This is a genomic window from Saccharopolyspora antiqui, assembly GCF_052246905.1.
GTDB lineage: Bacteria > Actinomycetota > Actinomycetes > Mycobacteriales > Pseudonocardiaceae > Saccharopolyspora.
In genome coordinates, this window is sequence record NZ_JBQQBO010000037.1 from 1 (window position 1) to 56,574 (window position 56,574).

The 56,574-nt window shown below is 69.3% G+C and carries 54 protein-coding genes, 1 tRNA gene and 1 riboswitch (1 of these 56 only partly in view); of the genes, 18 read left to right on the plus strand and 37 right to left on the minus strand.

What is annotated here, in order from left to right; all coding sequences use genetic code 11:
• Positions 1–224: 224 nt before the first annotated feature.
• Both glmU and ACTWQN_RS35275 read left to right on the plus strand, forming a co-directional pair.
• Positions 225–1,739 carry a bifunctional UDP-N-acetylglucosamine diphosphorylase/glucosamine-1-phosphate N-acetyltransferase GlmU gene (glmU, locus tag ACTWQN_RS35270; RefSeq protein WP_443208006.1) on the plus strand — a complete coding sequence of 505 codons (1,515 nt, stop codon included), beginning with the start codon at positions 225–227 and terminating at the stop codon, positions 1,737–1,739.
• 28 nt (positions 1,740–1,767) lie between these two features.
• Positions 1,768–2,748: a ribose-phosphate diphosphokinase gene (locus ACTWQN_RS35275; protein WP_504230374.1), complete on the plus strand. Its 981-nt coding sequence runs from the start codon at positions 1,768–1,770 to the stop codon at positions 2,746–2,748.
• 73 nt (positions 2,749–2,821) lie between these two features.
• On the opposite strand, the gene ACTWQN_RS35280 is transcribed toward ACTWQN_RS35275, so the two are convergent.
• Entirely contained in the window at positions 2,822–3,433 is a 612-nt protein-coding gene (locus ACTWQN_RS35280) for a malonic semialdehyde reductase (protein ID WP_443208007.1), read from the minus strand.
• Between the two features lie 167 nt (positions 3,434–3,600).
• Positions 3,601–4,236: an NAD(P)-dependent oxidoreductase gene (locus ACTWQN_RS35285; protein ID WP_443208008.1), complete on the minus strand. Its 636-nt coding sequence runs from the start codon at positions 4,234–4,236 to the stop codon at positions 3,601–3,603.
• A gap of 422 nt (positions 4,237–4,658) precedes the next feature.
• Between ACTWQN_RS35285 and ACTWQN_RS35290 the strand changes: the two genes are divergently transcribed.
• A complete protein-coding gene (locus ACTWQN_RS35290; protein ID WP_443208009.1) occupies positions 4,659–5,267 on the plus strand; it encodes a 50S ribosomal protein L25/general stress protein Ctc in 609 nt (202 codons plus the stop codon).
• Positions 5,268–5,359: 92 nt separating this feature from the next.
• Positions 5,360–5,935 (plus strand): aminoacyl-tRNA hydrolase, encoded by a 576-nt coding sequence (gene pth / locus ACTWQN_RS35295; protein ID WP_443208010.1) that lies wholly within the window; start codon positions 5,360–5,362, stop codon positions 5,933–5,935.
• Between the two features lie 45 nt (positions 5,936–5,980).
• On the opposite strand, the gene ACTWQN_RS35300 is transcribed toward pth, so the two are convergent.
• The 13 genes from ACTWQN_RS35300 to ACTWQN_RS35360 form a co-directional block, all read right to left on the minus strand.
• The gene (locus ACTWQN_RS35300) at positions 5,981–7,645 is read right to left on the minus strand and encodes a fatty acyl-AMP ligase (RefSeq protein WP_443208011.1); all 1,665 of its coding nucleotides are present in this window, start codon (positions 7,643–7,645) and stop codon (positions 5,981–5,983) included.
• Between the two features lie 99 nt (positions 7,646–7,744).
• Entirely contained in the window at positions 7,745–9,526 is a 1,782-nt protein-coding gene (locus tag ACTWQN_RS35305) for an ABC-F family ATP-binding cassette domain-containing protein (protein WP_443208012.1), read from the minus strand.
• A gap of 110 nt (positions 9,527–9,636) precedes the next feature.
• Entirely contained in the window at positions 9,637–10,593 is a 957-nt protein-coding gene (locus ACTWQN_RS35310; protein ID WP_443208013.1) for a 4-(cytidine 5'-diphospho)-2-C-methyl-D-erythritol kinase, read from the minus strand.
• A 138-nt stretch (positions 10,594–10,731) separates the two neighbouring features.
• Positions 10,732–11,541 (minus strand): MetQ/NlpA family ABC transporter substrate-binding protein, encoded by an 810-nt coding sequence (locus ACTWQN_RS35315; RefSeq protein ID WP_443208014.1) that lies wholly within the window; start codon positions 11,539–11,541, stop codon positions 10,732–10,734.
• 95 nt (positions 11,542–11,636) lie between these two features.
• Entirely contained in the window at positions 11,637–12,320 is a 684-nt protein-coding gene (locus tag ACTWQN_RS35320; protein WP_443208015.1) for an ABC transporter permease subunit, read from the minus strand.
• Complete coding sequence (locus ACTWQN_RS35325) at positions 12,317–13,336, minus strand: methionine ABC transporter ATP-binding protein (RefSeq protein WP_443208016.1); 1,020 nt, start codon at positions 13,334–13,336, stop codon at positions 12,317–12,319. Before ACTWQN_RS35325 ends, ACTWQN_RS35320 begins: the two co-directional genes overlap by 4 nt.
• Before the next feature lie 245 nt (positions 13,337–13,581).
• Positions 13,582–13,671: riboswitch (SAM riboswitch) on the minus strand.
• Between the two features lie 175 nt (positions 13,672–13,846).
• Positions 13,847–14,716 carry a 16S rRNA (adenine(1518)-N(6)/adenine(1519)-N(6))-dimethyltransferase RsmA gene (rsmA, locus tag ACTWQN_RS35330; protein WP_443208017.1) on the minus strand — a complete coding sequence of 290 codons (870 nt, stop codon included), beginning with the start codon at positions 14,714–14,716 and terminating at the stop codon, positions 13,847–13,849.
• Positions 14,717–14,823: 107 nt separating this feature from the next.
• Positions 14,824–16,323, minus strand: coding sequence for a resuscitation-promoting factor (locus tag ACTWQN_RS35335; RefSeq protein WP_443208018.1), 1,500 nt, complete (start codon positions 16,321–16,323; stop codon positions 14,824–14,826).
• Between the two features lie 588 nt (positions 16,324–16,911).
• On the minus strand, positions 16,912–17,274 hold the full coding sequence (locus ACTWQN_RS35340; protein ID WP_443208019.1) for a transglycosylase family protein: 363 nt from the start codon (positions 17,272–17,274) through the stop codon (positions 16,912–16,914).
• Between the two features lie 175 nt (positions 17,275–17,449).
• Positions 17,450–18,283, minus strand: a complete 834-nt coding sequence (locus ACTWQN_RS35345; RefSeq protein WP_443208020.1) for a TatD family hydrolase — start codon at positions 18,281–18,283, stop codon at positions 17,450–17,452.
• A gap of 72 nt (positions 18,284–18,355) precedes the next feature.
• Positions 18,356–20,149 carry a methionine--tRNA ligase gene (gene metG / locus ACTWQN_RS35350; RefSeq protein WP_443208021.1) on the minus strand — a complete coding sequence of 598 codons (1,794 nt, stop codon included), beginning with the start codon at positions 20,147–20,149 and terminating at the stop codon, positions 18,356–18,358.
• 101 nt (positions 20,150–20,250) lie between these two features.
• The gene (locus ACTWQN_RS35355; protein WP_443208022.1) at positions 20,251–20,502 is read right to left on the minus strand and encodes a hypothetical protein; all 252 of its coding nucleotides are present in this window, start codon (positions 20,500–20,502) and stop codon (positions 20,251–20,253) included.
• A gap of 216 nt (positions 20,503–20,718) precedes the next feature.
• Positions 20,719–21,744: a glycoside hydrolase family 183 protein gene (locus ACTWQN_RS35360; protein WP_443208023.1), complete on the minus strand. Its 1,026-nt coding sequence runs from the start codon at positions 21,742–21,744 to the stop codon at positions 20,719–20,721.
• A 139-nt stretch (positions 21,745–21,883) separates the two neighbouring features.
• Between ACTWQN_RS35360 and ACTWQN_RS35365 the strand changes: the two genes are divergently transcribed.
• The gene (locus tag ACTWQN_RS35365) at positions 21,884–23,152 is read left to right on the plus strand and encodes an aminodeoxychorismate synthase component I (protein WP_443208067.1); all 1,269 of its coding nucleotides are present in this window, start codon (positions 21,884–21,886) and stop codon (positions 23,150–23,152) included.
• A 198-nt stretch (positions 23,153–23,350) separates the two neighbouring features.
• Here ACTWQN_RS35365 and ACTWQN_RS35370 read toward each other — a convergent pair whose 3' ends face one another.
• Both ACTWQN_RS35370 and rsmI read right to left on the minus strand, forming a co-directional pair.
• Positions 23,351–23,935, minus strand: a complete 585-nt coding sequence (locus ACTWQN_RS35370; RefSeq protein WP_443208024.1) for a cysteine hydrolase family protein — start codon at positions 23,933–23,935, stop codon at positions 23,351–23,353.
• A gap of 41 nt (positions 23,936–23,976) precedes the next feature.
• A complete protein-coding gene (rsmI, locus tag ACTWQN_RS35375; RefSeq protein ID WP_443208025.1) occupies positions 23,977–24,810 on the minus strand; it encodes a 16S rRNA (cytidine(1402)-2'-O)-methyltransferase in 834 nt (277 codons plus the stop codon).
• A 130-nt stretch (positions 24,811–24,940) separates the two neighbouring features.
• Here rsmI and ACTWQN_RS35380 point away from each other — a divergent pair, with 130 nt between their 5' ends.
• A complete protein-coding gene (locus ACTWQN_RS35380) occupies positions 24,941–26,515 on the plus strand; it encodes a dolichyl-phosphate-mannose--protein mannosyltransferase (protein ID WP_443208026.1) in 1,575 nt (524 codons plus the stop codon).
• A gap of 109 nt (positions 26,516–26,624) precedes the next feature.
• On the opposite strand, the gene ACTWQN_RS35385 is transcribed toward ACTWQN_RS35380, so the two are convergent.
• Positions 26,625–27,350 (minus strand): ABC transporter permease, encoded by a 726-nt coding sequence (locus tag ACTWQN_RS35385; RefSeq protein ID WP_443208027.1) that lies wholly within the window; start codon positions 27,348–27,350, stop codon positions 26,625–26,627.
• Positions 27,347–28,246, minus strand: a complete 900-nt coding sequence (locus tag ACTWQN_RS35390; protein WP_443208028.1) for an ABC transporter ATP-binding protein — start codon at positions 28,244–28,246, stop codon at positions 27,347–27,349. The genes ACTWQN_RS35385 and ACTWQN_RS35390 overlap by 4 nt, the downstream gene beginning before the upstream one ends.
• Positions 28,247–28,385: 139 nt before the next feature.
• Here ACTWQN_RS35390 and ACTWQN_RS35395 point away from each other — a divergent pair, with 139 nt between their 5' ends.
• Together ACTWQN_RS35395 and ACTWQN_RS35400 are read left to right on the plus strand one after the other, a co-directional pair.
• On the plus strand, positions 28,386–29,573 hold the full coding sequence (locus ACTWQN_RS35395; RefSeq protein ID WP_443208029.1) for a sensor histidine kinase: 1,188 nt from the start codon (positions 28,386–28,388) through the stop codon (positions 29,571–29,573).
• Positions 29,570–30,166 (plus strand): response regulator transcription factor, encoded by a 597-nt coding sequence (locus ACTWQN_RS35400; RefSeq protein ID WP_443208030.1) that lies wholly within the window; start codon positions 29,570–29,572, stop codon positions 30,164–30,166. The genes ACTWQN_RS35395 and ACTWQN_RS35400 overlap by 4 nt, the downstream gene beginning before the upstream one ends.
• Before the next feature lie 115 nt (positions 30,167–30,281).
• On the opposite strand, the gene lat is transcribed toward ACTWQN_RS35400, so the two are convergent.
• Positions 30,282–31,646 carry an L-lysine 6-transaminase gene (gene lat / locus ACTWQN_RS35405; protein WP_443208031.1) on the minus strand — a complete coding sequence of 455 codons (1,365 nt, stop codon included), beginning with the start codon at positions 31,644–31,646 and terminating at the stop codon, positions 30,282–30,284.
• A 171-nt stretch (positions 31,647–31,817) separates the two neighbouring features.
• Positions 31,818–32,681, minus strand: coding sequence for a spermidine synthase (locus ACTWQN_RS35410; protein WP_443208032.1), 864 nt, complete (start codon positions 32,679–32,681; stop codon positions 31,818–31,820).
• Between the two features lie 326 nt (positions 32,682–33,007).
• On the opposite strand from ACTWQN_RS35410, the gene fdhA reads away from it, so the two are divergent.
• The 3 genes from fdhA (at position 33,008) to pqqD (ending at position 35,635) form a co-directional block, all read left to right on the plus strand.
• Positions 33,008–34,222, plus strand: coding sequence for a formaldehyde dehydrogenase, glutathione-independent (fdhA, locus tag ACTWQN_RS35415; protein ID WP_443208033.1), 1,215 nt, complete (start codon positions 33,008–33,010; stop codon positions 34,220–34,222).
• Positions 34,223–34,658: 436 nt separating this feature from the next.
• Positions 34,659–35,357 carry a pyrroloquinoline-quinone synthase PqqC gene (gene pqqC / locus ACTWQN_RS35420; RefSeq protein ID WP_443208034.1) on the plus strand — a complete coding sequence of 233 codons (699 nt, stop codon included), beginning with the start codon at positions 34,659–34,661 and terminating at the stop codon, positions 35,355–35,357.
• Positions 35,354–35,635, plus strand: coding sequence for a pyrroloquinoline quinone biosynthesis peptide chaperone PqqD (pqqD, locus tag ACTWQN_RS35425; protein ID WP_443208035.1), 282 nt, complete (start codon positions 35,354–35,356; stop codon positions 35,633–35,635). Before pqqC ends, pqqD begins: the two co-directional genes overlap by 4 nt.
• A 13-nt stretch (positions 35,636–35,648) precedes the next feature.
• On the opposite strand, the gene ACTWQN_RS35430 is transcribed toward pqqD, so the two are convergent.
• The 3 genes from ACTWQN_RS35430 to ACTWQN_RS35440 all read right to left on the minus strand — a co-directional run bounded on the left by ACTWQN_RS35430 (position 35,649) and on the right by ACTWQN_RS35440 (position 39,085).
• Positions 35,649–36,737 carry a sodium:calcium antiporter gene (locus tag ACTWQN_RS35430; RefSeq protein WP_443208036.1) on the minus strand — a complete coding sequence of 363 codons (1,089 nt, stop codon included), beginning with the start codon at positions 36,735–36,737 and terminating at the stop codon, positions 35,649–35,651.
• Positions 36,738–36,978: 241 nt separating this feature from the next.
• Positions 36,979–38,373 carry a DNA-binding protein gene (locus ACTWQN_RS35435; RefSeq protein ID WP_443208037.1) on the minus strand — a complete coding sequence of 465 codons (1,395 nt, stop codon included), beginning with the start codon at positions 38,371–38,373 and terminating at the stop codon, positions 36,979–36,981.
• 286 nt (positions 38,374–38,659) lie between these two features.
• On the minus strand, positions 38,660–39,085 hold the full coding sequence (locus ACTWQN_RS35440) for a MarR family winged helix-turn-helix transcriptional regulator (RefSeq protein WP_443208038.1): 426 nt from the start codon (positions 39,083–39,085) through the stop codon (positions 38,660–38,662).
• A 318-nt stretch (positions 39,086–39,403) separates the two neighbouring features.
• Between ACTWQN_RS35440 and ACTWQN_RS35445 the strand changes: the two genes are divergently transcribed.
• Positions 39,404–40,621: a cobalamin-independent methionine synthase II family protein gene (locus ACTWQN_RS35445; RefSeq protein WP_443208039.1), complete on the plus strand. Its 1,218-nt coding sequence runs from the start codon at positions 39,404–39,406 to the stop codon at positions 40,619–40,621.
• Between the two features lie 164 nt (positions 40,622–40,785).
• On the opposite strand, the gene ACTWQN_RS35450 is transcribed toward ACTWQN_RS35445, so the two are convergent.
• The 3 genes from ACTWQN_RS35450 to ACTWQN_RS35460 all read right to left on the minus strand — a co-directional run bounded on the left by ACTWQN_RS35450 (position 40,786) and on the right by ACTWQN_RS35460 (position 44,594).
• Positions 40,786–42,225 (minus strand): MFS transporter, encoded by a 1,440-nt coding sequence (locus ACTWQN_RS35450; RefSeq protein ID WP_443208040.1) that lies wholly within the window; start codon positions 42,223–42,225, stop codon positions 40,786–40,788.
• Positions 42,226–42,507: 282 nt separating this feature from the next.
• Positions 42,508–43,548: a CapA family protein gene (locus tag ACTWQN_RS35455; RefSeq protein ID WP_443208041.1), complete on the minus strand. Its 1,041-nt coding sequence runs from the start codon at positions 43,546–43,548 to the stop codon at positions 42,508–42,510.
• A 308-nt stretch (positions 43,549–43,856) separates the two neighbouring features.
• Positions 43,857–44,594, minus strand: coding sequence for an IclR family transcriptional regulator (locus ACTWQN_RS35460; protein WP_443208042.1), 738 nt, complete (start codon positions 44,592–44,594; stop codon positions 43,857–43,859).
• 134 nt (positions 44,595–44,728) lie between these two features.
• Between ACTWQN_RS35460 and ACTWQN_RS35465 the strand changes: the two genes are divergently transcribed.
• Positions 44,729–45,088, plus strand: coding sequence for an MmcQ/YjbR family DNA-binding protein (locus ACTWQN_RS35465; RefSeq protein WP_443208043.1), 360 nt, complete (start codon positions 44,729–44,731; stop codon positions 45,086–45,088).
• A gap of 439 nt (positions 45,089–45,527) precedes the next feature.
• On the opposite strand, the gene ACTWQN_RS35470 is transcribed toward ACTWQN_RS35465, so the two are convergent.
• The 5 genes from ACTWQN_RS35470 to ACTWQN_RS35490 form a co-directional block, all read right to left on the minus strand.
• Positions 45,528–45,600: transfer RNA gene (locus ACTWQN_RS35470), tRNA-Ala, on the minus strand.
• 74 nt (positions 45,601–45,674) lie between these two features.
• On the minus strand, positions 45,675–46,442 hold the full coding sequence (gene sepX, locus ACTWQN_RS35475; protein ID WP_443208044.1) for a divisome protein SepX/GlpR: 768 nt from the start codon (positions 46,440–46,442) through the stop codon (positions 45,675–45,677).
• A 303-nt stretch (positions 46,443–46,745) separates the two neighbouring features.
• Entirely contained in the window at positions 46,746–47,411 is a 666-nt protein-coding gene (locus tag ACTWQN_RS35480; protein ID WP_443208045.1) for a GNAT family N-acetyltransferase, read from the minus strand.
• Between the two features lie 7 nt (positions 47,412–47,418).
• A complete protein-coding gene (gene glp / locus ACTWQN_RS35485; protein ID WP_443208046.1) occupies positions 47,419–48,642 on the minus strand; it encodes a molybdotransferase-like divisome protein Glp in 1,224 nt (407 codons plus the stop codon).
• A 54-nt stretch (positions 48,643–48,696) separates the two neighbouring features.
• Positions 48,697–49,599 (minus strand): UTP--glucose-1-phosphate uridylyltransferase, encoded by a 903-nt coding sequence (locus tag ACTWQN_RS35490; protein ID WP_443208047.1) that lies wholly within the window; start codon positions 49,597–49,599, stop codon positions 48,697–48,699.
• A 37-nt stretch (positions 49,600–49,636) separates the two neighbouring features.
• Here ACTWQN_RS35490 and ACTWQN_RS35495 point away from each other — a divergent pair, with 37 nt between their 5' ends.
• The 4 genes from ACTWQN_RS35495 to mscL all read left to right on the plus strand — a co-directional run bounded on the left by ACTWQN_RS35495 (position 49,637) and on the right by mscL (position 52,064).
• Positions 49,637–50,233 carry a 5-formyltetrahydrofolate cyclo-ligase gene (locus ACTWQN_RS35495; protein WP_443208048.1) on the plus strand — a complete coding sequence of 199 codons (597 nt, stop codon included), beginning with the start codon at positions 49,637–49,639 and terminating at the stop codon, positions 50,231–50,233.
• Positions 50,234–50,331: 98 nt separating this feature from the next.
• Complete coding sequence (locus tag ACTWQN_RS35500) at positions 50,332–50,658, plus strand: FmdB family zinc ribbon protein (RefSeq protein WP_443208049.1); 327 nt, start codon at positions 50,332–50,334, stop codon at positions 50,656–50,658.
• A gap of 210 nt (positions 50,659–50,868) precedes the next feature.
• Positions 50,869–51,519 carry an SAF domain-containing protein gene (locus ACTWQN_RS35505; RefSeq protein WP_443208050.1) on the plus strand — a complete coding sequence of 217 codons (651 nt, stop codon included), beginning with the start codon at positions 50,869–50,871 and terminating at the stop codon, positions 51,517–51,519.
• An 89-nt stretch (positions 51,520–51,608) separates the two neighbouring features.
• Positions 51,609–52,064, plus strand: a complete 456-nt coding sequence (gene mscL, locus ACTWQN_RS35510) for a large conductance mechanosensitive channel protein MscL (protein ID WP_443208051.1) — start codon at positions 51,609–51,611, stop codon at positions 52,062–52,064.
• A gap of 72 nt (positions 52,065–52,136) precedes the next feature.
• Here the strand turns inward: mscL and ACTWQN_RS35515 are convergent, their stop codons facing one another.
• Positions 52,137–52,307 carry a hypothetical protein gene (locus tag ACTWQN_RS35515; RefSeq protein ID WP_443208052.1) on the minus strand — a complete coding sequence of 57 codons (171 nt, stop codon included), beginning with the start codon at positions 52,305–52,307 and terminating at the stop codon, positions 52,137–52,139.
• A gap of 183 nt (positions 52,308–52,490) precedes the next feature.
• Here ACTWQN_RS35515 and ACTWQN_RS35520 point away from each other — a divergent pair, with 183 nt between their 5' ends.
• Positions 52,491–52,787, plus strand: coding sequence for an antitoxin (locus ACTWQN_RS35520; RefSeq protein WP_443208053.1), 297 nt, complete (start codon positions 52,491–52,493; stop codon positions 52,785–52,787).
• Between the two features lie 144 nt (positions 52,788–52,931).
• On the opposite strand, the gene ACTWQN_RS35525 is transcribed toward ACTWQN_RS35520, so the two are convergent.
• The 4 genes from ACTWQN_RS35525 to ACTWQN_RS35540 all read right to left on the minus strand — a co-directional run.
• A complete protein-coding gene (locus ACTWQN_RS35525) occupies positions 52,932–53,432 on the minus strand; it encodes a MogA/MoaB family molybdenum cofactor biosynthesis protein (protein ID WP_443208054.1) in 501 nt (166 codons plus the stop codon).
• Positions 53,433–53,668: 236 nt separating this feature from the next.
• Complete coding sequence (locus tag ACTWQN_RS35530; protein WP_443208055.1) at positions 53,669–54,997, minus strand: S1C family serine protease; 1,329 nt, start codon at positions 54,995–54,997, stop codon at positions 53,669–53,671.
• Positions 54,998–55,104: 107 nt separating this feature from the next.
• Positions 55,105–56,193, minus strand: coding sequence for a galactose-1-phosphate uridylyltransferase (gene galT, locus ACTWQN_RS35535; RefSeq protein WP_443208056.1), 1,089 nt, complete (start codon positions 56,191–56,193; stop codon positions 55,105–55,107).
• 73 nt (positions 56,194–56,266) lie between these two features.
• Positions 56,267–56,574, minus strand: partial view of a DeoR/GlpR family DNA-binding transcription regulator gene (locus ACTWQN_RS35540; protein WP_443208057.1) — the end only. Its footprint extends 481 nt past the window's final position; 308 of the gene's 789 nt are visible here — the last part of the coding sequence; its start codon lies beyond the right edge, outside the window; its stop codon occupies positions 56,267–56,269.

The following is a 56,574-nucleotide window of genomic DNA, read 5'->3' on the forward strand; positions in this document are numbered from 1 at the left end:
GTGCCCACCCGGTTCGCGCACCCACGGGCGGCCAGCCCCGGAACAGGGCCAATCAGCGGTACCATCACACCCGCCGGACAGGCGGGCAGGGGCGCCGGATCCGCGGGGGCACCGGGCCGGTTACCCTTCACCCGCTTGGACGCAACGGGCACCGATGGCCTCCGGTTACGGTCCAGCCGGACCGACGACGCCGCGCCACTTCTAGAGATCAAGGGAGAGCGCTGATGCTCCAGGGCGACACCGCCCAGCCCTCCTCCCGCAGCGATGCGCCTTCGGAAACCGTCAGCACGATCGTGCTCGCCGCGGGTGAGGGCACCAGGATGCGATCGGCCACACCGAAGGTGCTGCACCGCCTCGCGGGCCGCCCGCTGGTCGAGCACGCCGTGCGCGCCGCGGCCGGGATCGACCCGGATGCGCTGGTGGTCGTGCTGGGCCACGGCCGGGACGCCGTCGCCGAGCACCTGACCGCCCTGGCCACCGCTGTCGACCGCCCGATCAGCGCTGCGGTGCAGGAGGAACAGCTCGGCACCGGGCACGCGGTCGCCTGCGGGCTCTCCGAGCTGCCCGCCGATCTCACCGGCACCGTGCTCGTCAGCTACGGCGACGTGCCGCTGCTGGACAGTGCCACGCTGCGCGGCCTGCTCGACGAGCACCGCGGTAGCGGCAACGCCGTCACGGTGCTGACCGCGGTGGTCGACGACCCGACCGGGTACGGCCGGATGCTGCGCGACGCCGACGGGCAGGTGCTCGGCATCGTCGAGCAGAAGGACGCCACCGCCGAGCAGGCCGAGATCACCGAGATCAACTCCGGGGTCTACGCCTTCGACGCGGAAGTCCTCGCCGACGCGCTCAAGCAGCTGTCCACCAACAACTCCCAGGGCGAGCTTTACCTGACCGATGTGCTGTCCATCGCGCGCGCCGACGGCCGCGCGGTCGGCGCGCTGGTCTGCGCCGATCCGTGGCTGGTCGAAGGCGTCAACGACCGGGTGCAGCTGGCACGCCTGGGCGCCGAGCTCAACCGCCGACTGCTGCTGCACTGGATGCGGGCCGGGGTCACGATCACCGACCCGAACTCGGTGTGGCTGGACTGCGACGTGGTGCTGGACCGCGACGTCCTGCTGGAGCCGGGCGTGCAGCTGCGCGGCGGCACCACCGTCGGCGAGGGCGCGACGGTCGGTCCGGACACCACGCTCACCGGTTGCGCGATCGAGGCCGGTGCTTCGGTGGTGCGCACCCACGCCGAGGGCGCCGAAGTGGGCCCGAACGCCAAGGTCGGGCCGTTCGCCTTCCTGCGCCCCGGCACCCGGCTGGCCGCCAGCGGCAAGATCGGCACCTTCGTCGAGACCAAGAACGCCTCGATCGGCGAGGGCACCAAGGTGCCGCACCTGACCTACGTGGGCGACGCGACGATCGGCGCGCAGAGCAACATCGGCGCCGCCACGATCTTCGTCAACTACGACGGGGTGGCCAAGCACCACACCGTGATCGGATCACACACCCGAACCGGTGCGGACAACATGTTCGTCGCCCCGGTCGAGGTCGGCGACGGGGCCTACACCGCCGCCGGCTCGGTGATCACCCAGGATGTCCCGCCGGGGGCGATGGCGGTCGCCCGCGGCAGGCAGCGCAACATCGAGGGCTGGGTGGCCAGGCGCCGTCCCGGCACCGCCGCAGACCAGGCCGCACAACAGGCTTTGGCGAATGAACAAACCACCAATCCGACGAAGGACGCCCAGTGACGGACGTCGACGGGGAGGGACGATGACCGTGAGTGCCATGTCTGCGACCCCGAAGAAGAGCCTGAAGCTCTTCTCCGGTAGCAGCCACCCGGAACTTGCCGAGGAGGTGGCCAAGCAGCTCGACGTAACGGTCACGCCCCAGGCTGCCTACAAGTTCGCCAACGGCGAGATCTTCGTGCGCTACGACGAGTCGGTGCGCGGTTGCGACGCCTTCGTCATCCAGTCGCACTGCACCCCGCTCAACGACGCCATCATGGAGCAGCTGATCATGGTGGACGCGCTCAAGCGCGCCAGCGCGAAGCGCATCACCGTGGTCATGCCGTTCTACGGCTACGCCCGCCAGGACAAGAAGCACAAGGGTCGGGAGCCGATCTCGGCGCGGCTGATGGCCGACCTGTTCAAGACCGCCGGGGCGGACCGGATCATGGCGGTGGACTTGCACACCGACCAGATCCAGGGCTTCTTCGACGGCCCGGTGGACCACCTGATGGCCCAGAAGCTGCTGGCCAGCTACATCCGCGACACCTACACCGGTGAGCAGATCACCGTGGTCTCCCCCGACTCCGGCCGGGTGCGGGTGGCGGAGAAGTGGGCCGACGAACTCGGCGGCACCCCGCTGGCGTTCATCCACAAGACCCGCGACCCCAGCAAGCCCAACCAGGTGGTGGCCAACCGGGTCGTCGGTGACGTCGAAGGTCGGCTGTGCGTGCTGGTCGACGACATGATCGACACCGGTGGAACCATCACCAAGGCCACCGAGCAGCTGTTGGCGGCCGGGGCGAAGGACGTCATCATCGCCGCCACCCACGCCGTGCTGTCCGGCCCGGCGGTGGAGCGGCTGTCGTCGTGCGGTGCCAAGGAGGTCGTGCTGACCAACACGCTGCCGATCGCCGACGAGCGGCGCTTCCCGAACCTCACGGTGCTCTCGATCGCCCCGCTGGTCGCGGAGGCCATCCACCAGGTCTTCGAGGACGGCTCGGTCACCAGCCTCTTCGACGGCCGCGCCTAACCCGATAGCAGCAAGAGTGAAGGGGCCCCTTTACCGGGTAAGGCGGTCAAAGGTGCCCTTCACTCGTTGACGATCACACGGTGGTGACGACCTCGTCGTAGTCGAGGCGGGGCAGGCGGTCGAACCAGGGGTTCTCGCCCGGCTTGCCGATGTTGACGACCACCAGCACCTGCTGCTTGCCGTCGGGGAAGAACTCCTTGTTGATCCCCGCCGGGTCGAGGCCCGCCATCGGGCCCGCAGCCAGACCGGCGGCGCGAATGCCGAGGATGAAGTACGCGACCTGCAGGCTCCCGTTGAGGTTCGCGTTCTGCTCGCGGAAGTCGTCGTCGGCGAAGATGTCCTTGGCGTTCGGCGCGTGCGGGAAGAGCCTCGGGAGGTTCTCGTGGAAGTCGGTGTCGGTGGCCAGGATCGCCACCAGCGGTGCCTTCTCGGTCTTGGCCCGGTTGCCCTCCACCAGGTGCGGCAGCAGGCGCTGCCGCCCCTGTTCGGAACGCACCAGCACGATCCGCAGCGGCTGCTGGTTCATCGAGGTCGGGCCCCACTTGACCAGGTTGTAGATGGCTTCGACCTGCTCGTCTGTGACCGGCTCGTCGCTGAAGGTGTTGGCGGTGCGGGCCTCGCGGAACAGCAGGTTCTGGGCGTCCGCGCCGAGCACCAGCTGCTCGGTCTGGTCGATCGCGGTCATGAATTCACTCCTGAAGTGGTCGGGTTCGGGGCGCAAGCCGGAGGTTGCCCCCGCGCCACGCGGGGCGGGGCGGCCTCGCCAATGCCAACATCTTTGATCCTTCAAGCATTCCGACGCGGATCGCCTGTAACCGGCATCACTCGAAGGTTCGTCGCCAGGAGACCTGTTCAGTAGCCGACGGTGAAGCGCTTGCGGCGGTGCGCGGGCTTTTCGAGTTCGTCGACGAACGCGATCGCGTAGTCGTCGCCGCTGATCGCCGAGTTGCCGTCGGCATCGGTGAGCAGCACCTCGTCACCGAGGCGGAACGAGCCGGTCCGCTCACCCGGCGCGTAGGCGCCGAAGTTCGCCGAGGGGCTGACGTAGAACCAGTCCACCTCGGGCGGCGCCGCCCGGAACGCGCCCAGCACCTCGGCGTGCGAGCTGGCTTCGGTCTTGAACGCCGCCGGGAACTCCGGGGTGTCGAGCAGCCGCGGACCGTCCTCGGCGACCCGCAGGCTGGCCGCGCCGCCCACGACACCGATCCGCAGGCCGTGCCGCCGCGCCGCGGCGAACAGCGTGGGCAACGCGTCGAGCAACTTCCGGCCGTCCTCCATCGGGCGCCCCGGCACCGAGACGATCAGCGCGTCGGCCCCCTCGGTCACGTCGAGCACGAACGACTCGTCGTGCAGCGAGCCCGCCGCCTTGGGCTCGGGCAACGACTCGACGTTGCGAGCCACGCCGACCACCTCGTGGCCGCGCTGCTGCGCCTCGCGCATGATCTTGCCGCCCGCGAAGCCGGTCGCGCCGAACAGAACAAGTCGCATCGCATCCTCCTGACGAACTGCCAACCGACGATAATCCTCAGCTACCAGTGACTTCAAAGCTCGCTGTGCTGCCTTCGAGCAACCATCGACCTGCGCCGACGCTCACGGCATCGAAATGGTGCCCGCAGCGCCCTGGGGGCGCGACTGCGACGAGGTCGGCGCGGCGCTCGGGTCACCCGTGCGAAAACGACTATGCAAGCACCGTTTAGACTATTCGGGTTGCCTCGGCGAGGTCGGGACGTTCGCCCGGCGTGATCGGCGCGGTGGCACGGTGGCCGCCGACCAGTTGGTCGGCGCACTGATGTCGCTCACGCCCCGGGTGCCCGTTCGGCACCGCGTCGAATTCACGCCAGTTGCGCGCCCCACTGCCGCAGGCCAGCGACCAGCCACGTTTCGCCCGACGTCATGAGGAGTGCACCACCGTGTCCGAGGTACGTATCGCCGTCGAACCGCGCACCGAGTTCGGCAAAGGCGCGGCTCGCCGCACCCGCCGCGCAGGCAAGATCCCCGCGGTGCTCTACGGCCATGGCTCCGACCCCAAGCACCTGTCCCTGCCCTCCGTGGAATTCGCCCGCGCCATCCGCGAGAACGGGCACAACGCGGTGCTGACGCTCGACGTCTCCGATGGGGACAGCGAGCTCGCGCTGACCAAGACCATTACCACGCACCCGATCAAGAACTACATCGAGCACGTCGACCTGCTGCTGATCAAGCGCGGCGAGAAGGTCACCGTCGCGGTGCCGGTGGTGCTCGCCGGTGAGGCCGGGCCCGGCGGCCTGGTCAGCCAGTCGCTCACCGAGGTCGAGGTCGAGGCCGACGTGCTGCACATCCCGGAGCAGCTGGAGCTGTCCATCGCGGGCGCCGAGATCGGCACCCAGATCCACGCCTCCGAGATCCCGCTGCCCACCGGCGTGACGCTGCAGTCCGACCCGGAGACGCTGGTCGTCAACATCACCGAGGCCGCCGCCGCGATGGCCGAAGAGGCCGCCCCCGCCGAGGCAGCCGAGGGTGGGGCCGCCGAGGAGGCCTGAGACCTCGACGTCGGGCGCATCGCGCGCTGTCCCGCTGGTCCGCTTCAGCGGGGCAGCGCGTTGCGTGCCTCGTAGAGCGGAGACTTCTTCTCGTGAGCACATCGGACGCGGTCGCGTTGATCGTCGGACTCGGCAACCCCGGCCCGCGTTACGTCGGAAATCGGCACAACATCGGTTTCCTGGTCGCCGACGAGCTCGCCGACCGGGTCGGTGGGAAGTTCAAGGCGCACTCCTCCGGCGCCGAGGTCGTCGAAGGACGGCTGGCCGGGGCGCGCGCCGTGCTGGTGAAGCCGCGTTCGTTCATGAACCTCTCCGGTGGTCCGGTGGCCGGCGCGGTGAAGTTCTACAAGACGCCACCGGAATCCCTGATCGTGATCCACGACGAGCTGGATCTGCCGTTCGGCACCATCCGGCTCAAGCGCGGTGGCGGCGAGAACGGCCACAACGGGCTGCGGTCGATCAGCAAGTCCATCGGCACCCGCGACTACCTGCGGGTTCGCTTCGGCATCGGTCGCCCGCCGGGCCGGATGGACCCGGCCGACTACGTGCTGAAGGACTTCTCCGGTACCGAGCGCAAAGAGCTCGCCTACTTCATCGACGTGTGCGCGGACGCCACCGAAGCCCTGGTGACCGACGGCCTCGAAGCCGCCCAGAACCGCTTCCACTGACCACCGCTCGTGAGCGGTCATCGCGGTGCGAACCGGAATTTCCACTCATGAGTTCGAGGTGGGGACGAAGGCCGCGGTGGCGGCTCGTTTGAGCTTTCCGGACGGCGTCTTGGGCAGGCTTCCGGGCCGCAGCACGACAACCGCGGACGGGCGGACGCCCACCGCGTCGACGATGCGCGCCGCGACTTCCTTGCGCAGCACCTTCTCCGCGGCCTCGTCGCCCGCCAAGCGCGACTCCAACACCACGGCGAACCGCTCGCGGCGGCTCCCGGCGTCCTGCCGGACCGCGGCCGCGTTGCCCGCCCGCACCCCCTCGACCTGGCAGGCGGCCCGCTCGATGTCCACCGGGTAGATGTTGCGGCCACCCATGATGATCACGTCCTTGCGTCGGCCGCAGATCACCACCTGCCCGTTGGTCAGGTAGCCCTCGTCCCCGGTGTCCAGCCACCCGGCGTCGTCCTGCGCGGCCAACGGCCCGTCCACGGTGAGGTAACCCGGGGTCACCGCCGTGCCCCGGATCCGCAGCCGCCCGACCTGCCGCTCACCGAGCTGACGGCCCGCGTCGTCGACGACATCGACCTCCAACCCCGGCAACGGGTCGCCCAGCAGCGCGAACCGCCGCGCCCGCTCGGCATCCGGGGACACCGGTTCGGCCCACCGCCGCTGCTCCAACGCGTCCGCGTCCACGACGTCGACCTCCAAGCCACGGCCCAACGGCGCGAACGACACCGCGAGCGTGGCCTCGGCCATCCCGAAGGCGCAGACCATGCAGTCCGAGCGGAGCCCGAACCGGGCACCGGCATCGATGAACGCCTGCGCCGCCGCCGGATCGATCGGTTCGGCGCCGTTGAGCGTGAATCGCAGGCTCGACAGGTCGAAGTCGCCGTCGTCGGCGCGGGCCATCCGGCGGGCGACGATGGCGTAGGCGAAGTTCGGCGCGGCGGTCACGGTCGCCCGGTGCCGACTGATCAGCTCGGGCCAGAGCAGCGGCCGGGCCAGGAAATCCGCCGGGGTGACCTTCACTGTCGACATCCCGATGGCCATCGGCACCGTCAGGCAACCGACCATCCCCATGTCGTGGAACAGCGGCAGCCAGGACACCGCGACATCGCGCTCCGGATCGAGCCCGGCAGCGGTGACCATCGCGCGCAGATTCGCGTGGAGGTTGCCGTGCGTGATCCGCACGGCTTTGGGTTCGGCGGTGGAACCACTGGTCAGTTGGAGCAGCGCGGTCGCGTCCTCAGCGACCTCGACCGGCGCGGCGAGCGGTTCGACGTCGTCGCCGCCGAGTCCCGCGAGGTTGCGGTACGGGATCGAGTTGTCCGCCAGCACTCCGGCCAGCTGCTCGAACGGAGGCCCCAGGAGCACCAACCGCGCGTCGATCATCTTGAGCACCCGAAGGGTGTCTTCGGCCCAGTGCGCGAGATCGGTGCGCGGGGTCGGCTGGTGCAGCATGGTCACGCTGCCGCCGCCGAGCCACACGGCCTGCACGGCCGGGGCGATCAGGCCGGGATCGGCGGCCAGGATCGCGACGGCGCGACCGGGCCCGAGATCCGCGCCAAGCGCACCGGCCATCCGCAGCGCGTCGGCGTGCACCTCGGCCCACGTCCGGAACCACGCACGCTCCGGCTCGCCCGTGGTGAGCCCGCGCGCGTGCTCCCCGACGTTGTCCCGCGCGGACGCCACGAGTGTCTCCACGAACCGACTCATGTGACGCAGCTTACGAGCTCCAAGATCTCCCGCACAGCACCACAAGCCCTGGACCGGGTCGGTTTGCCTTCCGGACCGATGTGGACCCAGACGTGGCGATCAGTCGAGCTGGTCAGCCAGCTCCATCCAACGGGTTTCGACCTCGTCCTTCTCCTGCTGCAGCGCGCGCAGTTCGGCGTTCAGCTCCGCCAACCGCTGCGGAACCGTCGCGGCCTCCGCGAGCTTCTCGTGCAGCACCTTCTCCCGCTGCGCGAGCTTGTCCAACTGCCGCTCGCAACGCGCCAGCTCCTTGCGCGCCGCATGCTCCTCCGCGCCGGAGAGCCCGCGCGGCTGCGACGCATCGGTCGCCTGCTTGCCGACGCTGGCTTCGACAGCGGAAAGCAGCGAATGCCGCCGCCGCAGGTACTCGTCGATACCGCCCGGCAGGTGCGTGAGCAGACCGTCGCCGAACAGCGCGTGCACGCTGTCGCACACCCGCTCCACCAGGTAGCGGTCGTGGGAGACCACCACCAGGGTGCCCGGCCAGCTGTCGAGCAGGTCTTCGAGCTGCTGCAGGGTGTCGATGTCGAGGTCGTTGGTGGGCTCGTCGAGGACCAGCACGTTCGGCTCGGCCATCAGCAGTCGCGCCAGCTGCAGGCGGCGGCGTTCGCCACCGGAGAGGTCCTCGACGGGCGTCCACTGCCGTCCCTTGCCGAACCCGAAGCGCTCGCCGAGCTGCGACGCGGACAACTCGTACTTGCCGAGGGTGACCCGCTCGGCGACGTCCTCGATCGCCTCCAGCACCCGCCAGTGACCGGGCAGGTCGTGCAGCTCCTGGGTCAGGTGCGCCAACCGCACCGTCTTGCCCGCGATGCGCCGGCCCGCATCGGGTTCGCGCTCACCGGCGAGCAGCTTCAGCAGCGTCGTCTTGCCGGAGCCGTTGACGCCCACCAAGCCGATCCGGTCTCCGGGGCCGATCCGCCAGGTGACGTCCGCCAACAGCGCCCGGTCGGCGATCCGCAGGTCGACGTCCTCCAGCTCCAGGACCGTCTTGCCGAGCCGCCGCTTGGCGAACGCGACCAGCTCCACCGTGTCGCGCGGCGGCGGCACGTCGGCGATCAGCGCTTCCGCGGCTTCCATCCGGTACCGGGGCTTCGAGGTCCGGGCCTTCGCACCGCGCTGCAACCAGGCGAGTTCCTTGCGCGCCAGGTTCTGCCGCTTCTCCTCGACCTGCTGCGCGATGCGGGCGCGCTCGGCGCGCGCGAAGATCCAGTCCGCGTAGCCGCCTTCGTACTGCTCCACGTTGCCCTGCACGATTTCCCAGGTGCGGTTGCAGACGGTGTCCAGGAACCAGCGGTCGTGGGTGACGATCACCAGCGCGCACTTGCGCTCCAGCAGGTGATCGGCCAGCCAGTGCACACCCTCGACGTCGAGGTGGTTGGTCGGCTCGTCGAGCACCAGCAGGTCGAGATCGCGGACCAGCGCCGCGGCCAACGCGACCCGACGGCGTTCCCCGCCGGAGAAATCGGCGACCGGGGTGTCGAGGCCGAGCCTGGTCATGCCGAGACCGGTGAGCACCGACCGCACGTGGGCGTCGGCGGCCCACTCGTGCTCGGCGGTGAAGCCGTGCGGATCGAGCACCGCGTTGCGCACCGTGGAGTCGGCGGGCAGTTCGGTGCGTTGCGTGACGACCGCCATCCGCACGTCGCGGGCGTGGCTCACCCGACCGCTGTCGGGTTCGGCGATACCGGCGAGCACTTCGAGCAGCGTCGTCTTGCCCCCGCCGTTGAGCCCGACGACCCCGATGCGCTCGCCCGCCGAGACACCGAGCGAAACAGCGTCCAAAAGCGGGCGCACTCCGTAGCTCTTGCTGACCGATTCCAGATTGACCAGGTTCACCATCGGGGGTTCGTCTACTCCATCAACTTCGTTGCGTGACCACGTGTGGGGGCAATTTCGCGAGGAATCGACGTTCACCCCGGTGAACGCGCAGTTCTCGGGAAATCGCGCCCCTAGGCGTGCACCTGGGGTGGGGTGGGGCGGTCGGCGCGGTCTTCGGAGACGATCCGGGCGCCGGGCACCGGACCGTGCGCGACCCGGACCGTGCGGCAGACCCCCGCACCGGAAAGCTCGGCCGCGACGCGCACCGCGGCGTCCGCGTCGGTGCAGAGGAAGGCGCAGGTGGGGCCCGAACCGGACACGATGCCCGCGAGCGCCCCCGCCTGCACGCCCGCGCGCAGCGTGCGGCGCAGTCCCGGCCGCAGCGACACCGCGGCCGCCTGCAGGTCGTTGCCCAGCAGCAGCGCGAGCTGCCGCGGGTCGCCGGAGGCCAGCGCCTCCAGCAGCGGTTCGACCTCACCGACCCGGTTCGGTCGCGACTCCGCCCGCAACCGGTCCAGTTCGGTGTAGACGCCGGGGGTGTCCAAGCCCCGGCGATCCAGCGCGATCACCCAGTGGAAGGTGTGCCGGGCCAGCACCGGCACGAGCCGCTCGCCGCGGCCGGTGCCCAACGCGGTACCGCCCTGCAACGAGAACGGGACATCGCTGCCCAACCGCGCGGCGATCTCGCTGAGCTCGTCGCGACCCAACTCCAGCCGCCACAGGTGGTTCAGCGCCAGCAGGGCCGCGGCGGCGTCGGCGCTGCCACCGGCCATCCCCCCGGCGACCGGGATGCCCTTGTTGATCGACAGCCGCACACCCGGTTCCTCCGGGTCCCGCCCGCTGTGCTCGGCGAGCAGCCGAACGGCCTTCCACGCCAGGTTGCTGGGGCCGGTGGGCACCGAATCCGCGCCGTCGCCGTGCACGTCGATGCCAGGTTCCTCGGCGACCAGCACGGTGACCTCATCGGTCATCGACAGCGCCTGGAACACGGTGACCAGCTCGTGGTAGCCGTCCGGACGGGGATCGCCGACCGAGAGGTGCAGGTTCACCTTGGCCGGGACGCGGACGGTAATGGGGGTAGGAACCACGGAGAGCACTCTTAGAGCGTACGTGCCCGGGAAAGCCCACCGCCGACTTCCCTGCGGCACACGCTCGCCAGAACGAGGTGAAGGGCACCTTTAACCGACTATGCCGGTCAAAGGTGCCCTTCACTCCCACAGAACCGCTCAGAACGCTGGGATGACGGCGACGCCGCCCCACTTCTGGTTGATGAAGTCCTTGACCTGCGGGGAGCGCAGCAGCTCGGCGAGCTTGAGGATCCGCGGATCCTTGGCCAGCGCCGGGGTGGTAACCAGGCCGTTGGCGTACGGGTTGTTCTCCGGGCTCTCCACGGCGATCGGGTTCTGCAGGTTGGCCTTGATCGCGTAGTTGCCGTTGACCACCGCAGCCGCCGCGTCCTCCACCGACCGCGGCAGCTGGTCCGGCGAGAGGTCCGTGAGCTGGATGTTCTTGGGGTTCTCGGCGATCGCGTCGGCCATCCTGGTGCCCACCGCGGCGTCCGGCTTGAGCTTGAGCAGCCCGCCGGTCTCCAACAGCTTCAGACCGCGGAACTGGTTCGCCGGGTCGTTGGACAGCGTGACCGTCGCGCCGCTCGGGATCTCCTGCAACGACTTGTACTGCTTGGAGTACGCCGCGAGCGGCTCCAGGTGCACGGCCTCGACCCAGGCGAAGTCACCGCCGCGCTGCTTGCGGTACTCGTCCAGGTAGGGCTGGTGCTGGAAGTAGTTCGCGTCGAGCTCGCCGTGCGTGAGGGCTTCGTTCGGCCGGTTGTAGTCGTCGAACTTCTCGATCTCGATGTCGATCCCGGCCTGCGGAGCCAGGTTGTCCTTGATGTACTGCAGGATCTCGCCGTGCGGGGTCGGGCTGACCCCGACCCGCAGCGGCGCATTCGGGTCCTCGGCGGCCGAGCCGCCGCCTCCGCACGCGGCCAACACCAGTCCGGCGGCGGCCACCAGGGCAGCGAAGCGCAAACGCATCAGTTGTGTCCTTTCTGGACAGAGCAGGAGAGGGTTGTGCGTGCGAAAGCGGGCTACGGCGGTTTCGCACGCATGAATGGTTGGGGGGCGAATGGCTAAGCAGCAGTGGTGCGGCGCCGGTCGACGAGTTTCGCGGTGCGATCGGTGATCAGCTGCATGGCGAAGGCCAGCACCCCGAGCACGACCACCGATCCGTACAGGATCCGGTCGTCGTAGCCCTGGTAGCCGTCCTGGATCGCGGTGGTGCCCAGTCCCCCGCCGCCGATCGCACCGGCCATCGCGGCGTAACCGATCAGCGCCACCGCGGTGACGCCGACCGCACCGACCAGCGCGGCTCGGGCCTCGCCGAGCAGCACCGTCCACACGATCCGCAGCCGAGAAGATCCGGTGGTGATCGCCGCCTCCACAACGGTGAAGCCGACCTCGCGCAACGCGTTCTGCGTCAACCGGGCGAAGAACGGGATGGCGCCGATGGTCAGCGGCACGATCACCGCGGTGCTGCCGATCGAGGTGCCGATCAACAGCCGGGTGAACGAGGCCAGCACCACCAGCAGCACCACGAACGGCACCGAACGCACCACGTCGACGACGACCCCGAGCACCCGGTACAGCACGGGTCTCGGGTTCAGGCCGACCGGCGAGGCGAGGTGCAGCAACACCCCGAGCGGCAAACCCCCGAGCACCGCCAGCAGGGTGGAGACCAGCACCATGTAGAGCGTTTCGACCGTCGCTTCGGCGAGTAGTTCGAAGACCTCCGACCAGGGGGTCACATCGGTCACGCAGCAACTCCGTCAACGCACACCGGAGCGCGTCGCACGTGCGCATCCCGCTCGATCATCCACTTCAGAGCCGCCTCGGCGCGCTCACCGGTCAGGCCGATCTTGAACTTCGCCACCGGCGTGTCCCCGAGGCGGGTGAGCCCGCCACCCAGGATCGCCAGCTCGACACCGAAGCGGCTGGCGGCTTCCGGCAGCAGCGCGCCAACCGCGGCGAACCCGACGAGCACGACCTCGGCGACGACGTCGTGCCGACCACCGGTCGGCTTGAGCGGCTCCGCCTGGTCGGTGTCGGGCAGCAGCGCCGAACCCACTCGGCTGCCCGGCGCGGCCACCAGGTCGATGACCTTGCCGTGCTCCACCACCCGGCCGCCCTCCAGCACCGCGACGTCGTCGGCGATCCTGCGGACCACCGCCATGTCGTGAGTGACCACCAGCACGGTGACACCCAGTTCGGCGCGGGCGCGGTCCAGCACCGTGAGCACCGAGTCGGTGGTGCCCGGGTCGAGCGCCGAGGTCGGTTCGTCGGCCAGCAGCACCGACGGCTTGGCGGCCAGCGCACGGGCCACCGCGACCCGCTGGCGCTGCCCGCCGGAGAGCTGGTCGGGGTAGACCGAGGCCTTGTCGGTCAGGCCCACGAGGTCCAGCAGCTCGCCCACCCGGCTGCGCCGCTGCGGGCCGGTCAACCCGGCCGCTTCCAGCGGCAACGCGATGTTTCCTGCGGCGGTGCGCTGCCGCAGCAGCGAATCACCCTGCGGCACCACGCCGATCTGCCGGCGCGCGGCGCGAAGCGCCTTGCCATCAAGGGAAACCAGGTCGGTGCCATCGACGCGGATGGCTCCGGCGTCCGGCTTCTCCAGCAGCGCGATGCAACGCGCCAGGGTGGACTTGCCGGCGCCGCTCGGGCCGACCACACCGCACACCGCACCGGCCGCGACCTCCATCGACACGCCGTCGAGGGCGCGGACGGTTCCGTTGTTGTGCTGGAAGGACTTGGTCAGGTTCTCGACTGTGATCACGATCGGCTCCACATCAGCTCGCGACGGCCGCGCACGCGGAAGCGGCGACAGGCCAAGGAACTTCGGACAGGGAGGAAGGGCTGGGTCACATCTCGCGACGACAGGCGGTGGTCGTCCGACGCCCGTGGTCGATGACGCGTCGCTGCGTCAGCAGCCTCCGGATGTGGCTTTGCCTCGATCGGGCCAGCTGACCTCGGGTTTGACCGGCAGGCGGGCTGGCTAACAGCGCGTTGGACTCCACAACAACTCCATCGGTCCTGGCGTTAGCACCTGCCCTGATCGGGTGGTTGCTGCGGCTTCGCTGAGCCAGGTCTCTCGGCCGCTCGGGATGGATTTCCCGAATAGTAGAACCCACTGGCGGATTCCAGCGCAAGTTGATAGCCGTCACTTTCCGAAATCGTTTGCCAAATCACACACCTGGACGAGCGGGAATTTTCCCGCCATACCAGGTGTTACCAGTGACTCCGTGTAATGGAAGTGCTTCGGTTGGCAAGCGTCCGGATGGGTGGTTCAGCGAGCGCTCTCGGCAGCCGCGGCCTCGGCGATGCGCGCGAAATCGCCGATCGACAACTGCTCGCCGCGCGCCGCCGGATCGACGCCCGCAGCACGTAGCACGGCCTCCGCCCGGCTCGCGGACCCGGCCCAGCCCGATAGCGCGGCGCGCAACGTCTTGCGCCGCTGGGCGAACGCGGCATCCACCACCCGGAAGACCTCCTGCCGCGACACCGTCGACGGCGGCGCGATGCGCCGGAACGAAACCAATCCGGAGTCCACATTGGGCACTGGCCAGAACACCTTGCGCGGCACCGGACCGGCGCGCCGCACATCGGCGAACCACGCCGCCTTGGCGCTCGGCACGCCGTAAACCCGGCTGCCCGGCTTCGCGGCCATCCGATCGGCGACCTCGGACTGCACCATGACCAGGCCGTGCACCAGGCTCGGCAGCTCGGCCAGCAGGTGCAGCACGACCGGCACCGCCACGTTGTACGGCAGGTTCGCGACCAGCGCTGTCGGTGGCTTCGCGAACTCCGCCGCGCGGACCCGCAGGGCGTCCGCTTCCAGCACGGTGAGCCGGTCGGCCAGCGCCGGAGCGAACTCGGCGGCGGTGCGCGGCAGCCGCGCCGCGAGCACCGGGTCGATCTCGACGGCGATCACCGCTCCGGCGGCAGGCAGCAGGGCGAGCGTCAGGGAGCCCAGCCCGGGGCCGACCTCCAGGACGACGTCGTCCAAGCCGACCGAGGCCGACGCCACGATGCGGCGCACCGTGTTCGGATCGTGCACGAAGTTCTGGCCGAGCTTCTTCGTCGGCCGGATGTCGAGTTCCTCGGCCAGCCGACGCACCTCGGCCGGGCCGAGCAGTGCCCCCTGCTGGTCGTCCACACCGAAAACCTACCCGCGCCCCGCCCCAACACCCCGACCAGGTGAAGCGTGAAGGGCACCTTCCACCAACTTACTTGGCAAAAGGTGCCCTTCACCCAACCAAACGGTCAGTCGAGGCCGAGTTTGGCGGAGCAGCCGGGCCAGGCGCCGTAGCTGCCGCCGCGTCCCGCGCGGACCTTCTCGGCGACCGAGATCTGCTGCTCGCGGCTGGCCTGGTGCGGGTACGGCGCGTACTCGTCGCCGCCGTAGGCGTTCCAGGTCGACTTGTCGAACTGGAGGCCGCCGTAGTAGCCGTTGCCGGTGTTGATCGCCCAGTTTCCGCCGGCCTCGCACTTCGCGAGCCGGTCCCAGACCGCGCTGTTCGGCGGCTCCTTGCCACCGACCCGCACGATCTTGGCCTGCGGCTCCTTGGTGACCTTCTCGCCGATGGCCTCCCGACCGGCCTCCTCGCCGTTGCGAGTGGTGACCCGGGTGACCACGATCTTCTCGCCGGGCACGCCGGGGAACTCCACCCGCTCCTCGCCCTTGAACATCGTGTCGTCGACGATCTCCTGCACCGGCGGCTCGACCGGCATGGTCACGTTGATCACCGTGGTGCCGTTGCGGTCGATGCGCACCTCGGCGCCGCTGACCAGCCGCTCATCGCCGCCCGGGGTGACCTTGTCCTCCGGGCCGAGCTGGAGGTTCTGCTCCTTGACCAGCTCGTCGATGTTCACGGCGGTGGTCGTCAGCTGCCGCGGCGCGTTCACCCCGTCGACGATGGTGATGTTCTTGCTCGTCTTGACGGTCAGCTCCATGCCCTGCTCGGGCACGGCCATGGTGCGGTCTGCGGACAGCCAGGCCCCGTCCGCCGGCACGCCGAGCTGGCGCAGCGCCTGGTCGACGGTGACCGAGCGGACCCACTCCTCGCGCTGTTCGCCGTCGACGTTGAGCTTCAGCAGTCGACCGCGGTCGAGGGTGATTGTGTCGCCGTGGCCGACCTTGGCTTGCGGCGTCGGGCTGAGCGCGTCGTGCGGGCCGACGGTGATGCCTTCGTCGGCGAGCACCTCGCCGACGGTCCCCTCGTAGGTGCTGACGGTGCGCTCGTGGCCGTCGACCTCGACGGTCACCGACTTGTCCATCGCGGCGGCCGCGCCGCCGGTGCCGGTGAGGGTGAGCAGCACGCCGGCCACCGCGCCCTTGAGGAACCGCCGCTTCCAGGAGGTGATCGCCTCGATGACCTCGGGCGGCGGGACGTCGTTCTCGTCGGCCTCCGGCAGCACGTCCGGGATGACCAGCGGCGGCAACACCGTGGTCTCGGCGTTGATGAGCCGGATGACCTCGTCGACGTCGATCTCGGCGGTAGCCAGCATGTCCTCGGCGTCCGGGCCGAGGACCTCGTAGATGTCCGCCGGGGTGATCTCCAGCGCGCCGGGCGGAAAGCTGGGGTGGTCTTCGGCCGGGTACCAGTCCGGTTCCGGGCGCTCCAAGAGCCCGACCGCGGTGTGCTGCTCAGTCGCTTGCACCGGGGTGAACCAGTCCGTTGCCGCGTCGAAGGAATCGGCCCAGTAGCCATCGGTCTGCCGGTAGGCATCACCGGGGTAGCTGGGCTCGCCACGTCCGTTCACAGGGTCGTTACCTCCCGAAGGCGGAAGTCGTGCTCGCGCGTTGTGGAACGGCGGTGGTGTTGGGCGAGACTCACGTCGTCGCGCAACTCCCTCGTCCCTTGCGGGCACACAACCTTCGTGCTTCGTGTCTGTATCCGACTCCCGTAGCCAAGCGCAGTCCTAGCTGACCGCGAGCGCCTTTGCTCGTGGCCGGCTTCCCCGACGTACACCGGCGAGACTTACGGGCGTTCCCCATGACTGGTTGTCATCGGTTACGAGGCCGAGACTCTAGCGTGATCAAGGGATGCAGCCAAGCACCCGGATCAAGCTTGTGATCTCGGTTACGCCGATTTGCCAGGCAGTTGACCACAACCAGTAAGCAAGATCGCCGCATTTGGTCCATTCGGGGGTACCTACAACGGGCCGTTAACAGGGCGGCCGACCGTATTCGTGACATATCACACGTCCGCCAACACTGTCCGCTGCCATGATCGATATCGCCCGGAACCGGGAAACGACGCGAGTCCGGCCCGAGCACGCTGCGCGCTCGGACCGGACTCGCCCTCCCCTCGCCCGTGGGATCCATGCCCCCGGAACGAGTTGCTCACCTCATAGCGGCAAGCCCAGCTTCCGCGCGCACGCCGGCCACGCGCCGAAACCGCCCTGGTCGGCCCGCAACGCCTCGGCGATGATGATCTGCTGCTCGCGCGTCGCCCGGTGCGGATACCGGCCGAACCGCTCGCCGCCGTAGGCGGCCCAGGTGCCGCGCTTGAACTGCAGGCCGCCGTAGTAGCCGTTGCCGGTGTTGGCCGCCCAGTTGCCACCGGACTCGCACTTCGCGAGCCGGTCCCAGACGCTGATGCGGGCGGTCGGCGGTTCTCCGGCGTTCGGCGACGCCGCCGCCAGCGGTGCACCACCGCAGAGCGCGATGGCCACCACCACAGTCGCTTTCGCGAAACAACCGAACTTCATGGCAATCCTGACTGCCGTACCTCCGGGCAGGCGGACCTCCGTCCAGCGGGCGGAGTTCGGGGCGTCCTCATCCCGGCTTCCACAGTGGACGGTAAGGGCGGTGTCGCGGACTGCAAGCGGGCGTGCGCGAACGCCGAATATCAAAGAACGGCGGGTGAGAAGACGTCAGGTGGGATTACGCCTGATCGAGGCGAAATACTCGCTCGGCCGTGGCAGTAGTCGCTACCACGAGTTCTTCCAGCGTCACCCCACGGAGTTCTGCAAGATCCCGGAGGGTGTAATTGGCACAATACGGCTCGTTCGGCCGTCCCCGGAACGGGTGCGGGGTCAGGAACGGCGCGTCGGTCTCCACCACCAGCTGCTCCACCGGGACCAGCCGCGCGGCCTCGCGGAGTTCCCCGGCATTGCGGAAAGTCGCTGTCCCGGCGAAGGAGAGCACGTACCCGGCGTCCACACAGGTCCGCGCGAAGGCGGCGTCCCCGGAGAAGCAGTGCATCACCACCGTCTGCGGGGCGCCTTCCTCGGCCAGGATCCGCAGGACGTCCTGGTGCGCCTCGCGGTCGTGGATCATCAGCGGTTTGCCGCAGCGCTTGGCCAGGTCGATGTGCCAGCGGAAGGCTTCCTGCTGGGGCTGTGGTGGCGAGTAGTCCCAGTAGTAGTCGAGTCCGGTCTCGCCGATCGCGACGACCCTCGGGTGCTCGGCGAGCTGCGCCAGCACCTGGCGGTCGGCGTCGTCGAAGTCCTTGGTCCGGGTGGGGTGCAGCGCCACCGCCGCGAATACCCGGTCGTCCCACGTGGCCGCCTCGACCGCCCACTGCGCGGCGGCGATGTCGTCGGCGACGGTCACCACCCGGCCGACTCCGGCGGCCTCCGCGCGATCCACCATGGCCCGCACATCCTCCGGGGTCTTCGCCCCGCACGCGTCGAGGTGGGTGTGCGCGTCGACGGCCGCAGCCGGGAGCGCCTCCGGCACCGGCGGCAGCTCCCGCCGCTTCTCGCGCTTGCTCATCGCACCTCCAACGCGGGTGAGGGGCACCCGTGACCCAGTAACTTGGTCACGGGTGCCCCTCACCTCGAAAGATCAGCTCTCGATCGGGGCCCATTCGGGGCCCGTTTCGCCGAGCTTCGGGTCGAGCTTGGCGAACAGCGGCGTCGGCTTCCGCAGCGGTCGGCCGACCTCGATCTCGGTGGACCGCCAGTTCGCCTGCTCGGCGGCGTAGTCGCCCATCAGCACCGGGTACTGGCTGCTCTCGTCGTCCAGATCGGACACTTCGCGGATCTCCGGCTGCGCCGCCCAGACCCCGGTGCCGCCGAGCAGCTCGTGGACCTGCTGCGCCGAGTGCGGCAGGAACGGGGTGAGCAGCGTGTTGGCGTCGGAGACGACCTGCAGCGCGGTGTGCAGCACGGCGTCCCGCCGGTCCGTGTCGTCCTTGAGCTTCCACGGTTCCTGATCGGACAGGTACTTGTTCGCCGCCGACACCACCCGCATCGACTCCTGCGCGGCGGCCTTGAACCGAGAGCGTTCGAGGTGTCCGCCGACCGTGCCGAAAGCGTTGCGGGCCAGCGTCTTCAGCTCTTCGTCAGCGGCCTGCGGCGCGGTCGGTGCGGGCACCGCACCGTTGTTCTTCGCGGCCATCGCGATGGAGCGGTTGACCAGGTTGCCCCACTCGTTGGCCAGCTCGAAGTTGGTGCGGCGAACGAACTCGTCCCAGGTGAAGTCGGTGTCCTGGTTCTCCGGACCGGCCACCGAGATGAAGTACCGCAGGGTGTCCGGGCCGAACTCGCGCAGGAAGTCCCGCACGTAGATCACCGTGCCCCGGGAGGTGGAGAACTTCGACCCGCTCATGGTGAGGAACTCGCTGGAGACGATCTCGTCCGGCAGGTTCAGCTCGCCGTACGGGCCGACCTCGCCGCCCCGGTCGCCGTGGCCGTTGTGGCCCATCAGCAGCGCGGGCCAGATCTGGGCGTGGAAGGTGATGTTGTCCTTGCCCATGAAGTAGTAGCCCTGCGCGGCCGGATCGGTCCACCACTGCTTCCAGGCGTCCGGCTGTCCGATCCGACGGGCCCACTCGACGCTGGCGGAGAAGTAGCCGATCACCGCGTCGAACCAGACGTAGAACCGCTTCATCGGCTGGTCGCGCCAGCCGTCCAGCGGAATCGGCACGCCCCAGTCCAGATCTCGGCTGATCGCCCGCGGCCGCATGTCCTCGACCAGGTTCTGGGCGAACTTCAGGACGTTGGGCCGCCAGTCGGTGCGGGTGGACAGCCACTTGCCCAGCGACTCGGTGAACCCGGGCAGGTCCAGGAACAGGTGCTCGGTCTCGACGAACTCCGGCTTCTCACCGTTGATCCGGGACACCGGGTTGATCAGATCGGCCGGGTCGAGCTGGTTGCCGCAGTTGTCGCACTGGTCGCCGCGCGCCCCGTCGTAACCGCAGATCGGGCAGGTGCCCTCGATGTAGCGGTCGGGCAGCGTGCGGCCGGTGGACGGGCTGATCGCGCCGGTGGTGGTCTTCGGCATGACGTAGCCGTTGCGGTACAGGGCCAGGAAGAGCTCCTGCACCACGTGGTAGTGGTTGGCCGTGGTGGTGCGGGTGAACAGGTCGTAGGACAGGCCCAAGCCCTGCAGGTCCTCGGCGATCAGCCGGTTGTACTTGTCCGCGAGCTGCCGGGTGGTCAGACCTTCTGCCTCGGCCTGCACCGAGATCGGGGTGCCGTGTTCGTCCGTGCCGGACACCATGAGCACGTTGTTGCCCGCCATGCGCTGGTAGCGCGAGAAGACGTCCGAGGGCACACCGAAGCCGGACACGTGGCCGATGTGCCGCGGACCGTTGGCGTAGGGCCAGGCCACAGCGGTCAACACAGAGGCACTCATGGCGTTCAGCCTACGGTTCGAGGGGGCGTGATCTCGAACGGGTTCTCGTTTGGCCGGGTGATCGCGACCGCCACCGCGACGCGATCACCCACCGACGCTGATCAGCACCGCACCGGCTGAGCGTTGGCCGGGTCGAGGGCGTTTAGCACCATGCGGCCGACGTGCGGGTTGAAGGCCACCGCGACGTGCTCGGCGAAGTCCGCCGGGCAGACGTCCTGCAGGACGATGTTGGTCGCGTTCGGCGCGTCCAGGTAGCCGCTGGTGTACGGGGTGACCACCTGGTCGTACTTCGTCATGATCGTCGTGTACTCGATGCCCGGCACCGCGGCGCCGCCCGCGTTGAGCTTGGTCATGAACTCGGAGTCCCTCGGAATTCGAAGGTGACGCCCCCATCGACAACGTCATCCCGACGGCCTAGTCCCAGGCGCGGCGGTGCCAGCACCGTTCCACATCGCGAAACCAGCGGTCGGAAGCTCGCACGCCTCGGTTCCGGTGGCGGCGAAGGTGCCCCTCATCACCCTGTGGTGCCGCACAGTTCGTGTGGCGCGGGTTCGGGAGCGGGTGGCGGGTCAGGCGAGGTCGGCGCGGAAGAAGTCGACATTGTACGGACCCCACTGGGTCAGCGTGAAGTAGATCGCCGGTCGGTCCGCCGCCCACGGGTGCTGGAATCCGCCGTAGAGCGCCGGGTATTCGGCCCCGGACACCACGATCTCGCCGTCGGTCCACGGCCCGGTCAGCTCCGACGCGGTGCGCAGCACGATCGCCGCGCGGTGCTCGTCGAGGTGCACCGCGAACCAGCGATCGAAATACCGGTTGTACTGCACCGAAAGCTCGGCCACCGGCGCGCGCAGCACCGGCGCGGCCGCGAACGGATCGGCACCCCAACCGGACCCGGTCCAGTACTCGTACGCCGCCGGTTCGAGCAGGTCATCGGCACCGACGCGGGCGAGGTGCCCGGCGCCGAACCGCCCGCTCGGAGTGCCCAGCAGGTACACCCGGCGATCCACCACGCCCGCGAAACCGATCATCTGGAACGGCTGTCCGCCCTGGTCGCGCCGCCGGAACCGACTCAGCCACCCCTGCCGCCGATTCGGCCACACCGCAGTCGCCGACTTCGTCCAGGTGCGCCCGCCGTCGTCGGAGTAGGCGAGCGCGCCGTAGTTGGTGTGCCAAACGCCCGGCAGCCCCCAGTGCCGGACCGACATGTAGTGCAGGAAGTTGCGGCCGCCGACGGCGATGCCCGCGGTGGGGATCACGGTGTGCTCGGACGCGCCGGTGGTGTCGCCGGGCAGCACCTGACCGGCCATGCCGTCCTCGCGCCGCAGCACCGAATCGAACTTCAGCCCCGCGTCGAGATCGGTGTTGGTGGACCGCGCGATCACGTTGTACCGCCAGTCGGCGTGCGCCGGACCGGCCCCGTGGCCGCCCCAACCGGCGCCGTAGGTGTCGCCGAACGCCGCGAGCACACCGCCCCGACCGTCGTCCCACATGATCCCGAGGTCCGTGGCATGGATGCCGAAGCGGCTCGCCGTGCGGTTGCAGGAGTCTTCACCGGTGATCCTCGTGATCCTCGTCGCACCGACCACATGCACCATGCCGCCACGGTACGTGGCCGCCCGGGCGCCCAACCCGTGGCAATTCGGGCGAAACCGCCAGGCCGTGAACGAGACGTCCCGAGGACGAACCCTGGTCCGGGACACCTGGCTGGATGCGGTGCGCAGTCATACTTGCCGCGTGCCGGTCTTCACCCGTTCGATCGACGGCGACGCGAGCGCTGCGCAGGTGCTGCGGCGCCTCGCGGTCCGCGCACGTCGCCGCGGCCTGCCGCCGCCCGCCGCGCTCACCGGCGACTGGTTCGGCGGCTGCGCCGTCCTCGCGCCTTCGGTCCGGATCGACGCGGTTCCGCCGGAGCGGGCGTTGCGCACCGCGGACACACCGTCGACGGCGGCGGAGCCGGGCCCGGTCGGCGGTGGCTGGATCGGCTACCTCGGCTACGGCCTCACCGATCCGGGACGGCAGACCCAGTCCCGGCGACTGCCGACAGCGGCGTGGGGCTGGACCGATCACGTGCTGCGCCGCGAAGCGAGCGGGCAGTGGTGGTTCGAGTCGCTGGACGCCGCGGAGCCGGGATTGGTCGCCGAGCTCGTCGAGCTGGTCGCCGCGGGCGACCTGCCTCGGGCGCGGTGGGAGGCGGGGCCGGTCGACGGACCGGATGCCGACCAGCACGGCAAAGCCGTGCGCGGATGCGTGGAGGAGATCGCCGCGGGCGAGATCTTCCAGGCCAACATCTGCAGCCGGTTCGAGGTGCCGTTCCGGGGCGATCCGCTTGAGGTGTTCGCGGCCGGTAGCGACCGGTTGCAGCCCGCGCGGGCGGCGTACGTGGCCGGGATGTGGGGTGCGGTCGCGTCGTTGTCGCCGGAGTTGTTCCTCGCCAGACATGGCCGGGTGGTGCGTTCCAGCCCGATCAAGGGCACCCTGCCGCGCCGCGGCCCGCACGACGACGGCAACGCCGAGCTGCTCCGATCGTCCACGAAGGACATCGCGGAGAACGTGATGATCGTGGACATGGCCCGCAACGACCTCGGGCGGGTCGCCGAGGTGGGGCGGGTGACGGTGCCCCGGCTGCTGGACGTGCAGCCGCATCCAGGCGTGTGGCACCTGGTTTCGGACGTGCGGGCGGAGGTTGCCGAGGGCTTGGCGAATTCGGCGCTGCTGTCGGCGGCTTTCCCACCGGCTTCGGTGACCGGCGCGCCGAAGGTGCGGGCGCTGGAGGTGATCGCGGACCTGGAATCGCAGCCGCGCGAGGTCTACTGCGGTGCGGTCGGCATGGTCTCGCCCGTCGCGGGCCTCGAACTCAACGTCGCCATCCGCACCCTGGAGTACGCCGACGGCGTGCTGCACCTGGGCGTCGGCGGCGGGATCACCGCGGATTCCGACCCGGAACGGGAATGGCAGGAAGTACTCACCAAAGCCGCCCCGATCCTGTCCCTACTAGACGGATGAGCCCCACCCCGTCTGACACGCGGATAGCACCCGGCGCTCCGATCGGGTGAGAGGTGAAGGGCACCTTTCGCCAAGTAAGTTGGTAAAAGGTGCCCTTCACCCTGCCCTCGTGGTGGGCCCTCGTGGTGGGCCCTCGTGGTGGGCCCTCGTGGTGGGCCCTCGTGGTGGGCCCTCGTGGTGGGAACGTGCGGTGTTTGGTCAGCTGATCAGGGTTAGGGCTTGTTCGGTGGTGACGCAGCCCGCTGTGGCGAGGTCGAGGTTCGCGAGGGATGCGGTGTGCACCGCTTCGTCGGCAGCGGCGACGCAGTCGCGCACGACGTGCGCGGTGAAGCCGAGGTCGGTGGCGTGCCTGGCGGTCTGCTCGACGGTGAGGTTGGTGGCCACACCGGTGATCAACAGGGTGTCGATGCCGCGTTCGGTCAGCGCGGATGCGAGACCGCTGCCCGCCAGCCCGGAAAGCTTCTGGTTGTCCACGGTTCGTCCGTCCAGTTCGGACATCTCCGGGATCAGCGCGGCGCCCGGCGCATCCGGCCGGAAGGATTCCTGCGCATCGCCGACGGCACGCATGAACCCGGTGTTGCGCACCAACGCACCTTCGCCCACCGGCACGGTGAACCGGATGAACACGAGCTCGGCCCCGGCGTCCCGGGCCGCCCGGTGGAACCGGACCGCACGAGCCACGACGCCGCTGCGGGCGACGGGCTCGGCGAGCATCCCGCCGAAGAAACCCTCCGGCTTCACCACGTTTACCTGCCAGTGCAGGGCGAGAACAGCAGTGCGCATCCGCGATCTTGCCGCACACGACCAGCGCCGGGCAGCCGAATTCAGCGACGGGCTTCGAGAACGGCGTCGTAGAGCTCCTTCTTCCGGACGCCCGCGAGCTCCGCGACCTCCGCCACCGCGTCCTTCAGGCGCACGCCCTCGGCGGCGCGCTCCTCCACCTGCGCCACCAGCTGCGCCGGATCGGTGGCCACCGGCTCGGCGCCGCCGAGCACCACGGTGATCTCGCCGCGCACGCCTTCGGCGGCCCAGGCGGCGAGCTCCGCGAGGCTGCCGCGGCGGATCTCCTCGTAGGTCTTGGTCAGTTCGCGGCAGACCGCCGCACGCCGCTGGCCGCCGAGCACCTCGACCGCATCGACCAGGGTGTCGGCGAGCCGGTGCGGCGCCTCGAAGAACACGCAGGTGCGATCTTCGGCGACGAGCCTGCCGAACCAGCGGCGCCGCTCCCCCGACTTGCGCGGCGGGAACCCCTCGAAGCAGAACCGGTCCGACGGCAGCCCGGACACCGCCAAGGCGGTGGTGACCGCGGACGGACCAGGCAGGCAGGTCACCGGCAACCGCTCGGCGACGCAGGCCGTCACCAGCCGGTATCCCGGGTCGGACACGCTGGGCATCCCGGCATCGGTGACCAGCAGCACGTCCCGGCCCGCGCGCAGCGCGTCCAGCAGCATCGGCAGCCGCGCCGACTCGACCGCCTCGTAGTAGCTGACCACCTTGCCGCCGGGTGTCACGCCCAGCGCGCTGGCCAGCGCGCGCACCCGCCTGGTGTCCTCGGCGGCGATGACGTCGGCCGAGCCGAGGGCGTCGACCAGGCGTGCCGAGGCGTCGCGCGCATCGCCGAGCGGGGTGGCGGCTAGCAGCAGCGTGCCGGTGTCCATAACCGCACAGCGTATTTCCGCGAACCGGCCGGGTGCGGCCCGCCCACTGCCTAGACTCGGGTTCGCCGCCGAACCGAACGGGCCACCTGCACCGGCCGGGCCCCCGGCGGGTCTCCTACGATCGGAGATTGTGAGCGTCCTCGTGCCCAACTCCGGTGGCCGCAGCGGCGACGAACTCGTCCAAGTGGGCCGCACGCCACCGGCCCGGCCGCCGGGCGAGCACGATCCGCGGCCGCTGCTGGACGTGACGATGCCCACCGACCGGCTGCGCAGCTGGCTGGTCACCATCTCGATCACGCTGGTCGCGGGCCTCGTGCGGCTGTGGGACCTCGGGCGCGCCACCAACGAGGGCACCCCCGTCTTCGACGAGAAGCACTACGTGCCGCAGGCGTGGCAGATGCTGCGCAACGGCGGCTACGAGGACAACCCGGGCTACGAACTGGTCGCGCATCCGCCGGTCGGCAAGCAGTTGATCGCGGTCGGCGAGTGGCTGCTCGGCTACAACCCGTGGGGTTGGCGCATCACGGCCGCGCTGTGCGGCACGGTGATGGTGCTGCTGATCATCCGCATCGCCCGCCGCATGACCAGGTCGACGTTGCTGGGTGCGATCGCTGGTGTGCTGCTGATCTGCGACGGCCTAAGCCACGTGCAGGCCCGGGTCGGGATGCTCGACATCTTCCAGGCGATGTTCCTGCTCGCCGCGTTCGCCTGCCTGCTGGTCGACCGCGATGAGGTGCGCAGCCGGATGTGGCAGGTCTGCGTGGACGGGCGGCTGGCCGAGAGCCGGTGGGGTCCGCGGCTGGGTTTCCGCTGGTGGCGGTTCGGTGCCGGGCTGATGATCGGGCTGGCCTGCGGCGTCAAGTGGAACGGCATCTACTACATCATCGCGTTCGGCCTGCTCAGCGTGATCTGGGATGCGCTGGCCAGGCGGGCGGCCGGGGTCCGGCACCCGTGGCGGGCCGCGCTGGTGCGCGACACCGCACCGGCGCTGTGGGCGCTGCTGGTGATCCCGATGCTGGTGTACTTCGCGACCTGGGCGGGTTGGTTCGCCAGCGAGACCGCGACGGACCGGCACGCCACCCTGGTCGGCGACGACGTCGGCCTCGCGTTCCTGCCGGACGCGCTGCGCTCGATGATCTACTACCAGCTCAACGTGCTGGACTTCCACACCCACCTGGTGACGCCCGCGACCCCGCACCCGTGGGAGTCGAAGCCGTGGGCGTGGCCGATGGGCATGCGCCCGATGCTCTACTACTACGAGTCGGGCATGCCGGGGTGCGGCCGGGCCAGCTGCGTCGAGGCGACGATGCTGATCGGCACCCCGGCGATGTGGTGGCTGGCGCTGCCGGTCGCGGCCTGGGCGGTGTGGCGCGCCACCAGCAGGATGGACTGGCGCTACGCCGCGGTGCTGGTCGGCTACGGCGCGGGTTACCTGCCGTGGTTCACCAACCTGGCCCGGCAGATGTACTACTTCTACGCGACGCCGCTGGCGCCGTTCCTGGTGCTGGGCATCGTGCTGGTGCTGGGCGAAGTCCTCGGTTCGGCGCAGGACCACTTCGAGCGGCGTCGAACCGGGCTGCTCGCGGTGTCGCTGTACGTGGGGCTCGTGGTGGCGAACTTCGTCTGGCTGTGGCCGATCCTCAACGGCGACCCGATCACCCCGGAGCACTGGCAAGCCGAACTCTGGCTCCCCTCCTGGCGCTGACGAACAACACCCCACCCAGACCCCCGATCACCCTATGAAGTGACGAGTGAAGGGCACCTTTGACCGGCTTACTCGGTCAAAGGTGCCCTTCACCTCGAAAAGGCCTCGTTCAGGTGCGGGGGTCCCAGCGGAACCAGGTGCGGGACAGAATGGTCAGGACCGCGATCCAGGCCAGTAGGACGGCCAGGGCCGGGAGGGCGCCGAGGAGGTTGGTGCCGGTTGTCGAGCGGTGCACCAGGTCGGCGAAGGCACCGCCCGGTACGGCGAGCATGAACGGCGTGATCTCGGCGCTCATCGACACCCACACCGCGCCGCCGAGCAGCACCAAGAACCACGGCAGCGTGGTGATCTGGGCCTGCTCCGCGGTGGACGTCCGGCCGCTGGTCGCGGTGCCCGCCACGACGCACAACGCGATGCCCAGGAGCATCGCGACCGCCAGCAGCAGCGGGTTCGCCACCACCGGCGCACCCAGCACGGCCGCGATCACGAGCACCGCGACGGCTTGGACCACGCCCAGGACGACCACCGGCGCCAGCAGCCCGGTCAGGATCGCCGACTCCGCCAACTCTCCGCTGCGCAGCCGCTTCAGGTACAGGTCCTCGCGGCGGCTGGTCAACGCGGCGGTCACCGTGAAGCAGACGGTGAACCCGAAGACCGTCAGCAGTTGCAGGGAAAGCGTCGTCGACCAGACCCGCGCAGCCGCGTTCTCCGGCACCGAATACGCCAGGAAGAGGCCCATCAGCATCGGCAGCAACGTCGCACAGGTCGCGACGGTCTTGTTGCGCAGCAGCAACTTCGATTCGGCCCGGCTCAGGGCGAGGACGGCGCTGCTCATCGGGTGATCACCTCGTTGCTGACGGTGTGGAAGATGTCGTCGAGCGATGCCTGGTGGGCGCGCAGTCCGGCGAGTTCCAGCCGCTGTTCCCCCGCCCAGCTCAGCAGCAGGTGCAGATCCCGCTGCAACTGCGGCGTTCGGATCTCGACGCGGGTGCCCGCCGTCGTGGCCGCTCCGGCCAGCGGCGGCAACTGGATCGGACGGCCCGCGTCGAAGGTGATGCGCGCCTGCTCGGTGCCCAGCACGTCGACCAGTCGACCGGACACCGCGATGCTGCCCTGGTGCATGATCGCCAGCCGGTGTGCCAGCCGTTCGGCCTCTTCCAGGTAATGCGTGGTCAGCAGCACTGTCGTGCCGCCAGCGAGCAGGCCGCGCACCAGATCCCAGGTGGCGCGGCGGGATTCCGGGTCCATTCCGGTGGTCGGCTCGTCGAGGAACAGCAGTTCCGGGTCGCCGAGCACGGCCAGCGCGAGGTCGAGCCGACGTCGTTCGCCGCCGGAGAGCTGCTTGACCCGCACCGACCGGCGCGAGGCCAGCCCCACAGCGGCCAGCGTCGCGTCCACATCGGACTTCCGGTGCAGCATGGCGCGCCCCAGTTCGGCGGTTTCGAGCACCGTCAGATCCCCGGCGAACCCGCTTTGCTGCAACATGATCCCGGTGCGGCGGCGCACCGCCCGGCGATCCCGCCACGGATCCAGCCCGAAGACCTGGACCGCTCCGGCGGCCGGTGCGCGATGCCCCTCGATGGTCTCCAGCGCGGTCGTCTTGCCCGCGCCGTTGGTGCCCAGCAGCGCGAACAACTCGCCCGGCCGCACGTCGAAGTCGATCCCGCGGACCGCCTCGAAGTCGCCGTAGCGGCAGCGCATTGCGCTCACCCTGATCACTGGTGATGTCATGCGTCCAGGTTCGCCGCGCCGCCCACCGGCCGGTAGGGCGTTCTGCCAGCGGCCATCGCGGATTCTGTCAGGGAAATTGATGACTGATGTCATGACCAACCGGGCGGTCCACGAACCGCGGATGAAGGATGCTGGACGGGTGAGCGAAACCGAGGCGGTCGACTTCGACCCCCGCCGCATCCGGCGGCTGCGCCGCTACACGTGGTGGTCGATCGTGCCGACCCTGCCGTGCTACGCGGTGTTCCCGGCGATGAACCTGTTCCTCGGTGCCACGCGGGGCTTCTACAACGCCGTCGAGGTCGTGGTGCTGTCGGTGATCGGGGTGGTGATCGCGGTCGAGGGGACCCGGCTGTGCGCCAGCCTGATGAAGGGCCTCGGGCGCGGCGAGCACCGCCCCGTCGTGGCTGGCGTGGTCTTCGCGCTGTCGCTCGGTGCCATGGCCTACGCGCTGCCCCGTGACCAGAGCGGGATGGCGTGGGCGATGCTGCTCAGCGGTCTGGCCGGTGCGCACATCTCGGCCGCGCCGCACCGGTTGCGCTGGCCGATGACCATCGGGGTCCTGGTGCTGACCGGTGTGACCGTGACCATCGTGGTCTCCCCGGACAATCCCCAGCAGGGCGTGGCCGCTGGCTTCTTCATCATGATGATCGTCGCTGCGCTCATCTCGCTGATAGTCGGGGTCGCGTGGTTCTGGGACATCGTGCTGGAACTGGACCGCGCCCGCGCCGTGGCCGCCGAGTTGGGCATCGCGAAGGAGCGCCTGCGATTCGCCGCCGACCTGCACGACATCCAGGGCCACCACCTGCAGGTGATCGCGTTGAAGGCGGAACTGGCCGAGCGGCTGGTCGGTACCGACGACGACGCGGCCCGCGGGCATGCCGCCGAAGTGGCCGAACTCGCTCGAACGGCGCTCAAGGACACCCGCGAAGTCGTGCATGGGTACCGCCGCAGCAACCTCACCACGGAGCTGGACAACGCCCGCGAAATCCTGGAAGCAGCGGGCATCCAGACCACTGTGGACGGTGATGCGACGCGGGTTCCGCCGCCGCTGCAACCGCTGTTCGGCGCGCTGGTGCGGGAGGGCACCACGAACATCCTCCGGCATTCCCGGGCCCAGCGGTGCGAGCTCAGCATCTCCATCGACGGCTCCCGCACGCACGTCGTGCTGCGCAACGACCGCGCGAACCCGCCGAACGGGGCCGCCGGGTCCGGCATCGACGGGTTGCGGCAGCGGTTCGGCACGCTGGGCGGGCGGGTCGACACCTGCCGGGCCGAGGATCGGTTCGAGCTGCACGGATCCGCCGCGGAGCCGGGGAGGGCGTCGTGATTCGAGTGGTGCTGGCCGACGACGAAGACCTGATCCGGGGCGCGCTGGCGGCGCTGCTCGATCTGGAGCCGGACTTGGAGGTGGTCGCCCAGAGCGCCAACGGAACGGATGCGATCCGCGCGGTCCGCGAACACCGGCCGGACATCGCGGTCTTCGACCTGGAGATGCCGGGGCTCGACGGTGTGCAGGCCGCCGGGCGCCTCGGCCCGGAGATCCCGATCGTGCTGGTCACCCGGCACGCCCGCCCCGGGGTGCTGAAACGGGCGCTGGCCGCCGGGATCCGCGGCTTCGTCCCCAAGACGACGCCCGCGTCCCGGTTGGCGGCGATCCTGCGCGACGTGCACGCCGGTGGCCGCTACATCGACCCGGAGATCGCGGCCAGCGCGCTGACCGGCGGCAGCTGCCCGCTCACCGATCGGGAGCTCGAACTGCTCAGCCACACCCTGCGGGGTGGCACCATCGCCACGATCGCGGCGGCGGTGCACCTGGCGCCGGGCACGGTCCGCAACTACCTGTCGTCGGCGATGACGAAGCTCGGCGTGGCGACCCGCCACGAGGCGGCCCGCCACGCCTGGGAAGAGGGCTGGATCTGACCGCATCGGCGCCGTGCGCGGCCGAACCGGCGTTGGCGTTCGCCCGTCGGTGGCTGGCTGAGCGGACTGCCCGGCGCGACCGGGCGGGGCTGCCGTTCAACCGGCGATCCTTCGGTCATGCCAGGTCGGCGAGGGTCTTGCGGAGTGCGGTGACCGCCTCGACGATCTCCTCCGGGCGCACCGACAGCGGCGGGCGGCAGCGCAGCGAGTCCGGGCCCGACGGCAGGAACAGCGTCCGGTAGGTCTCGCGGGCGATGGCGATCGCCCGATCGCGCCGGGCCGGGTCGCGGAAGGTGATCGCGCACATCAGGCCCCGGCCGCGCGGGTCGCGGATCACCGACGGGAATTCCACCGCCAGGTCGCGGAGCTCGCCCAGCAGCAGTTCACCCATCAACCGACTGTGCTCGAAGAGGTCCTCGCGCTCGACGACCTCCAGGATCCTGGTCGCGCGCACCATGTCGACCAGCGAGCCGCCCCAGGTGGAGCTGATCCGGCTGGCCTCGCGGAAGGCGTTGTCGGCGACCTCCAGCACCCGGCGCCCGCCCATCACCCCGCACACCTGCAGGCGCTTGCCGAACGCCACCAGATCCGGTTCCAGGCCCAACGCGCGGTGCGCCCAGGCCTGCCCGGTCAGCGCGCCGGTCTGCACCTCGTCGGCGACGGTCAGCACGTCGTGTTCCCGGCACAGCTCCTGCACGGCCCGCAGGAACCGGGGGCGCAGGTGCCGATCGCCGCCCTCGCCCTGGATCGGCTCGTACACGAAGCAGGCGATCTCCCGGCCGTAGCGGCGCAGCGCGGCGCGGGCGGCGTCGAGCGCCACCGCTTCCTCGGGCAGCAGTTCGACGGCATCCCAGCGCTCGCCCGGTTCGATCGCCGGGCTCGGAATGCGCGGCCAGTCGAACATCGGGTAGTCGCGGATCTTCGCCGGATCGGTGTTGGTCAGCGAGAGCGTGTAGCCGCTGCGGCCGTGGAAGGCCCGTTCCAGGTGCAGCACGCGGGAACCGCGCGCCGCGATCCCGGCCCGCGCGTTGATCTTCGTCTTCCAGTCGAAGGCGACCTTCAAGGCGTTCTCCACCGCGAGGGTTCCGCCGTCGATGAAGAACAGCAGCGGCAGTTCGGGTACGCCGACCACGCGCCGGAAGGTCTCGGCGAAGCGGGCCTGCTCGACGGTGGCGAAGTCCGGGTTGGACGGTTTGATCCGCCCGGCGCGCACCAGCGCCGCTTCGAAGTCGGGCGTGCGCAGGCCCGGGTGACCGTGCCCGAGCGGCGCCGAGCTGAAGAACATGGTCATGTCGAGGTACTCGGCGCCATCGCGGAGGTCGTGGATCCGGCAGCCTTCGCCCGCGGCCAGGTCCACCACGATGTCCAGCAGGTCACCGGTCACGTGCTCCCGCAGCGCGGCAACGGCGTCGCTAGCCGCCGCGCGCGGGGCGGGGACATCGGTTGCCACATCGCGAACGGTCTCCTGCTGAGCGGTCATGTCCGGCCTCCCAACTCCGTGTAGGCGCAGTACGCCAATTCCACCTTGTCAAGAATAATTACATCAGAGTTTCGAAAACAAGCAACATCTTTCCGTAAACACGGTGTCAAGGCGAAAGATTTTCTTTCGCTAGTGCCAGGGTGGACCCATGGCCCCGCATGGCGGGCTCGATCAGGTGAAGCGGGATCCATACCCCCACCGCTGCACCGGTCGCACCGGCTCGACCAGCGGATCGGCCTCGGTCAGCGGCGCCGCCGTCCCGCAGACGGCGGCCAGCTGGGTCGGCGTCAGGCAGGACACCCGGGTTTCCGCGGCGGCACCCCACTCGACCAGCTCCGCCACCGCAAGACCACGGGTGGACGCGATGACCACGACGTTGCCTGCCTGGCGCCGCAACAGCACGCCGGGCTGGGCGATGACCAGCACGTGCGGGAGAACCGCGGCGATGGAAGCGACCGCGCGCAGCGCGAAGCCGAGATCAGGGCCATCCCACATGTTGACGGCGTAGAGCCCACCGGGGCGCAGCACCCGGGAAACCTCGGAGGCGAACTCGACGGTAGCCAGCTCGGTGACAACGTTCCCGGCCTGGAAAACATCCGACAGGACGAGATCGACGCTGCCCGCCGCAGCCGCTTCGACACCGGATCGACCGTCCTGCACGACGACCCGCAGCCCAGGCACGCGGTCGAGTTCGAGATGTTCCCGCACCAGGTCGACCAACGGCCCGTCGAGCTCGTACACGGTCTGCACCGAGCCGGGCCGGGTCGCGGCGACGTAGCGGGGCAGCGTGCAACCGGCACCGCCGATGAACAACCCCGACACCGCGGCGCCCGGCTCCCAATGGCGATCGATGGCCTGACCGAGCCACGCCGCGAAGGGCATCTTCAGGCGAGCGGGCTCCGCCAAGTCCACATAGGACTGCGCGACCCCGTCGACAGCAACGGTCCACCCGTTGTCGCGAAGCCGGTCCGGGATCAGTTCGGCAACCCCGAACCGACATGCGGACTCGATCCGCTGACGCCCCAATCCGACCACCCACCAACCCCACGAGCAGCGCCGCAATCCTAACGATCAGCCCCGTCGAAGCCGAAAGCTGCCGCGAAGGCGCTGTAGTAATCTCTCGATGCCAGCGCCATCCGTTTCGCGCCGCCGATACCTGGACTTTCGCCCGCGCAAGGCTTCGACCGGTGGTTGCGCGCTGGGCGCCGCTCGTTGCTCGGTCTCTTCCGTTGCGCACAGTTTCCTTGCCGCTGTGAAGATCAACCGAATAAGGTCCGAATTCAACTGTCGCAAGATGCGCAATTCGATAGCACGGCAGGGCGAACGCAGATCTGCAACGACGCGGATTGGAAGGAAACCTCATGCCGGGAAACCGCGTGGTCGTGTACAAGGGCCCGGGCAAGGTCGCCGTCGAAACGATCGACTACCCCAAGCTTGAACTGCCGGACGACGTGGTGAAGGGCTTGGGCATCAAGAAGCACGCACCGCACGCCGCGATCCTCAAGCTCGTCACCACGAACATCTGCGGCAGTGATCAACACATGGTCCGGGGCCGCACCACGGCGCCGGTCGGCCAGACCCTCGGGCACGAGATCACCGGCGAGGTCGTCGAGACCGGTGATGACGTGCTCTTCGTCCAGCCCGGCGACATCTGCTCGGTGCCGTTCAACATCGCCTGCGGTCGCTGCCGCATGTGCGACGAGGGCAAGACCGGGATCTGCCTCAACGTCAACCCGGCCAGGGCCGGTGCCGCGTACGGCTACGTGGACATGGGTGGCTGGCTGGGCGGACAGGCCGAATACGTGATGGTGCCCTACGCGGACTTCAACCTGCTGAGGTTCCCGGATCGCGACCAGGCGCTGGAGAAGATACTCGACCTCACCATGCTCTCCGACATCTTCCCGACGGGTTACCACGGCGCCTACACCGCGGGCGTGACCACCGGATCCACGGTGTACGTCGCGGGCGCGGGCCCGGTCGGGCTGGCCGCCGCGCACGCGGCACAGCTGCTAGGTGCTTCCGTGGTGATCGTGGGTGACATGAACGAGCAGCGCCTCGCCCAGGCCCGCAGCTTCGGCTGCGAAACGGTGAACCTCGCCCAGGGCGCGGAACTCTCCGAGCTCATCGAGGACATCGTGGGCGAGCCGGAGGTCGACGCGGCCGTCGACGCGGTCGGCTTCGAGGCCCGCGGGCACGGCAAGGACGCCGCCGAGGCGCCCGCGACCGTGCTCAACGACGTCATGGCCGTCGCGCGCGCGGGCGCATCGCTGGGGATTCCCGGCCTCTACGTGACCGGCGATCCCGGCGGCATCGACGCGGCAGCGAAGATCGGCCAGATCGGGGTGCGATTGGGCCTTGGTTGGGCGAAATCCCACGCGATCACCACCGGCCAGTGCCCGGTGAAGCGGTACAACCGGAAGCTGATGAACATGATCCTCGCTGGCAAGGCCGAGATCGCCAAGGCGGTCAACGCCACCACCATCAGCCTGGATCAAGCGCCCCGGGGATACGCCGAATTCGACCGCGGCGAAGCCAGGAAGTACGTCATCGACCCGCACGGCACCGTCGCCGCCTGAGGCGACGCACCAGGTGGTTCTCCGGGGGCAAGGGGGCACCACGAGCCCTCGGAGAACCACCGCTGCTCCTTCGGCTCCCCCCAGGCCCGGAGTCCCGGAGTCCCGGAGTCCCGGTGAACGAACGGGCGACACGCGATCGTGTCGCCGACGGGGGCGCAATCCTGCCGCCGGAACCACGATGGTCCTGGACACGGGCGATCGACGGCACCGAGCCGAGCATGCCCCGAATGGGCGAAGTCTCAAGGAGCAGCGCGAAACAAGCCGATGGGAAGAGGTGTTCCTCGCGAAAATGATGTTGAAACACCGCGGTACATCGCGGTGCCGGTCGGCTGGGATGCCCGGGTCCGAGGGGTTCGCACCCGGGATGATGGGCGGCCCGCACGGCGACGCCCTGTTCGTCTTCGCGCTGCCGGAGTAACACCGAGACGGAGCTGTGATGACGGCTGAAGGTTTTGTCGCGGCGCTGCGCGCTCAGTCGCAGCGCTACCACGACCAGCACCCGTTCCACGTCGCGATGAACGAGGGGCACCTGAGCCGCCGCCAGCTCCAGGGGTGGGTGGCCAACCGCTTCTACTACCAGGAGAACCTCCCCCGCAAGGACGCGGCCATCCTCTCCAACTGCCCGGACCGCGAGGTGCGTCGGCGCTGGATCCGCCGGATCCTCGACCACGACGGGACCGAGGGCGAGCAGGGTGGCATCGAGGCCTGGTTGCGGTTGGCCGAGGCGGTGGGGCTGACCCGCGAGGAGGTCCGCGACGAGCGCCACGTGGTGCCCGGTGTGCGGTTCGCCGTGGATGCGTACGTCAACTTCGCGCGCACCCGGCCGTGGGTCGAGGCGGTGGCGTCGTCGTTGACCGAGCTGTTCGCGCCGGACCTGATGACCGAGCGCCTGGCCGCGTTCGAGAGCCGCTACCCGTGGATCGACAGCGCGGGCCTGACCTACTTCCGGGCTCGCCTGCGGCAGGCCCCGCGCGACGCCGAGCACGCGCTGCAGGTGGTGATCGAACACTGCCGAACGGTCGACGAGCAGCAGCACGCCGTGGCTGCGCTGTCGTTCAAGTGCGATGTTCTCTGGAGTGTTCTCGACGCCATCGACCGCGCGTACGCGGACTCCGGCGAACCGAGGCGGCCATGAACTCCGCGGTGCGATCCGAGAGCCAGCCCCGGCTTTCGCCGCATGTGCGGGTTACCTTCGACCAGGTCCGCCAGCGGCACGTGCTGCTGGGTCCGGAGTCGGTGGTGGTGCTCAACCCCACGGCCGCGGCCATCCTCGACCTCTGCGACGGGTCGCGCACGGTCGCCGAGATCGTGCGGGAACTGCGCGGTCGATACACCAACGTGCCCGACGACGAGGTGCGGGACTTCCTCGCCCGCCTGGTCGCCCGGCAGTGCGTGCAGCTCCGCGGCGAATGACCCGTTGCCCCCGTTACGAAGTCTCGACCGGCGCGACGCCGAACACCCCGAAGCTCACCACCCAGTAGACGACGTAGAGGCCCAACAGCACGACGCCGTGCCAGCGCCGCAACCGACCCGTGGCGAGGAAGAGCGCCGCCAACCAGGTCAGCACGAGGAGCGCGGGCAGATGCCAGGTGAGCACGTTCGCGCCGACCACGAGACCACCTGCCAGCAGGATGATGCCCAGCTTGCCGGTGACCGAGAAGACGACGCTGCCGATGACGTTGCCGACCCCGATCTCCGGCGCACCCTTGCGGGCGGGTTCCACCGTCAGGAAGAAGTCCTCGATGGTCAGCACGACGGTGGCGATGGTGGCCCCGAACAGCGTGCCCTCAAGCCCGTAGGTCTCCAGGATTCCCTCGGTGCCGATGCCCGTGGTCGCCGCGCCGACGATCAGCCCGGCGAGGGCGAGCACCGCCAATCCGAGCCCGGCCCAGCCGGAATGCTCGCGGGCTTCGGCGAACGGCATTCGTTCGGCGAAGGGCCGTTCGGTCCCGGTTGCGGGCGGTTGCGGCCCACCACCCCCAACGTGCGCCTGCGGTTGGTGGGGCGGCGGTGTGCCGCCTGAGCCGCGGACCGCGGCGAAGGCCTCGTACATCTCCGCGTCGCGGAAGACCGGCACTCCGCTCCTGGATTCCCGCACCGCCACGTAGACCACGAACAGCACGAACAGCCCGAGCAGCACCACCCCGGCCAGCACGGTGAGCGGCGCCAGCAGCGTGAACACGATCATCACCAGCGGTGCGGCGGCGAAGATGACGAGGTAGTCGCGCGCAATGTTCACCCTGGTGGGCGTGATGATCGCGGCGAGCGCGAGCACGATTCCGGGCAGCGAAAGCGCGGTTCCGAACACGATGCCCAACGCGACCTCGTCGAGTTCTTCCAGGTTCAGCGCAACGCCGAGGAAGATGTCGTCGAACTCGATACCGGTGAAGACGATCGCCAGCAGGAACAGCGAAATCTTCAGACCGCTCGCGACTCCGACGAGGTAGCCGACCAACTTCTCGGCGCTGTATATCAGCAGCGCCGCACCGGAGATGAAGACGAGTATCGAGGTCATGGCGACTCACATCGGAGTGCTGAGCTCTTGCGACCTCCGCGGTGCCGCATCGACAACCGCTCGCGCCCGGCGCAGTGTTGTACCAGCCATCATCGCGCTCCTTGTCGAACTCGGCGAAGCCGACCAGATGTCCTTGTTGTCAGCTACGTTGGACCGGTCGCAGCGTCCGAGCAACCGCTCTGGAACCAATGGCGGGTCTCGCGCCACGAGCGGGTGCGTGCGGCCAACGAACGGTGCTCGGCTACACGCCGAGAAGTCGACGGACTTCGGGTGCGTGCCGACGGGAAACGGGGATGAACTCCGGCGAGCGCGGATCGGTGATGAGCAGCAGCTCGCCCTTGACACCGCGCTCCACTTCCGCGACCCGGCGGAGGTTGACCAGGAAACGGCGGTGCACCCGGTAGAACCCGTAGGAGCGCAGCGCTTGGTCGACGTTGTCCAGTCCCCGGATGGCGGCCTGGATCCGTCCTCGGTCGGTGTTCAACCACACGGTGTTGCGATCGGCTTCGGCGTAGCGGATTTCCGAAGGCATGAGCACGATCAGGCGATCGTTTCGGACACCGATGATCCGCTCCGGCCCGCGCGGCGACCCGCGCGCGGCGGGGCCACCGTAGGCTTCGCCTTCCTGCGGCCCGAATTCGCAGCACATCCCGACCAGGCGGTTGTCGGCGAACAAGGGGCGCATGCTCACCGACATCGTGTCGTTCGGCTGCACCGCGAGCCGTGCGAAACCGCGCCACTGCGGGTCGGCGAGCGATCTGCGGGTGGCCCACCGCACCACATTGGACAGTTCCGGGACGTCCGGTAGCCAGCGCTGCGACGGCGCGACCATGGGGACCTCACGCGGCATCCCGAGCAGCGAAATCGCGTCGTCGTCCGCGACGATCGCCCTGCCGCCGAGATCGAGGCACGCCAGCGGGCTGCCCGCCCTCGACGACTCCTCGCCGAACCCGGCGACCACGCTCCGACCGTCCGAGACGGCCCGCCAGAACATCTCGGACGCCACGCTCGCGGCGGCTTTCTCCAGCCAGTCGGGCACTTGCGCGGACAACGGCCGACCCCACCGCGAGACGTCGATCGTCCCCAGCGGGACGCCGGTGACGACATCGCGGATCGCGATTCCCGCACAAGCCCACTCGTGGAAGCCCTCGCACCAGTGCTCCGGTCCGGTAACGGTCACCGCGCCGGGAACCTCCAGGGCGGTTCCCATCCCGTTGGTTCCCGTGGTGCGCTCCGACCAGGCCGAGCGCGGCGCGAGGTTGCTCGCCTCGGCCCGCCTGCGCGCATCGGGTGCGCCGTAGGAGGCCAGGATCCGGCCGCTGCCGTCGCTGACCGCGACGATCCCACCGGCCTGCTCCATCTCCCGACCCGCCACGGCGGCCAGACCACCGAGCTTGGTCAGGATCACGTCCTGTTCGAACCGGTGCTCGTTGTGCTCGGCGGCTCCGGGCGCCGACCGCAGGCGCGGATCGACGTCGTACTGGTCCCGGCACCGGCACCAGGAACTCAAGATCTCCGGACGGACCCCCTGCACGGTGCCCTCACCGGTCGCGAAGCTCTCCCACGCCCGGGAAACGGCGCGCGCGGAGGCCGAAAGGGAACGACTACCGTCCGATGCACCCGCACTGATCGTCAACGGTAGCTCCCCTACCATCCCGACTTCGTTGTCGTGGGTGACGGAGCGCGCCGACGGCGCGGCAATCCGTTGAACGCACCGTGATACCCATCACAGGGTATCGATCTCGTCTTCCCTGCTCAAGGCCGATGATCAGGCGAACCTGCCCTTCGCCGGGACGGCGTTGGCATCAGCCATTCGCCACCGCGGTCGGCTCGCACGGCTGCGGAATCCTCCGGCGGGAGCAACCGGAACTCCGCTCCCCGGCTCCGTCCACAGTGGCCTGTATCCGGCAGTCGATCTCGGCTCAGCGGCGGTTGACGGCCCGGTCCAGCAGGTCCTGCAGCAGGTCCTGCTCCTGCTGCGTCAGCCCGGCCAGCGGCGATTGCTCGGTGAGGAGTTCGAGGAGCTTCGCTCGGAGCGCATCGCCTTCCGAGGTGCGGATCAACAGCTTGGCGCGGCGGTCGGTGGGGTGCGGCCGACGTTCGATCAGCCCCTGGTTCTCCAACTTGTCGACGACGAAGGTGGCGTTGGACGGCTCGCAGCTCATCCGCTCGGCCAGCTCCCGCATGGTCATCGGCCCGGTCAGCTCGCGCAGCGCGGTCGCCTGCGCGGCGGTGAGGCCGAGTTTGACCGCGCGCTCGCGGAGGTGTTCGTCGATTTGCCGAGACAGCCCGTTCACCAGCCCGCACAGCACCCGCTCGGCGGTGACTTGCGGTTCCGGCGTCGTCATAGCCGAAGCCTAGCAGGACATACATCAAAGCCATTATTTTTACAACTTGAATATTTCAAGCAGCTCGAACCGGGTGGGGCGACGTAACGCAAAGCGGTCGCCGGGAGTCACGGGCTTCGACCAGCCGAGTGATCCGGTGCGGCGAACGGCCGGTTGATCAACAGCAACCGGCCCAGTGATCGTTGACAACGCTTCGGGTCCGGGCTTCTACTCGACTCGCGTTCTTCAGAGCGCGGATTCCCGGAAAGACCCGCGATGGACGGCTGATCGCCGGTCGAACCGAACCCGCGTGCCGTCAGGGTTGCCGGAAGGGGAACAGTGGACAGGATCCTCGCGACGCATGCCGGAAGCCTGATCCGACCACCCGAACTGCTGTCCTTCCTCGCCGCCAGGGAACGCGGTGGAGCCGATGACGAAGACGCCTACGCGCGGTGTCTGCGCGATTCGGTCGCCGAGGTGGTGCGCCGCCAGGTCGAGGCCGGGATCGACGTCGTGGACGACGGCGAGATGGGCAAAGCAAGCTGGATCACGTACCTGTACGAGCGGGTGAGCGGCCTGGAAACCCGGCCGATGGACACCGACGGCGCCAGCATCCTGCCGCCCAGCCGCGACCGCCAGGCGTTCCCCGGTGCCTACGCCGAACTCGACGCGTTGGACGAAGCCGCCAACCGGCAGAGCACTGCCGCCGCCGAAGGCGCGGGGAACGAGACGGCGGCCGAGGGCGCGGTGGCGTGGGTGTGCACGGGGCCGCTGCGCTACGACCGGAGCGCGCTCGATCGGGACATCGCGAACCTCACCGCCGCGCTCGCCGATCACGAAGGCGCACAAGCGTTTCTTCCCGTCGTGGCACCGGCCAGCGCCTACTGGCTGACCAACGAGTACTACCAGGACGACGAAGAATTCGTGTTCGCGCTCGCCGACGTGCTGCACGAGGAGTACGAGGCGATCGTGGACAGCGGGCTGCTCCTGCAGGTCGACGACGCGGTGCTGATGCACGAGTGCGACACCATCATGTCGCGCGGCGGATCGTTCGAGGACTACCGGCGGTGGGCCGAACTGCGCGTGCGCGCCCTCAACCACGCGCTGCGCACCATCCCGGAGGAGCGGGTGCGCTACCACCTGTGCTTCGGCAGCTGGCACGGCCCGCACGCCTTCGACCCGCCGCTGCGGGACGTGGTCGACCTGGTCCTGCAGGTTCGCGCCGGGGCCTATGCGATCGAGCAGGCGAACCCGCGGCACGAGCACGAGTGGCGGGTGTGGGAGGACGTGCGGCTCCCCGAAGGCAAGAAGCTGATCCCCGGTGTCGTGACGCACCACACCAACGTCGTCGAGCATCCCGAACTGGTCGCCCAGCGGCTGACGCGGCTGGCCAAGGTCGTCGGCCGGGAGAACGTGCTCGCCGGGACCGACTGCGGCTTCGCGCAGGGAGCCTTCGTCAAGCGCGTGCACCCCGAGATCCAGTGGGCCAAGCTGACCGCGCTCGCCGAAGGAGCACGGCTGGCCACCCGGGAGCTGTGGGGCACCGCGGCGGGCTGACGGAGCCGAGCGATCGGCGGTCCTGCCCTCGGCGCCACCAGAAGGCCCATCGACGAGCTGCTGCTCGCCAAGAACCCGCTGATCACCTTCGAATCGCGGGCGGGCGATCACCACCCGCCCGCGACCTTTCCCGCGCAGTCCACCGGGAGCAGGCCGGAGGCCGCTCACCGAGCGCGCTGTTCGGACGCACCTCCCGCGGCCAGCGACTGCCCATCGGCAGACCCGCTGGCATCGGTGCTCGACCGCAGCGATCCATCCACATCCGCTGGCAACCCGCGCTGCACCCGGCCCAGCACCGCGAGCAGGACGACCATCGCGACCGGGAAGATCGCGAAGACGAAGAAGGTCCCCTTGGCGCCGACACCAGCGTCGAGGAGCAGCCCGGCGAGCCAAGGCCCGAGCATCGCGCCGAGCTTCGAAACCGATGCCGCCCAACCACCACCGCTGGCCCGGATCGCGGGCCGGTAGAAGATGCTGGAGATGCTGATGACGCCGCCATTGCCGCCGACGATCAACACGTTGGCCACGAGCAGCACGAGCACGTAACCAACGGTTCCCAGCGGCGCGAACCCGATCAGCACCAGGCACGGCACCGCGAGCAGCGGCATCCACATGATGGCCCCGGCGCCCCGGCGGTCGATGAACCGACTGATCAGGGCCTGACCGACCGCGCCCGCGATCGAGGCCCCCGCGGCGAGGCTCGCGGCAGCCGAGACGCTGAAACCCATCTGCTCGTTGAGGATCGGGCTCCAGAAGGTGAGGTAGAAGACCACCGTCGCGGAGCAGAACCAGGCTGCCCAGACCAGCGGGGTGATCAGCGCCAGCCGACCCCGGAACAGCGCCGCAGGCGTGAAGCGACTCCGGTCCACGGCCTGCGTGCCCACCACGAAACTCGCGCCGGAAGGCAGCTCGATACCCGGACTGACCCGGCGGAGGAGGGCGATGAGCCGATGCCGAGCGAGATCGCGCTGCGCCAGGAACTTGATGGACTCCGGCAGGAACAGCAACACCGGAACGAGCACGACCAACGATCCGATGCCGCCAGCCAGGAAGACCGACTGCCAGCCGAAGTGCGGGATGAGCAGGTTCGAGACCGGCCCGCCCGAGGCAGCGCCGAGGCTGTACCCGATCATCACGATCACCACGGAGGTGGATCGCAGCCGCGTGGGCGCGAACTCGCTCACCAATGCCCACACCAGCGGCAGGGCGCCGCCAATGAAGAAACCGGTGGCCAGCCGCAGGATCACCAGCTGCGGGTAGTCCGCCGCGAAGGCGAACGCCACCATGAACAGGCCGAAACCGGCCACCGACCCGACGATCGCGGGTTTGCGTCCGAACTTGTCGCCCAGGTACGTGATGGCGATTCCGCCGAACAGCGTGCCCACCACGCCGATGGTTCCCAGGGTGCCCAGCTGCGTGTTGCTGAGCCCGAAATCGGCCTTCAGGTAGCGACCGGCGAACGAGATGATCTGGAGATCGAAACCGTCGAGGAACGTGACCAACCATGCGACGGCGAAAAGTGCGACCCAGAACCGTCCGATCTTCTGGTTCTCGATCACCGGAACCACGTCGATGACCGGACTGCTCGTCGTTGAATCCGACACTGCACACTCCCTTGTGCGCTCGCGGGACCAGGACCAATCGACACGGGGAGTGCCTGATCCCGATGCAGCGGACGGGGTGTGACCGGTTGTCCGGCCACGATCTCCGCGCGATGACTGGCGATCGGGGCTCTCCCCCGCCAGCATCCGTTTCGTCAACACCGGTCTGCGCCGCCGCGGGCGGCCTGTCTTCGAACTCGTCCTGCGCGGGTGCGGGTAGCGGAGCGGCTGGCGCCGCTTCGGAACTCGAAGCCGAGATCGAAGACAGGCACTACGACCGGTTGGTCACGGCGTGGTGTCGAGTCCGGTTCGGACGATCAGCCGGTCGCCTTCGAAGCGGACCGTGTCCGGGCAGGAGGCGGTGAGGAACTCGACTTCCGCCGACACCTCGTCGAGCGCGACGATCCGGGGTTCGAGGTTCTCCTGCGGCTTCACGAAACGGGCGCTCCAGCGGAACTCCCCGTCCGCCAGTTCGAGCTCCGCGATGAGGCCCGGTCCACCGGGGTGCTTCACGCGCGCCACGAAGTCCCAGCCGAAGATCACCTGGCTGAGCCCGTAGAAGATCGGCTTGCCCCGGTACACCTCGATGGGCTGGATGACGTGGGCGTGCGAGCCGAAGACGACGTCCGCGCCCGCATCGATCGAGGCCTGGGCGAGGGTGCGCTGGTAGTCGACGACCTCGCGCTGGGACGAGACGCCGAAGTGGAAGAACGCGATGAGGATGTCGACGTCCTCGCGCTGGGCGGCGAGGTCGGCCCGCAGCGCTTCGACGTCGGCGGGATCGGGGGTCGTGATGACCTTGGCGGGTAGTCCGGGCAGTTCGATGAGCCGGGGGTGCGGCTGGTACGACGTCGTCACGTGGATCGGCACGACGCCCGCCTGGGTGTCGGTCGCCTCGTGGCCGTGCGGCCAGAAAACCGCCGTCCGGGAGACCATGCCGATGGTCTTGCCGTCCACGGTGAACCGGGCGGGCTGGCGCGCGCCGGTGCGGTCCAAACCCGCCCCGGTGTGCGCGATCCCCGCTGCGTCGAGCTGCTTGATCGTGGTGCCGATGGGATCGGCCCCGAAGCTCACGTTGCTCGCGAGGTTGAGCATCCGGAAGCGCGCCTCGGCGAGGTTCGGCGCGTGGCCTTCGCCGACGTGCTTGAAGCCTGGCTTGTAGAACAGCTCCGCGGGCTCGGCGAGCAGGCCCTCAAGCGTGCCGACCGCGAGGTTCAGGGTGTCGAGGTACGGCATCAGGTCGCGGAACGGGTTCGAGTCGGTGGCGAAATCCGCGAGGTTGATGTCGCCGACCGCTCCCATCCTGAACGGACCGGATGTGGCCATCGCGTGGCTCCTTACTTCCTGTTGTCTCCAGCGCCGCCGGGTACCGGCTCTCGCTTCGCGTCGTCGCTCCCGTGCCGAGACTTGATGTGTCCGATATTCGTAACTGCTGTACGAAATATCAATCTACTTATCCTGAACAGGCGAGTCAACGCCGGACGACCCACTGCCGCATCGGCTCGGCGCGAAGTCAGCCCGGCATGGCGCGCGAGGACCCGAGCGCAGGCGCGCGGATTGGGCTGGGCAGTACGTTGCGTGGAAGTCCGGGTTCTTACCGCAACCGATCACTCACGGGTGCCGGTCGGCGGCGCTCAGATCCGCACGGCCCCGGCGATGCGCCCCGCCGCGTCGACGACGAGCGGGGCCTTGTCCTCGATGTCGTCGATAACGTTCGGGAACAACACCGTCACGCACGCTTCGCTCGGCCCGACTTCCGAGGGGACCGGCGCCGAGATCGCCGTCGCCTGGTAGCCCATCACGGCGTCGCGCGCGGCGAATCCGGCGGCCCGCGCCTGCCGCAGTTCCTCGTCGTCGTCCGGGCCCGGCTCGAACGTCAGCCGCAGCGCGAGTCCGGAGGTGCTGGTCTCAAGCGATCGGCGGGTGCCTTCCCGCGAGCGCACCGCCATCCGGGCGAACTCGGCCTCGACGGCGAGCACGTAGACGACCTCGTCGCCGTCGCGCAGTCCGAGGACCACGGTCGTGTTGAGTTGCTGCGCCAGCGACCTGATGATCGGGAATGCCGCGCTGCGGAGGTCCTTCTGCACGCTGCGCGAGAGGGTCAGCAGCCCGAGCCCGAGGTCGTACATGCCGTTCGCGACTTCGGTGCTCAACAGGTGGTGCTGCGAGAGGGTGCGGAGCAGGCGGTAGACGACCGGGCGGCTCAGCCCGAGGGCCCTCGCGATCTGCTGCGCGGTGAGCGGCCGCCCTTCGGCAGCGAGGACTTCGAGCACCTGCAGTCCTCGGCTCAGGGTCTGCGACACCGAACGATCGAGCTCGTTGCGCGCGCTGACCTCATCGTGAGCCGGAGGTACGACATCAGACTGCTCCACTGGAAGCACGTTATCAGCCACAACGCGCGAGTAGCATCGCCGCACGCCCGCCGACCGGACCGGGAGGTTCAGATGACGAACGAGGCCTGCTACCGGCTGACCGCCTGCCTCCTCGCCACCGCAGGCGCACTGCGATGACCCCGGCCGAGCTCAGGGCGGCGTGCCTGGCGTTTCCGGGCGCGAGCGAGGAATTCCCGTTCCCGCGCTACCCCGAGCGATCGGTGTTCAAGGTCGCCGGGCGGGTGTTCGCGATCAGCTCGCTGGCGGACGAGCCGCTTCGGGTGAGCCTCAAGTGCGAGCCAGCACTGGCGGTGCAGCTGCGCCTCACCCATCCCGCGATCAAGCCGGGCCATCGGCTCAACAAGCAGCACTGGAACACCATCACCATCGACGGATCGCTGGCGGATCGCCTGCTGCTCGACCTGATCGAAGACTCCTACGACCTCGTCGTCGCCGCGCTCAAACCCGCCCAACGCGCCCGCCTTCGAGAATGACCGGCTCGGCGCAGCCGATCACCAGCCGCGTTCTGGAACGTGTTCCAGCCTTCGCCCGACGTGCTACATCGACGACGAACAGATCACCGACCGAGCCGTGCACGCGAACACACCACCACACGCGGCCCCAAAACAGGCGTTAGTGCAATGCCCAATTCAACGACCCGAACACGGCACAACCCGACCGCAGTGCTCATCCCAACAAAAGTTCAACCCGACAGCCAACCACTCTGCTTACAAAACAAGTTCACATGCCAACAACTCGCGGTCAAACCCCATCGGAGAGCTGGTCCGAGAACAGGCCGGGAACACCACAAAACGCAAGAAGCCGACGAGGGGTGACCACCGCACCGTGGGGGGCTTGGGGGGCTCGGCCCCCCAAAGTCATAACGCGAAGAGCCCCGTCGACAAAGTCGACAGGGCTCTCCCACTCTTCGCGTGGAGCTGAGGGGAATCGAACCCCTGACCTTCTCGATGCGAACGAGACGCGCTACCAACTGCGCTACAGCCCCTGGTTGAGTGCTGCGGAGAGCTTAGCAAGCCTCCGGATCAGCACTCGCAGCACCCCCTGATCAGCACTCGCGGGTTATTCGCCGGAGGCGCGCCGATAGGGCTCCCAGGTGCGTTCGTCCAGCTCATCGAACATCGGGTCTTCGTCGTCGATCTCCACGCGCACCGCCTGCGCGGCCGGTCGGCGGTCGGCGGGGCGTTCGGCTTCGCCGGTCTCGTCGTCGACGTCCTCGTCGTACTCCTCGACCAGCTCGTCGTCTTCGTCGTAGTCGTCGACTTCGTCGCGCTCGCCGGTCATCCGGGCCAGTCGACGGCTGCGGACGTCCTCTTCGATGTGGACCTGCCGACGCAAGTAGGTCAGGTAGCCGACGAGCCCCAGGTCGATGGCGCCGTGCGCCCACCAGACCATGGGCCACATCAGACCGGCCAGCAGCGCGGTGGTCACCGCCACGAGCAGCATGACGAGCACGATCCGCTGCCGACGGGCGTACTTGGCTCGTGCGGCCAGTGCGGCGGCTTCCGGGTCGAAGCCGCCACGGCCCGGCCGGTAGCGACGTCCGGCCCGGACGTCGTCGCTGTGCACCCGTCGCCACGAGTTGTCGGACTCGTGCTCTTCGACGACGTCGTCCCGGTCGGTGTCAGGCATCCCGAACGCCTCCTCCACCCTGTCGGTTGTCGCGGCTCCGGGCGTTGCCGGTCGCCGACCGCTGCCTCGCCGAACCACTCGCGCGGCGAGCGCGGAATCGGTGGTCTTGGACACTTCCTGGCGGCGGCGGGCGAACATCGGTACCAGTACGACCAGCCACGCCGCTGCCAGTGCAGCGAAGATCAACGAGCTGGGCATGCCTCGCCACCTCCCCCTGGCCACCAGCAGCACACAAGCCTGCGATCGCCACGCTAGCCACAGCAGTCACTTCTGTCTCGGAGCCACGCCGAGTCACATCGGTTCCCCAGCGAGAAGAAAACCGCACGTTCAGAGCAATCGGCGGCAACATCGTCACCGGCGTGTCGCCTTCCGCACCGCCGATTGCCGCGCGCGGCACCGCTGTTCGGCGCAGCTCGACTCAGTCGGCCCTGCTCAGCGGTGACCGTGCGTGGTCAAAATCTCGGTACCGGATAGGTCAAGGATCGGTATCGGCGGTAACGCTCAGGGGTGGCTGGCTCCACCGGCCCGGACCAGCCTGGTCACCGCGCCGTCCGGGATGTCCTCGACGGTCAGCGCGTACACGTAGTGGTCCCGCCAGGCACCGGCCACGTCCAGGTACCGGTGGAACAGCCCTTCGCGGCGGAATCCGGATTTCTCCAGCACCCGCACGCTCGGCTGGTTCTCCGGCCGCACGGTCGCCTCCAGCCGGTGCAGTCCGACCGGACCGAAGCTGTGGTCCACGGCCAGCGCGACCGACGCCGTGGCGACCCCACCGCCGGCCAGCCGCTCGGCCACCCAGTAGCCGACCCACCCGGAGCGCAGCGCACCGCGCACGATGTTGCCGATGGTCAGCTGCCCGGCGAACTCGCCGTCGACGGTGATGACGAACGGCAGGGCCTGGCCTCGGCGGGCCATGCCGCGCAGGGCACCCCATTGCGCGGGCCAGGACATCACCGCGTTGCGCTCCTGCCAGCCACCGATCGCGGTGGGTTCCCATTTTTGCAGGTAGAGGCGGTCGCGCAGCCGAGTTCGACTCCAGGAGGAAGCGTCCCGAAGACGGGGCGGGCGCAATGCGACGGCGCCGCGCGCGGTGATCAGCGGCCCGAGCCGCATCGGCCAGCCGGGGTGTCGGCCGATCGCGAACCCATCAGCGTCGGTGGGCTGCATCGGCGGATCACGCGCGCTGGGAGAGGAACCGAACCTGCACGTCCTCCCCCGCCGCTACCTCGGTGGTGTCTTCGTCCACCACGACCAGGCAGTTGGCCTCGGCCAGCGACGCGAGCAGGTGCGAACCGGAGGTGCCCAGCGGTTGCACCAGGTAGGAGCCGTTCTTCGGATCGCGCAGCAGCTGACCGCGGAGGAATCCGCGCCGCTGCTTGGTCGAGGTGATCGGCGAGAGCAGCTCGGCCGACACGGTGCGCCGGTGCGGGTTGAGCTTGCCCAGCGCGGCGCGGATCAGCGGTCGCACCAGCACCTCGAAGACCACCAGCGCGCTGACCGGATTGCTGGGCAGCACGAAGGTCGGGATCTCGTCCGGGCCGAGTCTGCCGAAGCCCTGCACCGAGCCGGGTTGCATGGCCACCCGGGTCACGTCCAGTTCGCCGAGGTCGGCCAAGGCCGCGCGGACCTCGCTGCCCACCGCGCCCCCGGCACCGCCGATGATCACCACCATCTCGGACAGCAGCAGCCTGCCTTCGACGACTTCGCGCAGCCGTCGCGGATCGCTGTTGACGATGCCGACCCGGGTGACCTCGGCCCCGGCGTCGCGTCCGGCGGCGGCCAGTGCGTAGGAGTTGACGTCGTAGACCTGGCCCTGGCCGGGCGTCCGGTCGACGTCGACGAGTTCGTCGCCCACCGAGATCACCGACAGCCTCGGCCGCGGGTGCACCAGCACCTTGTCGCGGCCCACCGCCGCCAGCAGCCCGACCTGCGCCGCGCCGATCGGCGCGCCACGCCGGACCGCGACGTCGCCGGTCTGCACGTCCTCACCGGTGCGGCGGACGAAAGCCGCGGACGGCACCGCGCGGCGCACCGTGACCTTCGCCGGGTGTTCGTCGGTGTAAGCCAGCGGCACCACGGCATCGGCCAGCGTCGGCAGCGGCGCACCGGTGGCCACCCGCACCGCCTGGCCGGGCTGCAGTCGGCGCGGCTGCCGCGATCCGACCGGGATCTCCCCGACGACCGGCAGCACGGTCGATTCGTCGACGGCCGTCTGCACGTCGATGCTGCGCACCGCGTAGCCATCCACCGCGGCCTGGTCGAAGCCGGGCAGCGCCTGTTCGGCGATGACCTCTTCGGCGCACAGCAAGCCCTGCGCCTCGGAGATCGCCACCCGGACCGGCGCTGGCCGGACGGCGGCCGTGAGCACGCGCGCGAGCTGCTCGTCCACTGACCTCATGGCTGTCGACCTCTTCTCGCGTGCCCGAGCCGTGGCCAGGCCTGGCGCGCGGCGTTAGCTCCTGCTCATCCGTTCGACGAGCCAGTCCCGCAGGTCCGGCCCGTACTCGGGATCTTCCAGCGCGAAGTCCACCGCAGCTTTGAGGAAACCGCCAGGATTTCCCAAGTCGTGTCGCCCACCGCGATGAACAACTACGTGCACCGGGTGTCCTTCGGAGATCAGCAACGCTACGGCATCGGTGAGCTGAAGTTCACCTCCCGCGCCAGGCTCGATGCGCCCCAGCGCGTCGAAGATCGCTCGATCCAGCAAATAGCGCCCGGCCGCAGCGAAGGTGGACGGGGCCTGTTCGGGTGTCGGCTTCTCGACCATGCCCCGGACCTGCTTGACGTCGTCGGCGTCGGTGTCGGTGACGTCGAAGACGCCGTAAGCGGAGATCTGCTCGCGCGGCACGTCGAAGGCGCACAGCACGCTGCCGCCGTAGCGGGCGCGCACCTCGGCCATCCGCACCAGCACCCCGCGCGGCAGCACCAGGTCGTCGGGCAGCAGCACCGCGACCGCCTCGTCGGCGTCGGTCAGGTTCGGTTCCGCGCAGCCCACCGCGTGGCCCAGCCCCAGGGCCCGGTCCTGCACGGCCGTTTCCACGGCGATCAGCGCGGGTCCACGGCGGACTTTTTCGAGCAGCTCGTCCTTGCCGCGGTCCTTCAGGGTCTGCTCCAGCTCGGGCTGCGGCTGGAAGTACTCGGCGACCGCCCGTTTGTCCGGTGAGGTCACGATGACCAGGCGTTGCGCACCCGCTTCGGCGGCTTCGGCGGCCACCAGTTCGATACCGGGGGTGTCCACGACCGGGAGCAACTCCTTGGGCACCGCCTTGGTGGTCGGCAGGAACCGAGTTCCGAGACCGGCGGCGGGCACGATGGCGGTCCGGAACGCTTTGGGCGTGCTCGTCGGGCTGCTCATGGCCAGGGAGCCTATCGGTCATACCTACAGTGGAGCTGTGAGCTCACTGGATGAATCGTGTACGACCAAATCGCAGTGGCGCAACTTGCTGCTGGAGCAGCGCCGCGAGGTCGACGAGACCACCCGGTCCGCTGAGGCGGGCGCGTTGCAGAAGGCACTGCTGCGGTGGCTGGGCGACCGTCCAGTGCGGACGGTGGCGGCGTACGTCCCGGTCGGCGGTGAGCCGGGGTCGCCGGGCCTGCTCGACGCGCTGCGCGAGGCCGGGCTGCGGGTGCTGCTGCCGATCGTGGTTCGCGGCGGGCCGCTGGAGTGGGCCGCCTACACCGGTCCGGATTCGCTGCGGTCGGCCGGGTTCGGCCTGCTGGAACCGGTTGGTGATCGGCTCGGACCAGCCGCGATCGGGGAGGCCGAGGCGCTGCTGGTGCCCGCGCTGGCCGTGGATCACCGGGGTGTGCGGCTGGGGCGCGGGGCCGGGTACTACGACCGGTCGCTGCCGATGGCCGCGCCGGGCGCGGCGCTGATCGGCATCGTCCGGGACCGCGAATTCGTCGACGAACTGCCCGGCGAGCCGCATGACGTGCGGATGAACGGTGTGCTGACACCACGGCGTGGGGTCGTGGCACTACCCATGTGACATAGCAGTGTTTGCACCGGACACCCGATCTGGCGCATTATCGAGTTAGCACTCCTGCTGTTTGAGTGCCAAAGACGAGATGCCGGAGGTTCGCGGCCGTGCCCACATACCAGTACGCCTGCACCGAATGTGATCACCGTTTCGAGGCGGTGCAGTCGTTCAGCGAGGACTCGCTCACCGAGTGCCCGGAATGCAGCGGCCGACTCCGCAAGCTGTTCAACGCGGTGGGCATCGTGTTCAAGGGCAGCGGCTTCTACCGGACCGACAACCGCTCGTCGAACTCGTCGTCGAGCACCACGACGAGCAGTTCTTCCTCCTCCAGCGACAGCGGCTCGTCGTCGAACGGCAGCGGCGGTTCGTCCTCCGATTCGAGCTCGTCGTCTTCGAGCAGCAGCTCTTCGACCACCACGGCCGCCGCTTCCTGAGCTGGCACAACCGCAACTCCCGCCGACCGCCCGCCGCGGTCGGCGATTTTCGTGTGCACGGGCAGTGACGGTCGGAAAATCGTTCGAGTGAGCCGAGTTGTCCACAGCGGACCGGTTTGTGCACAGATTTCCGTTCCCGCCTTCCGCTGCGCCGCGCAGCTCCCTAGCTTCGGAAGCCGTTGGATCTTCCGCGAACCCGGTGAGTCGATCATGGCATCGGACGACCGTCTCAACTCGACACTGCGCGACCGCATCGGCGCATTCGTCCTCGCACGGCGGGGAATTCGCCTGCACGTGCTGCGCCGGTTGACCGCTGCGGCGCTGTTGCTGCTGGCGGCGGTGTTGGCGGTCCAGCCGCGCCACGGGCCACCGGAATCGCGGGTGGCGGTGCTGGTCGCCGCGCGCGATCTGCCGCCCGGCCGGGTTCTGTCGCATGTGGACGTGGCGCGCCGCGAGATGCCCGCCGAGCTGGTGCCGGACGGCACGCTGCGGGAGGCCACCGCAGCCGTCGGCCGGGTGCTGGGCAGCGCGGCGCGCGGCGGCGAGCCGTTGACCGACGTGCGGTTCAACGGTCCGGCGGTGGCCTCCGGTGGCGCCGGGACGGCGTCGGCACCGGTCCGGCTGGCCGATCCGGACGTCGCCGACTTCCTGGTCCCCGGCAGACGCGTGGACCTCATCACAACGATCACTCGATCGGGTCATACTTCGGTGCTCGCCGAGAATGTCCCGGTGATCGCCGTCCAGCCGCCACGAAGTCGCCACGACCAGGGAAGACTCATCTTCGTGGGGTTACCGGAGGGGCCCGCTGCGGCGGTGGCCGCGGCATCTCTCACCCAGTCGGTGACCGTTACGCTCCGCTGAGTGGCGTCGCGCGTCGATCCACTATCGATTCGGCGCATCATCCATCCGGGATCTTCCGGGTTGCATTGATTTGGAGAGGAGCTTCCAGCGTGCTCAAGGGCTTCAAGGACTTCCTGATGCGCGGCAACGTGGTCGAGCTGGCCGTCGCGGTGGTCGTCGGCAGCGCGTTCACCGCGTTGGTCACGGCCTTCACCACCAGCATCATCAAGCCGATCATCGCGGCCACCGGGGGCGGGAACGTCACAGGCCTGAGCATCCAGCTGCGCGCCGGCAACACCGCGTCGATCATCGACTTCGCCGCAGTGATCAACGCCGTGATCACGTTCTTGATCACGGCCGCGGTGGTCTACTTCCTGTTCGTGATGCCGCTGAAGAAGATCACCGAGCGGCGCAAGCAGGGCGGGGACACCGAGTCCGAGCCGACCGACGTCGAACTGCTGCTGGAGATCCGCGACCTGCTGCGCCGCGAGCAAGGTCTACCGGAGATCCAGGGCCTGGTCGTCGACGAGAAGACCGGGTCATCCGCCAACGGTCAGCAGAAGTGAGCACCCGGCCGGGAACTCGTTCGGCGTGACGCGGCGGGTGCGCACCGACCTGCCGCGGCGCTTCGAGAGGCCTCAGCGCGCGTCGTGGTGCGGCGGCCGGTTCTCCCGGTACCAGCGGTCGTCCTCCGCACCGGGAGCCCGGTCCGGGCGGTCGTCGGAGGTGCTCTCCGGCAGCACGTCGCCGAAGATCTCGGCGAGCTTGCGCCGCCGCTCCCGACCGTCCTGATCCGTCTTGCCGTCCAAGTCAAACCCTTCCACCAGCGCCTAGCGCCGGTCACACCCCCATCATCCCCCACCGCCGCGAGCGCGCGGGAACCTCGCCGACCGCTGCTGTGATGTCGGTTACAGTTAGGTTGTTGCAGGTCAAATGCCGCGTGAGCGGCGCAAGGCGTGGCTCACCGGCAACTAGGCCACGGGAGGCAAGAGATGAGTTTCCTGGAGAAGGCCAAGGAACTGGCGAATCAGGCGAAGGGCAAGGCGGAGCACCTGGCCGAGCGGGCGGGGCCGAGCGCCGTCAAGGGACTCGACGCGGCCAAGTCGAGCCTGGACAAGGCCACTGGCGGCAAGTACCACGACAAGATCGAGAACGTCAGCCACAAGGTCGAAGGCATCATCAAGCGGGAGCACCACCCGGACGGCCAGCCCCCGAAGGGCCCCGAAGCCCCTGGCGACAAGGGCCCCGAGGACACCGGTGGCACCACCGAACCGCCGAAAACGCCCTGACCAACACGCGAAAACGCAGGCGGTTGGACGCCGCCTGCGTTTCGGTGCTTGTCTTTGATCTTGTTTTTGAAGCGGCGCAGCCGTTCAGTCCACGCCCGCTACTTGCACTGCAAAGCAAAACGAGTTCAAAGACAGGTATTCAGGTCAGGTTGCGTCCAGGCCGGAGAGTTGTTCGATCACGTGGGCCACCAGTGGCGTCAGGGTCGCCATGCCGTCCCGCACTGATGCCCGGGAGCCAGCCAGGTTCACCACCAGGGTGCTGCCCGAGACTCCGACCAGACCGCGCGACACCCCTGCCTCGACCGCTCCCGCCGCCAGCCCCGAGGCCCGCAGGGCTTCCGCGATGCCCGGGATCGGGCGGTCCAGCACGCCTGCCGTCGCGTCCGGTGTGACATCCCGTGGTGACACCCCGGTGCCGCCGGTGGTGATCACCACGTCCACCCCACCGATCACCGCGGTGTTCAGCGCGTTGCGGATGTCCACCGTCTCCCCAGCCACCGCGACGGTCCCGTCGACGATGAAACCGGCCTCCTCCAGCAACTCGGTCACCAGCGGACCGATGTTGTCTTCCTGCTCGCCTTGAGCGACCCGATCGTCCACCACGACCACGAGGGCCCGCCCCAACCGCTGCGCGCTGCGTTCCATGCCGGTAACCGTAGTGCCAAGGTCCATCCCGGTCAGATCCAACGACCCGGTGAGATCGACCAACCGCCGTGCCCGATGTGGGACAACAGCACCTGTTTTGTCGGACATGTTCCTCCCAGTTCTCCAGTGCACCAGCCCGGTGCGCCGCCGACCGCGCCGGGCTCCCCAGTGGGGGCATGGCAGCCCGACGCGGTCGGCGCGGAACACGGCCGGTGGAGTCCGGCCGCGCGTTCAGATCACCCCTGTTGCCCGATCAGGGTGGCGTCCACGGTGCGGTTCCCATCGGCGATGGTGATCCGCACCCGGTCGCCAGGGGCGTGCGAGCGGACCGCCGCCACCAGCGAGTCGGGGTCCTGGATGGCTCGGTCGTCGACCATGGTGATCAGGTCACCGGGACGGATCCCGGCCTGCTCGGCGGGTCCACCGGGCACCACGTCGCGGACCAGCGCGCCAGGCTGCTGACCTGCGCCGATCGTGACGCCCAGGGTGGTCTGGGTGGCCGAGCCGGTGTCCTTGAGCTCGGTGGCGATGCGCCGGGCCTGGTCGATCGGAATCGCGAAGCCGAGGCCCACCGACCCGGCCTGCTGCTGACCGGAACCGGGGCTGTAGATCGCGGAGTTGATGCCGACCACGCGCCCGTCCATGTCCACCAGCGGACCACCGGAGTTGCCGGGGTTGATCGCGGCGTCGGTCTGCAGCGCGTTGAGCACCGTGTCCTCACTGCCGGACTCACCACCGGCGCGCACCGGGCGGTCCTTGGCGCTGATGATGCCGCTGGTGACGGTGCCGGAGAGGCCGAACGGCGAACCGATGGCGACCACCGGCGCGCCGACCGGGAGATCGTCGCTGCGACCGAGTTCGACCGGCGTCAGGCCGGTGATGTCGGCCTTGACCACCGCGAGGTCGGACTTCGGGTCGGTACCGATGACCTGCACCGGCGCCGAGCGGTTGTCGTGGAACAGCGCGGTGAGCCGACCGGTGCCCTGCCCCTCGCCGTCGACGACGTGGTTGTTGGTGAGGATGTAGCCGTCGCTGCTGAGCACGATCCCGGATCCCTCACCGCCACCGCGCGAGGTCACCAGCTGCAACTGGACGACGCTGGGCAGCAGCTTGTCGGCGACCTGCTGCACCGAGCCCTGCGGCGCGGTGCTCGCGCTGCGCGCGGGCGGCGGCTGGTTCAGCGAGGTGATGCCGGAGCCGTCGTCGCCGAGCTGGTACCCGACGAAGCCGCCGACTCCGCCGCCGACGAGTCCGGCCACCAGCGCGAGCCCCACCGCCCCGGCGATCAGCCCGCCACGCCGGTTGCGCGGGTGCCCCATCGGGGCCGCCGCGGTGTACCCACCGCCAGCGGACCAGGGCTGCGACTGGGGGAACTGCTGCGTCGAGTGTGGCGGCTGTTGCTGCTCAGTCGACTGCTGATAGGGCGACTGCTGATAGGGCTGCTGGTACGGCTGCTGCGGCGGCACCCCGGCTGGTGGCGTGTCGCCTGCGCCCGCAGCGGAGCTCGCCTGCGGTTTCGGTTCTTCCGGCTGGGCGCCGGAGGAATCCGGGGTGTGATCGGTCATGGTTCTACTCTGCGCCAGGCAACTGAGAAGTGCCTGAGATCAACCTGTGGAGCGCCCTGAAAACGATCCGCCGCACTGTGATCTGCGACCTACCCGGGATGTGCGACCTACCCGGCTGCTGGCGTCCGCAGCCGCGCGGCGATCTGCTCCGGTGTCGCGTCGTTGATCCACACGGCCATGCCGGATTCCGAACCAGCCAGGTACTTCAGCTTGTCCGCCGACCGCAGCACCGAGAAGACCTCCAGGTGCAACCAGGAAAGCTCCCGGCCGGTGCGCACCGGAGCCTGGTGCCAGGCAGCGATGTAGGGCAGCGGACGGTCGTAGAGCCCGTCGAGGCGGCGCAGCACATCCAGGTACGTCACCGCGAAGTCGTCGCGCTCGGCATCGGTGAGCGCCACGATGTCGGGCACCTGCCGGTGCGGTACGAGGTGCACCTCGACCGGCCAGCGCGCGGCGGCGGGCACGAAGGCGGTCCAGTGCTCGGAGTCGACGATCACGCGCTGCCCTGCGGCGCGTTCGGCCGCGAGCACATCGCCCTGCACGTGCCTGCCGTGCTGGGCCCGGTATTTCTCGGCGACCTGCAGCATCTTCTCGGTCTTCGGCGTGATGAACGGATACCCGTAGATCTGGCCGTGCGGGTGGTGCAGCGTGACCCCGATCTCCTCGCCGCGGTTCTCGAAGCAGAAAACCTGCTCCACACCGGGTGTTTCGGCCAATCCCGCGGTCCGGTCGGCCCAGACGTCCACCACGTCGCGGACGCGCGCGGGGCTGAGCCGCCCGAAGGAGGAGTCGTGGTCGGAGGTGAAGCACACCACCTCGCAGCGCCCGCGAGCGGGCGCCGACGGCACCATCGGCATCCCATCCACAGTGGACTCCCGGCCGGGGATGCCTTGGGCGAACGACGGGAACTGGTTCTCGAACACGACCACGTCGTAGTCCGATTCCGGGATCTCGGTGGGTCGGCTGGGGCCGCTCGGACACAGTGGACACAGCTCGGTCGGCGGCTTGTAGGTCCGCGACTGCCGGTGCGCGGCGATCGCCACCCACTCGCCGGTCAGCGGGTCCCGCCGCATCTCCGACGCCGGGGCCTGCGGCGGCAGGTCCCTGGTGTCCGCGGCCTGCCGAATCCGCGTCGGGTCGGCGTCGAAGTAGATGATCTCCCGACCATCGGCAAGGCGTCGCGCCGTCCGCTTCACTGCTCCTCCACGGTGCCTTGCGGGACACCCGCACCCGATCGGCCCCGACGAGCCGGGGAAAGAGTGTGGCCCATCAGTCCTCCACGGTCTCCCGCTGATCGGCCAACAACACCTCGACGTGCTCGGCCAGTGCCTGGCGCGCGTCCGCCGGTAATCCCTCGTCGCTGATCAGCAGATCTACCTCGTCGAAGTCGACGATCGTGGAGATTCCGACGATCGACCACTTGGAACTGTCGGCGACCACGACCAACCGACCGGCCGCCTCGGCCAGCGCCCGGTTGGTCTCGCTCTCGTTGAGGTTCGGCGTGGTGAACCCGGCCCGCGGCGCCATCCCGTGCACGCCGAGGAACACCAGGTCCAGGTGCAGGGAGCGCAGCGACT

Excerpts from the sequence above, each read along its gene's own strand:
- glmU (WP_443208006.1), top strand. The coding sequence starts at position 225 with ATGCTCCAGGGCGACACCGCCCAGCCCTCCTCCCGCAGCGATGCGCCT.
- ACTWQN_RS35280 (WP_443208007.1), bottom strand. The coding sequence starts at position 3,433 with ATGACCGCGATCGACCAGACCGAGCAGCTGGTGCTCGGCGCGGACGCC.
- ACTWQN_RS35285 (WP_443208008.1), bottom strand. The coding sequence starts at position 4,236 with ATGCGACTTGTTCTGTTCGGCGCGACCGGCTTCGCGGGCGGCAAGATC.
- ACTWQN_RS35300 (WP_443208011.1), bottom strand. The coding sequence starts at position 7,645 with ATGAGTCGGTTCGTGGAGACACTCGTGGCGTCCGCGCGGGACAACGTC.
- ACTWQN_RS35305 (WP_443208012.1), bottom strand. The coding sequence starts at position 9,526 with ATGGTGAACCTGGTCAATCTGGAATCGGTCAGCAAGAGCTACGGAGTG.
- ACTWQN_RS35315 (WP_443208014.1), bottom strand. The coding sequence starts at position 11,541 with ATGCGTTTGCGCTTCGCTGCCCTGGTGGCCGCCGCCGGACTGGTGTTG.
- ACTWQN_RS35340 (WP_443208019.1), bottom strand. The coding sequence starts at position 17,274 with ATGAAGTTCGGTTGTTTCGCGAAAGCGACTGTGGTGGTGGCCATCGCG.
- ACTWQN_RS35345 (WP_443208020.1), bottom strand. The coding sequence starts at position 18,283 with ATGAGCAAGCGCGAGAAGCGGCGGGAGCTGCCGCCGGTGCCGGAGGCG.
- metG (WP_443208021.1), bottom strand. The coding sequence starts at position 20,149 with ATGAGTGCCTCTGTGTTGACCGCTGTGGCCTGGCCCTACGCCAACGGT.
- ACTWQN_RS35355 (WP_443208022.1), bottom strand. The coding sequence starts at position 20,502 with ATGACCAAGCTCAACGCGGGCGGCGCCGCGGTGCCGGGCATCGAGTAC.
- ACTWQN_RS35360 (WP_443208023.1), bottom strand. The coding sequence starts at position 21,744 with ATGGTGCATGTGGTCGGTGCGACGAGGATCACGAGGATCACCGGTGAA.
- ACTWQN_RS35370 (WP_443208024.1), bottom strand. The coding sequence starts at position 23,935 with ATGCGCACTGCTGTTCTCGCCCTGCACTGGCAGGTAAACGTGGTGAAG.
- rsmI (WP_443208025.1), bottom strand. The coding sequence starts at position 24,810 with ATGGACACCGGCACGCTGCTGCTAGCCGCCACCCCGCTCGGCGATGCG.
- ACTWQN_RS35385 (WP_443208027.1), bottom strand. The coding sequence starts at position 27,350 with ATGAGCAGCGCCGTCCTCGCCCTGAGCCGGGCCGAATCGAAGTTGCTG.
- ACTWQN_RS35390 (WP_443208028.1), bottom strand. The coding sequence starts at position 28,246 with ATGACATCACCAGTGATCAGGGTGAGCGCAATGCGCTGCCGCTACGGC.
- lat (WP_443208031.1), bottom strand. The coding sequence starts at position 31,646 with ATGACCGCTCAGCAGGAGACCGTTCGCGATGTGGCAACCGATGTCCCC.
- fdhA (WP_443208033.1), top strand. The coding sequence starts at position 33,008 with ATGCCGGGAAACCGCGTGGTCGTGTACAAGGGCCCGGGCAAGGTCGCC.
- pqqC (WP_443208034.1), top strand. The coding sequence starts at position 34,659 with ATGACGGCTGAAGGTTTTGTCGCGGCGCTGCGCGCTCAGTCGCAGCGC.
- pqqD (WP_443208035.1), top strand. The coding sequence starts at position 35,354 with ATGAACTCCGCGGTGCGATCCGAGAGCCAGCCCCGGCTTTCGCCGCAT.
- ACTWQN_RS35430 (WP_443208036.1), bottom strand. The coding sequence starts at position 36,737 with ATGACCTCGATACTCGTCTTCATCTCCGGTGCGGCGCTGCTGATATAC.
- ACTWQN_RS35440 (WP_443208038.1), bottom strand. The coding sequence starts at position 39,085 with ATGACGACGCCGGAACCGCAAGTCACCGCCGAGCGGGTGCTGTGCGGG.
- ACTWQN_RS35455 (WP_443208041.1), bottom strand. The coding sequence starts at position 43,548 with ATGGCCACATCCGGTCCGTTCAGGATGGGAGCGGTCGGCGACATCAAC.
- ACTWQN_RS35465 (WP_443208043.1), top strand. The coding sequence starts at position 44,729 with ATGACCCCGGCCGAGCTCAGGGCGGCGTGCCTGGCGTTTCCGGGCGCG.
- sepX (WP_443208044.1), bottom strand. The coding sequence starts at position 46,442 with ATGCCCAGCTCGTTGATCTTCGCTGCACTGGCAGCGGCGTGGCTGGTC.
- ACTWQN_RS35480 (WP_443208045.1), bottom strand. The coding sequence starts at position 47,411 with ATGCAGCCCACCGACGCTGATGGGTTCGCGATCGGCCGACACCCCGGC.
- glp (WP_443208046.1), bottom strand. The coding sequence starts at position 48,642 with ATGAGGTCAGTGGACGAGCAGCTCGCGCGCGTGCTCACGGCCGCCGTC.
- ACTWQN_RS35490 (WP_443208047.1), bottom strand. The coding sequence starts at position 49,599 with ATGAGCAGCCCGACGAGCACGCCCAAAGCGTTCCGGACCGCCATCGTG.
- ACTWQN_RS35505 (WP_443208050.1), top strand. The coding sequence starts at position 50,869 with ATGGCATCGGACGACCGTCTCAACTCGACACTGCGCGACCGCATCGGC.
- ACTWQN_RS35520 (WP_443208053.1), top strand. The coding sequence starts at position 52,491 with ATGAGTTTCCTGGAGAAGGCCAAGGAACTGGCGAATCAGGCGAAGGGC.
- ACTWQN_RS35525 (WP_443208054.1), bottom strand. The coding sequence starts at position 53,432 with ATGGAACGCAGCGCGCAGCGGTTGGGGCGGGCCCTCGTGGTCGTGGTG.
- ACTWQN_RS35530 (WP_443208055.1), bottom strand. The coding sequence starts at position 54,997 with ATGACCGATCACACCCCGGATTCCTCCGGCGCCCAGCCGGAAGAACCG.